Origin of the sequence: Methylophaga sp. UBA3192, assembly GCA_002363955.1 — a bacterium.
In the GTDB taxonomy this organism is placed as follows: Bacteria; Pseudomonadota; Gammaproteobacteria; order Nitrosococcales; family Methylophagaceae; genus Methylophaga.
The window spans coordinates 394-56,990 of sequence record DEXE01000005.1; the positions used below are offsets into that span (position 1 = coordinate 394).

A 56,597-nucleotide genomic window follows, 5' to 3' on the forward strand; every position below is an offset into this window, starting at 1 on the left:
TCGGCCAACGACGTGGTGATCAACCTGGGGGTCATCACCGCCGGCGCCCTGGTCGCGTGGACCGGGTCCAATTATCCGGATCTGATTATCGGCACCATCGCGGGGGTCATTGTACTTAACGGTGCCAGACGCATTCTGGCGTTGAAGGGTTAAATAATGCTCATTATTGGCAAAAAGCTCTCGCCGTATGCCCTATTGTCCATATCGGGCCTGCTGGCAGCGTCTGATCAGGCTGTAAAGTGGCTGGTGCAGCAATCAATGGCCTATGGCGAGTATGTTTCGGTGACCCCGTTCTTTAACTGGGTGCACCTATGGAACACCGGTGCCGCATTCAGTCTTTTTGCGAATGGTGGAGGCTGGCAGCGCTACTTTTTTATCGGAATCGCGGTAGTGGTCTCGATTTTTCTGATCAAGCTGATCCTTGAAAATCGTCATAAAGGAGAAGCCATCGCTTACAGTCTTATCCTCGGTGGCGCCATGGGCAACCTGATTGACCGGGTCTTTCGCGGCTATGTTGTGGATTCCTTTGATTTCTATTGGCGAGACTGGCATTGGCCGGCCTTCAACCTGGCTGATATTGCAATTGTCCTCGGTGCCTTACTTTTCGTTTCCAGCAGCTTGTTGGGTAAAAAAGCAAACACCAATGCCGAGCCGGATGGATCTGACTGACACCTACGCCTATACAACACCATGACCGAACTTCCCGACAACATCCTTCACCTGCCGCAATACCAAGTACTGGGCTGCAAATCAACCGACGACGAAATGCACTTCCAGGTGGACGTGCCCGATCCCATCGCCTGCGAGGAATGCGGCGTGCAGGGTGAGTTCGTACGGTTCGGCAAGCGTGACGTTCCCTATCGTGATCTGCCCATCCACGGCAAGCGGGTCACTCTCTGGGTGGTCCGCCGCCGATACACCTGCCGGGCCTGCAAGACAACATTCAGGCCCCAGCTACCGGAGATGGTGGACGGATTCCGTATGACACTGCGGCAGCATGAGTACGTGGAGAAGGAATCCTTCAACCACCCCTACACCTTTGTGGCGGCACAGACCGGCCTGGACGAGAAGACGGTGCGCGACATCTTCAACGCCCGCGCCGAGTTCCTGGGGCGCTGGCACCGCTTCGAGACGCCCCGCATCCTGGGCATTGACGAGCTATACCTGAACAAGCGCTACCGCTGCATTCTGACCAACATTGAGGAGCGAACCCTGCTCGACCTGCTGGCCACCCGCCGCCAGGACGTGGTGACCAACTACCTGATGAAGCTGAAAGACCGGCAGAAGGTCGAGATCGTCAGCATGGACATGTGGAACCCCTACCGGGCAGCGGTCAAGGCTGTGCTGCCCCAGGCCCGTATCGTGGTCGATAAGTTCCATGTGGTGCGCATGGCCAACGATGCCCTAGAGAGAGTGCGCAAGGGCCTCAGAAAGGAGCTGAAACCGTCCCAGAGCCGGACTCTCAAGGGAGACCGGAAAATCCTGCTGAAACGCGCTCACGAAGTCTCAGACCGGGAGCGCCTCATCATGGAGACCTGGACAGGCGCGTTCCTGCAACTGCTGGCCGCCTACGAGCACAAGGAGCGCTTCTACGGCATCTGGGACGCCACCACACGGCTCCAGGCAGAAGCCGCCCTGGACGAGTGGATAGCCACCATCCCGAAGGGCCAAAAGGAAGTCTGGAGCGATCTGGTCAGGGCAGTGGGAAACTGGCGCGAAGAGACCATGACCTACTTCGAGACGGACATGCCCGTCACCAACGCTTACACGGAGTCCATCAACCGACTGGCCAAGGACAAGAACCGTGAAGGGCGCGGTTACTCCTTCGAGGTGATGCGGGCACGAATGCTCTACACCACGAAGCACAAGAAGAAGGCACCGACTGCGAAGGTCTCTCCTTTCTACAAGAAAACCATCGGTTACGGACTGCCGGACTTCGCAGAGGGACTCAACTACGGAGTCGATCTATCAACCATCTGAGGGTGGTATCAGATTGATGGGGTGAAGGTGCCCCATCAACCATTAAATCCGTATACCCTGTTTATATTAGGTAGTGTGCATTGACTTAGTAATAATTTGGGATAAAAGTTGAGTATTGCTAAAGGCTTCAACCCCCTCTTCTGCTGTGTATGCATAGCTACAACAGTCAAACTGGAGTACGAAGCTATGCATTCAACGTTCGTATCAGCCATGGAGACATAAAGTTTGCGGCATCATGATGTCAGCGCAAGTTATGATAGATTGCTCAATCTGTAAGATTTTATGTTATGGGATTATTCTTGAAAGATATACGTCATGCTAGAAGATAAATTGCTTGGCAAACTTACTGGCTCATTAAATATTGTTGATAAAAGGAACATTAAAGTTATAAGTATCGAATATGCTTTGTAGTGGCAATTTTTCTTATGGTTCACCTTTAATTGTTGCTTCAAACTCTTACATTTAAGAGATATTTCAATCTTCTCAGTCATGATCTGGTTAGATGAAACTTTATGATTTTCAGTCTGAATTTTTTGCTCTTTAAGCTGTTTTAGAAGGCTGTTATTTATCGCCTTTATGTCTGAAATCTCATTGATTTTCTCTACTTCATCGACTTTTCTTTGCTCTAGCGCATCTAATGCACTGGCTTGCCGAACTAAAGATTCTTTAAAACTATTAAAATTTAAATATTGAGGTATAAATGTTTTATTTACAGAAGGACTTTTCGCTGCTTCTTTTCGCTGTTTGGAACTAACTTTATGTTTGTGGTTATTCTTAATCATTTCATGCCACTCTATGGCATTGCATGGAAAGTCATTTTTTAACGTTCTGTGAGTATTAGTAATGGCACTCTTACTGACCTGTAATTCTCGAAGATAAGGGTATTTGATAACTATCGAATATGCATTACGCCAATTTTTCCATCTATCATAACTCCAGCCTAAATGTTCAACGAATGCTTTCCATGATTTAAAACCTTGCTGTCCTACCAAACTGCATTGAATTTCTTGATTTGAGGGCGTACCGTGCTTTCCTAAAAAAGGAATATTCTGGTAGCAAAATTCCACTGTATCAATCCACCCATTTTTACGTTCTAGAGCGAGCATGTCACTCAGCTGCAGCTTAAATAGTTCAGCATCTTTTATGTCAATAAACTTGGCGTTTGCTGCCATTATTCATTACCTCAATACGTAATAGGGTAAAAATTACCCCTTTCTGTTATGGTTTAATTCACCTAGGACTATAGTTATCGTCACCTTCTACTTGTTGATATTGCTCAACTAAGGCCTGACTTTTAGCTAATTCTTTTTTCAAAGCTGCATTTTCTACTTGGATTGCTTCCCAATGTGAAAGATTGTTTTGCATGTGCTCATATTTCTGATTGAGAGCCATAATCATCTGTTGTAATTTCTGTATCTGTGCCTGATTCTCAAGCTCTGTTGCTTTAAACTTTTTATCAGCCTCGGCTTGCTTATCCTTAATTGTTTTCTCTAAATGCTCAAGATAATCAGCTGACTGCTCTTCAGCATTTTTTTTGATGCTCAAGTAAACATCCCTTGTGTAGCGTTTTCGAGCTGGACCAATACGTGCTATATCATGGTGACTCGATACCTGTTCAAAAAATAAATCTTGTAACTTAGACATCTCTGAACGGTATGTACCTGTATAGGTTGTGTCTATCTTTTTGTATTCTTTGGCAGCAAATCCAGGGTGGAGACGTTTAGCGTTAGCATCTATTGTATAAACATGGATGTGAAAATAACTTTCGTCTATGTGGAGTACGGCAGAATCAATTTCACCAAATTGATTTTGATGGAACTCTATACAATCTTTGAAAAAGTCATCCATTGCATCGTGTTTTACCTTTCCGATTTTGACGGGATAACTGTATACAGCAGCAAGCAAAACGTGCGCATCAAACCGAACAGCTCGTTTTTTTAGCCCCCCATGCTTGGTATCCATTATATTTTGACCAGTGTCTTTCAGTAGTTTTTCAAGTCTTTTTGGCAAATCCTCAAGAGGTTTACCTGAAATTAATCTCACTGATTGAGGGACCTTGACGTGATTGCAACTCCCTTTAAATCTGATAGCCTCTTTCACGATTTTATCCACGGTGTTGCCATACTTCTTGGATGACAAACTGGATATCTTTCTTGGATATGTCTTTACGTGCATAAACTGGCTGAGTGTCATAATAAATTTCCTTGCTTAATATAGTAATGCTGAGCTCAAAAAGGTTGATTGATCTACTAACCTATAACCGACTATAGGTTAATGATTTATTGATCAGCTCATGCAGCCCTTCCCTTAGCCACAAATTCTTTAATATCTGCAAGCTCGTACCTTACAGATCCGCCCACTTTATGAAAATTGGGACCTTGACCCGAACTACGCCAATTCGCCAATGTTTGAGTGGAAACCTTTAATAGCTGTGCAACATCCGCAGCTGTCATTAGTTCAAAAATATTGCTGTCCATATTTACCTCTGGTTGTTGTTTACATATGAACAGTATACGGAAGATAAACCACCTTGATAACACCTAACACATTGATATTTATAATGTTTACTAGGTATAGCATCTTACTGTACATTTAATTATCGTTTGATAATTGCCATACAAGCGAAAAAGACAATAAAAATGGTGATTGGAGATAATTGAGATAAGGAAAATTTGATGTGAAGGGGATTTCATTAAATCACAGTAACCGCTTAGTTTAAGTATGCAATCTTCAGTTTGTTATGCTCATACTTGCCTGCGTTTGAAACTTTTTCTGAACAGAATAAAGTGTTTTTTCGTAGATTAGAGGCTCATCAATTTTGACGTTGATCAATTCTTGATAACTGATTTTGTTAACATTAGGCTGAATTCGGCCAGCGATTTTCGAGGGCTGTTACTTTTGGTACGCTTTTTAAGAATAGCTTCTTGTTTTTTCTTGCGTTTAAATAGCTCTCGGTCAATCAAAACAATTTACAAAGTTTTTTATCGTTTCGTTAAGCTTTCACTGTTTCATCTATAAGTTGTGACACCTGATTAAAAGCTTTTCTCAAAGTATCTTGCTCAGTAATGATATATCCACCAGTAACATCACTATCTGTGACATGATCCAACATTCTTTTGATGAGAGTCGTAGGTAGCCCGCAAGCTTCAGCAAGAGTAGCAAAGGTACGTCTAAGATCATGGCTACTAAACTTAAGATTTATATGATTAATAATGCGATTGATCTGTTTTTTAGGCACCCACATAGGATTATCTCCATCTAAATTTGGAAACACCCAAATGTTAGTTCCTGTCTCTTTGTGTAATTCTTCCAATGTAGGTATTAATCGATCTGGAATGGGCAGCATCACATCTGTGCCTGTCTTGGTATCAAATTTTGCCGTTTTGCCGTCAAGATCTACATTGCACCATTTTAAAGATAGCGCACTGCTGCTTCTAACCCCCATGCGAAGCAACATCAATAAATATGTTTTAGCTTTCTGATTCGTCAATTGCTCTACTGCATCAAGCCAGTTTTTTAATTTATTACTAGGAATAACTCGCTTTGAACGATTATTTTTATGCCAAAGCCTGCCATTTTTCAGTACCTTCGTTGGTGATTCTTCAATTAACTCAAGTGCTACTGCATAAAGCATTAATAAGCGAAAAATTCGCATAGTTCCATTAGCCGTTGTTTTACCAATTTCACTCAGCTCCTTAAACTTTGTCTGAACATCATGTGATGATATCGCTGAGACAGGCTTGCTCAGCCAATCACTCAAGTACTTCTCAGTTTTATATTGATAATCTTCGATTGTTTTAGGCTGAAGGCTTCTATTATCCAAATACAGAACAAGCAAATCAGCCAATGTGGTTCTGAGCTTCTCTTTCTTTCGCTTATTCAAAATTGGATCTTCATTCCTGGCCAATGCCAGTAATAAATGCTGAGCTTGCACACGGGCATCTTTAACATTCCAATCGGAACATTTCCCAATTGTGATGTTACGAAGTCTTCCCTGAACTCGCTTTCTGACTATATATGATCGATTACCTGACGAACTAATTCGGCATATGAGCTTGGATTGTTCAATATCTGTATATTCCATATATCCAGATTCAGGAACTGCAAGATTTTTGATTCTTGCTTGTGTAAAAATAATTTGGTTCGTCGCCACCCCAATCTCCAATGTAACTGCTATGTAACTTTTGAAAGTGATATCTCGGTAAAGATCGGGATCTAAAATGAAATACACTTTCTTCAAGTATCACATAAGCGACTGTCCTTGTTAATATTTTGGGAATTTTATTTGGATTAGCAATATAACCTGTATATGACTGTTAATCATTGGGTCGCTGGTTCGAGTCCAGCTCGGGGAGCCAATGATTTAAAGAACCTCAGCAAGTAATTTTTCTGAGGTTTTTTTATGTCTGAGATTTCACCATTACGTCTTCCATATACGCTTTCATTATTGGCGACTTCAAACTGTAAACTCTCTTCATCTCGGCTGCTTCACCCAAACTTAATATATATATTCTCTGCACAATTAATAATATAAATATCTCACCCTATCTTCCAAAGCCTGCCTTTGGCTTACTTGACTGTGGTTCCATGGCGTTCAAAAAATTTCGGACACACGGGCCATTAATCCTGTTACCTCGTTGCTACTATCCCCCACACCGTTGAAAAGCCAACAACGCATGACAAATGTTTAATGGCTTTTTTTGGCGGCTAACATAGAGGAAACAACATGACTAAAACAAAATTATCTTTACTGATGCTGTCGCTGAGCATTCCTGGTTACAGCGTTGCAGATGAGTTAGGCGAAATGCAGAAAAACCCTGACACCTGGGTGATGTCAGCAGGTGATTATGCCAACACCCGTTATAGCCAATTGTCTGAAATTAACCTCGACAATGTGCAGGCACTGAAAATGGCTTGGTCATTTTCTACCGGCGTTTTACGGGGCCATGAAGGTAATTCGCTGATTATTGATGATGTGATGTATGTGCACACGCCATTTCCCAATATCGTCTTCGCATTAGATTTAAACAATGACGGGGCGATGAAATGGAAATATGAACCTAAGCAAAACTACGATGAGACGGTTCCAGTTATGTGCTGTGACGTAGTCAATCGTGGCCTGTCTTATGGTGACGGCAAGATTTTCCTGAATCAGGCTGACACCACGCTGGTCGCTTTAGATATTAATACCGGTGAAATGCTGTGGTCGGACAAACGTGATGACCCAAGAACAGGCGCAACTAACACCGGTAACGCCAATGTGTTTAAAGACAAAATCATTGTCGGTATTTCAGGCGGTGAATTCGGTGTGCGTGGTTATGTTCAAGCCTACAATATGAGTGGCAAATCACTCTATAAAGCCTACAGTACCGGCCCCGATGACGAAATGATGGTTGATCCGCAAAACACCACTGCCATGCTGCAACCTATCGGCAAAGACTCTTCATTGAACTCCTGGCAAGGTGAGCAATGGAAAATCGGTGGCGGCACTACCTGGGGCTGGTTCTCCTATGATCCGGATATGAATCTTTATTACTACGGTACCGGTAATCCATCTACCTGGAACCCCTTGCAACGTCCGGGCGACAACAAATGGACCATGTCACTGTTTGCCCGAGATTTGGATACCGGCGTAGCCAAATGGATATACCAAATGACACCGCATGATGAATGGGACTATGACGGTGTGAATGAAAACATCCTGGTCGACCAGAAAATCAAAGGCAAAATGCGAAAAATGCTGGTGCATTTTGACCGTAATGGTTTTGGATACACCATGGACCGTGCAACAGGTGAATTGCTGGTCGCAGAAAAATTCGACCCGAGTGTGAACTGGGCCGATAGCGTTAATCTGAAAACCGGCTTACCAGATCGGGTAGCGAAATACTCACCTGCAGCCAATGGTGAAGATACGCAAACCACCGGTATCTGCCCGGCAGCGCATGGTGCAAAAGATCAGCAACCTGCTGCTTTTTCCCCGAAAACCGGATTGTTCTACGTACCCACCAACCATATCTGTATGGATCTGGAACCGTTTGAAGTTGAATATCTGGCCGGTCAGCCGTATGTGGGTGCTGAAGTAAATATGTACGCCGCGACCGAAAACAATATGGGTAACTTCATTGCATGGGATGCTCGCGAAGGCAAAATCGTCTGGTCTAATCCAGAAAGGTTCTCAGTCTGGTCAGGCGCAATGGTTACTGCTGGCGATGTTGTTTTCTACGGCACGCTGGAAGGTTACCTCAAAGCACTGGATGCCAAAACCGGTCGTGAACTTTGGCGCTTCAAAACCCCATCGGGCATTATCGGTAACGTCAATTCCTATAAACATGATGGCAAACAATACATCTCCATCTTGTCAGGCATTGGTGGCTGGGCCGGCATCGGTATGACCAATAATCTGGAGAATGATACAGATGGTCTGGGTGCAGTTGGGGCTTATAAATCACTGTCCAACTGGACGTCATTGGGCGGTGTGTTAAGCGTGTTTAGTTTGTAACTTAATTAACAGCAGCTTCATAATTTAGCCCGGCACTATTGAATAGTGTCGGGCTTTTTTTAATCAATAGCGTCGATTTCAATAACGCTTACAATCACCGACTAGTTTGGTGCGGCAGAGCGAAGCGGCGCCGCGTAAAACCAGTACGATGGATTGTGTTGTTAGCAGTGTTTCTGAAACCATGGCTGCGATTCTAACGCCTTGCGTAGCGAAGTTTCAACGAATGTAGGCGTCCGCCAAACATACTCCGCCGCCTTTGCCTTTCCTTCACTGTCGAGGGATTGAATGTGACAAAGTGCGACCTCGACTGAGAATGGTTTTTTGCATTTACTCTTCGTCTGAAAGTTGCTTTCAAGATCTGTCCAGATAACAACGTCGATCTCTTTTTTTGACGCCCATTCTTGGATCGTTTTTAGCACATCTTCATCCCGTGACTGTTGTCGAGAATTGTCGGCGAAGCAGAAACCGACATTTTTCAGTGTGGTTCCTTCCCGGCTTCGAACATCACAGATGGCGTCATCTGGATTATTGCGTTTGCTAAATGCGTATGCGACTTGACACGACGCTCCATCCTTGGAATCGAGAACAAGGGTCAAAGCGCCACCTCTTGTATGGGACACACGGGAAAACTCGATCTTTAAGCTCGGGCCATCAAACTGCCAATCCCCATGTTGCTCATTAAATTCTGGGCGCTTGTCCCAGAGCAATGAACCCCATCCTAAAATTGCGATCTTCAATGGTGATTCCTTATACGTCAAACAGCATGTTTAATGAGGCCGGGACAGATTTCAGAGAATTTGCCTTTTGAAATCATCAGCTGGATCGCGGAATTAATTTTATGAAGCGAGCCCCCACTACTTCAACGAACGAAAGTGCTTGGTGATAGCCGATTGTATGTTGCATGGCTTCGTGTCCATGTGGCCTTGATGGACTTTACTCCAGCTTATGGCACTACGACAAGTAACGACCAAGTTTGCTTACCGCGACATACCAATCAAGCACTTTAGAAACAAAAAAACGCCGGCATTATGAAGCCGGCGTTTTGATTGAAGAATGAAACTACTTTGTTTATTTATCAGAAGTAAATTCCGGATAGGCCGACATACCACATTCGCTGATATCCATACCTTCCATTTCTTCCTCTTCATCAACACGTAGCTTGGCGAATTTATTAATAATCGACAAGACGATAAAGGAAGCGATAAACATCCAGGCAAAGGTCACCACGGTACCGATCAACTGACCGGCAAATGTGGCGTCCGGGTTGCTGAGCATGACCGCAAAGATCCCCCAGATGCCCGCAGTACCATGGACTGAGATAGCCCCGACGGGATCATCAAGCTGCATTTTATCCATTAATACAACGGAGAATACCAGCACGATACCGCCGACTGCACCGACAATCAGTGCCAGACCAGGGCTTGGCATTAATGGTTCGGCAGTGATTGACACTAACCCGGCCAATGCACCACTGATGGTCATCGTTAAGTCGGTTTTACCAAACAGGAACCGTGCCAGTAACGAAGCGGCAACCATACCTGCTGCTGCAGCCATATTTGTGTTCACAAAGATTTTAGCGACAGCATTGGCTTCTTCGATGTTGGCGATTTTTAACTCTGAACCGCCATTGAAACCGAACCAGCCAAACCAGAGGATAAACATACCCAATGTCGCCATGGGTAAGTTGGCACCAGGAATGGCATGAACTTCACCGTTTTTGCCATATTTGCCTTTACGCGGCCCAATGATAATCACGGCTGCCAACGCGGCGGCGGCACCGGCCATATGTACAACAACTGAACCAGCAAAATCCTGGAAGCCCAGTTGATCGAGGAAGCCGCCACCCCATTTCCAGTAACCTTCTACCGGATAAATGAAGCCAACCATAAATACAGCAAAAACCAGGAACGGCCATAAACGCATACGTTCAGCGACCGCACCCGAAACAATCGACATGGTTGCTGCAGCAAAAACCGCCTGGAAGATAAAATCCGCCATTGCTGAGTAATAAGGCGCACCTTCACCACCCGCTAATACCGATTCTGTTGAATTATCTTCACCCAGGAAGAAATCAATGCCCGGAATCCATGAATTGACCGGATCCGCTGGATACATAATGTTGTAACCAACAATGAAATACACCAGACAGGCGATACTATATAAAAGTACGTTTTTATTAAGGATTTCAACCGTATTTTTACTACGAACCAACCCAGATTCCAACATGGCAAAACCGGCTGCCATTAACATAACGATCGCTGTACACATCAGGAAATAGAATGTGTCCAGCGCATAACTCACTTCAATTGCAAGAGTATCCATTCTGTTCTCCTAAATAGCGGCTTCGCCGGTTTCACCCGTTCTGATTCGAACGGCTGACTCCAGCGATGAAACGAAAATTTTGCCATCCCCGACTTTTCCGGATTTGGCACTGGCAGAGATGGCCTCAATGGCTTTAGCCACATCCTCATCCCCTACCACTAATTCAAGTTTGATTTTTGGTTGAAAATTGACCGTGTATTCAGCTCCCCGATACATCTCGCTATGACCTTTTTGTCGCCCATAGCCTTTGACTTCGGTTACGGTAAGACCTGATATACCAATATCTTGAATGGCCCCCCTCACCAACTCGAGAGCATGCGGGCGAATAATCGCCGTTATCATCTTCATTTCTCGCTCCTGTTAATTAAAATTAAATTTAATTTACCCCGGCGAAACAATGAAAAATCCATGCCACGTATTTTTTCACTTTAAAGTCATACAGTTAGGTTTGTAACTTGGGTAGTGAGCGTTTTTATGCCCCAATTTGATGCAGAAAAGCGTTAAAAACGCACTGGCAACGTGCGCATTAACGCAAAATAGGCTTTCTTACTTTTTGAATGTGCGCTGATTCGTTCACTAACAAAGGCTGAACGCCTGATCCAAATCGTCGATTAAATCCTTCACATCTTCCAAACCGACAGATAACCGAACCAGACTGCCGTCAACATTAGCCTGTTTAAGTGTTTCTGCTGACAACCCATGATGCGAAGTGTAAATCGGCTGCGTTGCCAGGCTTTCTACCCCGCCAAGACTGGGGGCAATGGCAAATACTTTAAGCAGATCGATAAAACGCTCCGCCATTGCGGCATCACCATCAATGTAAAAACTGACCATGCCACCAAAGCCAGACATTTGCTGGCTGACAAAACTATGTTGCGGATGTGAGGCCAATCCGGGATAACAGGTTTTACGGACTTTTGGATGTGTATCCAGATAGTCGGCAATTAACTGAGCATTAAGATTGTGACGCTCTACTCTCAATGCCAATGTGAGCAAACTGCGAGACAGTTTATGGGCCACTTCGGTCGCAATGGTCTGCCCCAGATTTTTACGCCATTCATTGATAGCCTCCAGCTCCAAACGACGCCCTGACAGTACACCAGCCGTTAAGTCACTGTGACCACCAAGATATTTAGTGGCACTTTGCACAGTAAAGTCAGCACCTAGCCTGATCGGAGACTGATTAACAGGTGTCGCAAAGGTATTGTCGACCGCCAGCAACGCACCATTTGCATGAGCCAACTTAGCTAATTTACTGATATTTTGCAGAATCAAGGTGGGGTTGCTTGGTGTTTCAATAAATACCAGTGCAGGTTGATGTGTTTTCAATGCTGTTTCTATTGCATTCAAATCGGTTTGCTGCAATAAGGCTGTTTTGAGACCCAACGCCGGCAATTGCTTATCTAAAAGCTGCCGGGTTCCACCATACACATCTCCCAGGCAGAGGATACCCTGCCTGGCAAAATGCATAAACAATGCAGAAATTGCGGCCATACCTGAAGAAAATGCCAGACTGGCTTCAGCCTGATCCAGCTGAGCAAGTTTATCTTCCAATGCAATGATAGTGGGATTCATGCCATAGCGAGTGTAGAAGGCACCCGGTGTTTTTCCCTCAATAACATCCCGCATGGCCTGCGTACTCTCAAATGCAAACAGACTGGTGTCATATAAAGGCGGTTGAGGCGATCCCTGGTTATTATGGTTGGTATCACTATGTATGCAATGCGTCATCGTCAGCTTTGATTTCATAAGCTCGGTATCCTGAAAGTATGATGGCTATCATCCACCATCAACATATTAAAAAACAAAACAAAAAAACCGGCCTAAGCCGGTTTTTTTTAACGCTCTGTGAATATGGTCACCCTAGGGCCTGTTTATCTTTCATCGCCACCACTGCTGGAGACAATTTTTTCGTCCAACAAGGCGGAAATGATGCGGTGTAGTTATTCTACATAATTCATTTCCAACGCCGTGGGACGGAAAAATAGTCCCAGCCCTTCGGGTTGTGGCTGAAAATGCACCACTCCACGTTGCTCGTCATTTATTTAGAACAACTAAACTGCATTCCTCGCGCCTTGATTGGTGCATTTTCAGTCACAACAGAGGCGGCGATGAAAGATAAACAGGCCCTAGTCACAGTCCCGATGCAAATTTGTTACATTCACTTTCGGGACTGTGAGCAAGGCAACTTCACGCTATTTCATGTTCAACGTACCTGAATCAAGGTTTGTTGTCAGTCACAGGATCGACATCCGGCTCGATGTCCCAGTAGACTTTGTCCAGACCTTCAGCCTGTGCATCATCTGATACATCCATGCCAATAGTATGTTTCAGAATAAACGACATCACCAAGGCTGTGACAATACCAAAACCAAGACTCACCACAATGCCAACCACCTGCATCAATACGCCAATTTCACCATGCTGGAAAGCATAGATGCCCTCTTCAATACCGAGGTAACCACCGCGCGGTACGCCTATGTGCAGCAGCCCCGTCATGATTAGACCATAAGAGCCTACACCGGCAAACAACGGCAGTAACTTATGTTCATCAATATTACGTTTTTGCATGAACTCATAAATCAAATACGCTACAACCGGCGCACCCAGTGCTACCAAAAACATCTGCCAGGGCACATAAACGTCAAAGCCTGATGCGCCAGCAACGTAACCGGCCAATGGGCCAAGCAGCAGATAACTGAATTTACGGGTTGAATAGGCCAGAATAGCTCCCATCAGAGCACCACCTGCCCACGCTGCTCCATAGTTGTTAAAGGCAATACCCACGCTGGTATCGGCCATTGTCACACTGACTGCCAATGCTTCAGGATCAAAGAAAAACAGACAGGACAAAATAACCATCGGCAGACCGGCAAAAATGGTCATCACACCGACTGTCAGCAGACCGAGGTTTGGTGGACGATATTCAGAGACGTTTGGATGCGCCGTGAACATGCCCGGACGAGGTCTCAGCTTACGCACAAACACCATTGCCATGCCGGCCGGGAACAGATAAACAAAGCCCACCCCAAAGAAATCATGGAAGCCCATATTGGTCAGTGGACCAACTGATCCCCAAGTCAACCAGCTCAGGATGGATGAAACAATGGTAGCAACAAAAGCAGTAATGTAATAAGCCGATGCTTTCATCCGTTCTGATACTGCAAAATGTAGCAACACATTAACAATACCGGCAAAACAAGCGAGGAAGAAAATAAAGATCTGGAAGTTATTCAAACCCGGAAAAACTGCCGGATCCACATTTTGCGCCATTGCGTTTGATAGAGCCCCACCAGCCCACCAATCTTTCATGGTATCAACCAGTGTGTAACCTTCCATGATGTAATATTGCGATGCCCAAAAAGCGAAACCAATCAGAAAGTAGGCAGTAAAACCGATAAAAAAACCGACCATCTTTTCTATCGTGGCGTTAAAGATATTACGTCTTCGAACTCCTCCCACATCAATCAGCATTAAGCCAATCACAACAAAAATAGCCCCGACTGTACCCGAAGCATAAACCAGGTTTTGCACAAGCATTCCCAAACTGACCTGCTCAGCAAACAAATTTGCGACTTCTGTTTCCATAAAAAGTATCCCTTATTATATTTTTAGCTGCGGATGGGAATTCAACCGCAGGGAACCGAATCTATGCCCCGGCCAAAGGTGTGTCTATTGCTCATTTTAATTACCACTTAGGGGGTAACAGCCCTTGATATGGCTTATTTTTTAGGAATTAGCGATTATCTGGGGGATCTGGATGGCTTAATTTTTTTATAAAAAACGCGTATTTTCTTCGCAAACAAAATCTGCGTAGATGATTTTGATATTCTGCGGATCTGATAATGCTTGATTAAAGCAAGAACCACCGTTACAACACCAGCCAAGTTATTGTTTATAAAAGACTACACAAACTGAGTACTACTTCAGAAGGATTGTTCCTAATCCAGTGACGTTATTTAATCGGTGCGTCACTAACGAAGGAGACATTTTATGAAATTTCAAAAACAGGCTGTAAAAGATCCACAACCAACGATGGGTATTGATGGTATCAATGCCACATTGGGTGACAGCATCGTTTCGGACAGCAAGGACAAAACACTTTGTGCAGGCTTTTTTCACCTGAACAAAACGGATAAACCTCTTGTTTACACCTACGATTACGAAGAAATGAAGTATGTCGCTGAAGGCGAATTTTTCATTACAGATGAATCCGGTCAGAAAGTACATGCTACCGTCGGTGACGTGCTGTTTTTTGGCAACGGTGAAACCATTACCTTTGAAACACCAACTCGTGGTGTCGGTTTCTTTGTAGGTCAGCGTAAAGCGTTGTAATTTAACAGGGTCTGTTGATCTTTCAGAACATCCAGCAATGGTCGATATGAAGGATTAACGGACTCAGTTTCCCGGAAAACTCTCCGGGTCATGTCCAGTGATTGCTGCCGGCAAACCTGATGAAGGTTTGTCGGCAGCAATTTATGCGTTATAGCTTGCCGTCCTGTTGATGCTTCCAGACGACCGCCTCCAATCTTGAAGTCAGATTAAGCTTACGCAGGATGTTTTTGATATGCACTTTTACGGTGGTATCTCGAATATCCAGCTTGCGGGCAATCGTCTTATTGTTCATTCCCTCTGCCAGACATTCCAGAATTTCGTTTTCACGTACCGTCAGATTCACATCGTCAGCATTCACTTTATGATGCGGTTCGATGAGCGCATTCTTTAAAATTTCGGTCATGCTGTCCTGCAGCACAGTGACACCGACAGCCGCTTTAAGCAGATTGCTGCGCAAATCTTCCGGCTCCATATCCTTTAGCAAATAGCCATCAGCCCCGATACGTAATGCCTCAAGCAAATGCTCTTCTGCATCCGATACCGTCAGTACCACATAATGGGCATCCAAATCTGTCGCTTTGAAACGTCGTAATGTCTCCAGACCATTCATGCCTTTCATATTGAGGTCCAGCAAAACCAGATCCGGTTTAACGTCCAGCGCCAGATCCAGCCCTTCCTGTCCGGAAGCCGCTTCACCGACAATTTCAAAACTCGGATCATCCGAAATAATCTGCCCTACCCCCTTGCGAAATAAAGGGTGGTCATCAATCAGCAGTACTCTTATTTTCTCAGTCATTTTTTTCTCTCTTTAATAATTATTGTACTGATTTTGGTGTAAACACCAGCCGAACACGGGTGCCTCCATGGCGCTTGGCCATGACTTCTATATTGCCTCCCAGGCTGTTGGCACGTTCCTTCATGATGATCTGACCATGATGATCATAAGTGTTTGTCTTCGCAGTAAAACCTATACCGTCATCCTCAATGGTTAATACAACATTCCCATTCTGACGCAATTCCAGAAATATCGACACATTCTTGGCTTTCGAGTGCCGCACAATATTGGATAGCGCTTCGCGAAGCACGTGCAGCATATGAAATTCTTCATTGACCGTCAGGCGGCAATTGACGAGCCGATAGTCAAGATTGATGTTGATATTGGAACGCTGCGAAAATTCATCAATTGTGGTTTGTATAGCGTAGCCCAGACCACGTAAATCCATATGCACGCGGAAAGTGGTGAGCAGTTCACGTAATTCACGATAGGCCGAATCAAGTCCCTGCCGGAGCTCACCCAGCATTTCTGCGCTTTTTACCTTATCATCGCCAGCAGACTGCAATCGGGCCAGTTGGATTTTCATAAAGGATAAAGACTGTGCCAGAGAGTCATGCAGCTCACGGGCAATCGCTGCACGTTCTTCCAGCACCGCAAGTCGACGCCCTTCTTCGTCATGACTATGAAATTTGGTCGCCATTGTCAGTAGTTTGGCGGTAATTTCCAGCACCTGAATTTCGGTATTTTCAAGAAACCGGTCTTTTTCAGTTTCGATCAACAAGATGCCTAATGCTGAAGCGGGGCCACTGAATGTCACGCCAACACAGCGAATTTCCTCTCCTTCCTGGTTCTGTGCCATGTAACTGGACATGCCGTTACGGTGAAGTTCATCGAATCTTTGGTTGTCCAGTTTCGGCGGTGGATGATGCGAAAAAATGATCTGTTCGCTGGTAATCACCGCCGCATCATCGGTGTAAATAATCGCAACATTGCTGAAGTTCATCGCCCGCTCAAGTGAATAAAGCACTTTAAGCAACGTTTTTTCACTCAGAATCTCATGGCTGGTAATCTCGATGAAATTAAGAATGAACTCATGCGAGCGTAATAGAATAAGCAATTTTTCATTGGTTCGTTCAGCCCAGGCAACCTGTGATGCATAACCTTCTATCTTGGCTGTCATTTCAAAAATACGCTGCTCAAGGCGAGTAAACTCATCTGAATTCGGTTCATGCTTTTGTGCCGGGAACTTCAGCATCAGGAAGGTCTGCAACCTGTCCATGCGCTCAACCAGGAAACTTTTAGCCCCCAGCATAATGGCAATGATGCAACTGTAGAGAAACAAAAGGCTGATCACATTTAGCAAAGCGATCACCGAAATTTTGATTTCACTGTCCCGATGTAACGCAGCAGCCAGATTTTTATAGGAAAGTAATACATTCTCAGCCAGTCTTAGCTGAGTCGCCATGCGGATGTTAATTTTCGCCACACCATCAAAGTTTTTCTGAGCCTGTTTGACCTCGTCCAGTGCGGCTTTTAACGCATCATTTTTCTGATTCAGCATCCATGCAACGGATTCATGCTCGACATCCAGGTAATTTTTTTTCATTTGAACCAATGTTTTCTGCGCATCAGCAGGACGCAGATTGTTCAAATAAAATAAATGTTTATCCCAATAAATCTTATGTTCATTTACTTTCTCAATTGCACGTTGACTGGACAGCATATAATCCAATAAAAAAAGTGTTCCCGCCTGAATTAAAAGTGTTGTCATCGCAATACATAAAAGCAACGTAATCAGCTTGGAAAAAACAGCTCTTTGGCGTATGCTTTTAAAAATATATTTCAGGTCAAATTTCTTCAAAATCGGGCTTCCCGAAAAAGCTGTTCTCAAGGGTCGGAACAATGGGTCTCATCATATTTACCATGATCATGTTAAGCATGATCACAGCCATCGTATTTGGTACCTGGTGGGACAGTACAGCCCCATTCAAAATACATTTTGCCGTGGCAGCGGCAATATTTGCAGCATTATTTTCCGTTGTCATCACCATTGCCTTTTACCCACGTAGTCAACGGAAATTGATGCTGGCTGGCAATCAGACAGCCGACAGGAATATCGGTTGGGCCAATGATGTGGCAAAGCGTCTGTCAACACCCTCTGCCGTCATTGATGGTTTTAATATCATTTTTGCCAATAATGCTTTCCTGCGTGAGTTGGGAATGAATGGCATGCGTGAATTGATCACAAATATGCCGCTCACAAATATCGTGCATCCGAGCAATCATGCGGCACTGACAAATTTCATGAGACATATGAAAAAAAGCGATGAACCGCATCAGACACTGACGCTCCGTATGCTTTATGTTGATGGCACCACCATACCTGTTCACATTTCATTGTCACCACTCAACTCACAAGGTGATTCGAACCTCAATTTGCTACAGTTTTCATCCATTACACAATCACAAAATGAGTCAGAATTAAAATCAGAAAAATTTAATTTCCCGAGTCTTTTAAATAATATCAGACAAATCATTTTTATAAACAATGTTGATCAGGAAATTATATATGCGAATACCGCATGGGAAATTCTTACTGACTTTAGTATTTCAGAATCAATAAACAAACCCTTTTTAAGTTTTATTCACCCTGAAGATATTTTGCTGGTTGAATCAAGAATGAATTCACTTATTCAGGGTAAACGTCAATATTTTCAAATCGAATGTCGCGTCATCACCAAAAACGGTTCATTTCGGTGGATTGAAATCCGTGCTTCACGCAGTTCAAACTTCAAGGGTGAACGTTCCAGTGTGATTGGCACACTGACCGACATCACCCAGCTCAAACAACTTGAAGCCTCCCAGAAACATAATCGTCATTCACCGGTTGATATGATTATGACCAATATTCCAAGCATGATTTACCGCTGTAAGAATGATCGTGACTGGACGTTTGAATTTGTCAGTGACAGTTGTCTTGAAGTCACTGAATATCAGCCTTATGAGCTGATAAATTCGAATAATGTGACCTATATGCAATTGATTCACCCTGAGGATCAGTCACGTTGCTGGGAACATGTACAGGAACAAATAGCCAAACAGCGCAAATTCCAGATGATTTACCGTATCTGTACCCGCACCAATAAGTCCCGCTGGGTTATGGAACAAGGCGAAGGTATCTTTTCCGCCAGTGGTGAGTTGCTTGCACTCGAAGGTGTCGTTATCGATCTAAGCAACGATAACCTATCGCAACTGGAGTTTGGCTTACGAGACATGCTGGAAAACAGGACCGTATAAAAAAGCACCCCGTCAGGGGTGCTTTGTCTACACAAGCATAAACAACAGAATCAGAAGCTACGCATCAGATAAGCAATAAATTGACTATCTCCACGGTTATCACCATCTACGCCTGTCCACCAGTCTTTATCTGCATTGGTATCGGTATAGTTCACACCGACAGTCCAGCCATCAGTATTGGCAATTGAAAAGTCTTTACTCAGACCAACCATATAATCGGTGTAGTTGAACTCGTCATAGTTTCTGGCATCCAGTCGGCCAATATGCAGATGCAGATTAATATCCATCGGCAAGCCATAATCAAAATTCAGCTCATAGTACTGAGTACCTCGTGAGCTGCCATTGGCATAACCATCGATTCCGGCAGACTTGTTGTTGATACCACCCCAGTCAGTGAGTGTGCGGCTATATTTAGCCGTGAACCATTTCCAGGTCGCAGCGACATAGGCTTCAGTCGTGTCAAAGTCTTCACCGTTATATTTTTCACGGTCAGGATAGTAGAATTGAAGTAAACCGATATCCATTGCAAAATCATCGTTGAACTGATGGTAATAACCACCATAAAGATCAACCTCAACGCTATTACCAACGTTATCGCCTTCTTCCAGATTGGTGCCCCAGATGCCAGCATACCAGCCACTTTCATGTGCGTAATCAAAACCACCCTGCAGAGCAACATCCTCATTGGAGTAGGTAATACCACGGAAAACGTACTGACTAAACAGACCGACATTGGCACTGATACTGTGTGGCGAGGTTTCTTCAGCAAATACGGATACGCTCGTCATTAAGCCCATCCCAGCCAACCCTGATACCACTATATTTCTCATCTTCATTTTTGCTTCCTTCTGGGTTTTTTAAAGTAATGCGAACCGCTGGCCGGCATTAGCCAGCGGAGAGTGCTATGGACATAAGCCCATATTCTGATGTAAAGGTTTTATTCAGGCTGCGTACCCAATGACAGCTCGGCACCGTCTTCTAATGGTTCAAGCCAGTCGATGACCGTTTGTCGATAAAGATCCAGGCCTTTGTATTCAGAAAGATCCGGATGCAGATTGGTGAGCACCCGACGTAGCCGTTTTGCCCATTTTGGATAGGTGACCAACTCATCCAGGCTAATCAGATAACCACGTACACTGAAAGCAATGGCATTACTGCGTGGCAGACGGAATAGCGCCTGCAGCTCAACCCGAAGATGTACTTTTTCGCCGACGTTTTCCGGCGTCACTGAAGCATTATCAGGTCCCCATAAAGGAAATTCTTCGGGAGAAGTATCCAGACGCGGATTGACCGTCATGGTCCAGTTGAGCCGACGTACCGGACTGCCATATTGCAGATGCAGCAAATATTTCAGTGCCCGGTCAAAAATGCCGATTTCATTTGCCTGCGGAACCGGACCATGCCATTCTTTGAACGACATACCGGCATCAAAGGCAATTGACCAGTCAGCCTGACTGGTGACCATCCCCATATCAGCAAATAAATCGTCATCACGATGATCCATGATGATCCAGTCACCCTGAACCTGGCGTGAGATATATTCAAACGGCTCCATCGGTAAGGTACTGGTATCACCAAAGGTAAATGTCTGATCAATTTCCAGTGGCTTGTTCACCCAGTGCCACTGATCACCGTTCTTGGTCAGCTCAAACCATTGCGGGTAATCCGCTGACAGTGATTCCATAATCAGTTCGACCATGTCCCACTGAGCATCCATCATGTGCGGCAAGGCAATATAACGCGTCGGGTCGCGTTCAAGAGTCAGGCGTCGATCCTCACATTCGGCAATGTAATGCTCATCAATATCGATGGCATGTTCAAAAACCGATCCGGGATTGGTTGAAACATGCTGCTCAATATTGACGCTGTACATGTATTCATCCTCGGCAAACGGAAACGGAAAACGCCGTATTGCCTCAGGTGAATTACGGAAAGTGTAATCATCCCGAAAAGTTTCTTTTTTAAAGGCTGGAGTATTCATAAGACGTCCTCAGATATTGAGTAATAATTTCTGACAGCGGGCCCTGGATACGCAGGGCATGATTTTGTTGCCAGACGCTTTTTCAGCATCAGACAGATAATGATCGTTGTGCATCAGTGCGCCATCGCACTCCAGAACTTCTACTTCACAGCGACCACACGCACCGCCACGGCAGAGAAAATCGGGTTCCAGGCCTGCCTCTTCCATGGCCTCGAGCATGCTCATATCACCCGGCACTTCAATTTCCATATTGGACTTGGCCAGCTGTACCATGAATGATTCACCGATAGGTGGTGCCAGGAACTGCTCACTGTGCACATGCGTTTTTGGCCAGCCCAAATCTTTGGCCGTCAGTAATAACGCATTGACCATCGGCTCCGGCCCACACACATAGATATGGGTACCCAGAGGCTGGTTGGAAAGAAGGTTCTGAAAATTAATCCGCTGGCCTTCACTCTCAATGTGCAGATGCAGACGATCGCCACACATCTGCTTTAATTGTTCGACAAAAGCACCATGTTCTGCTGAGCGGAAGGCGTAATGCATTTCGTAGTCATCACCCAGTCGATTCAAATCAGCGATTTGTGACATGAATGGTGTAATGCCAATCCCCCCGGCAACCAGGATGTGTTTTTTGCCCAATTTGGACAAGCTGAACAGATTGACTGGATAAGTTATCTGTAACTCGGAACCGACCTTGACACCGTCATGCATAAACACCGAACCACCACGTGACTTCTCCTGTCGACGGACCGAAATATGGTAACTGTCGGTATTTTCCGGTGATCCCATCAACGAATAGGGATTCCGATGAATACGGCCATTAATATTCATCGACACCACCACATGACTGCCACCGGAAAACCGTGGTAATGGCCGGCCATTTTCTTCGACTAACGTGAAATGCTTCACCACATCGGTGACCTGTTCGATTTCGGCCACTCTTACGTTCAGGATACTCATGGATAAACCTCTTCAATCTGTGGAATGTTGCCCGGTTCTTCCGCATCGACCATCACCCCCATATAGGCACCAAGTCGCCGGGAAAAATGGTCACGGACAAACAGATGTCGACCACAATTGCTACATGGGAAGACGTTGTGATGAACATCACGGGTAATCGTTTTGCAGTGAACGCAATACACCGGTCTTGCCAGCGTGCCGCACAACTCTTTCTGCACATCAACATCCTGAACACCTGCCGCACGGGTTTTCTGCAATACATGCCACATAAAGGCCTCACTACCGGCCACATAAAAGTGGGTTCCCATCGTGCAGTCTTTCAGCCGCTGTTCCAGATTATTCAGCAAGCTCTCTTCTGAATCACATAATTCAAGTTCTTCAGGCACTATTTGCTGAAGAATGTCTGAATAGTTTTTATTTGCCGTGGCTAAATCTGTGTACAGCACCTGAATGGGATCTTTGGGGTACATCTGCTGAAACAGTTTAAGCACGGCAATACCACCCTCACCCCCGGCAATCACCAGATGTGCCACCGCCGGGGTTTGCCACACCAGCGAATCGTAAAGTGGTTTGCTTCTAATCCAGTAACCTCTTTGCATAAAGATTTCCTCATTAATTCTGACAGAGCGAGGCCGGATCCCTGGCCACCGCCGTGCAGACTATTTACTTAGTTGTTCCGGATGAGTACGCAGGCGCATCGGATCATAGAAAGGCATTTTGGCCACATACGCTTTGACCGGCTGGTTGTCTTCCACCACGAGTTGCGTACCGAGTGCCAGATAATCCGGATGCAGATGCACCAGTGCCAGAGATTGCATCAGGTAATTGCTGAAACTGGCGCTGGTCACCACACCAACATCCTTACCGTTGTGGGTAATACGAGAGCCCGGTTCAACGGCTTCAGCGCTCCGACAGATAATGCCGGCCTGTTTGAAACGTTCTTTGCCTTTGGAGGCCAGGACAGCCGCTTTGCCGATATAATCGCCAGGCTTGTCCAGATCGACACCCCAGCCCATATTGACTTCCCAGGGAGTGGTATCGCCTTCAGGCATTTCATAAGGGAAAAACAGCAGACCGGCTTCAACACGGGTCAGGTCAAGCGAATCCCAGGAGGCGGCAATCGCGCCAAATGGCTTGCCTTTATCAAGAATCATGTCCCAGAGATGAATGGCATCATCCGCACTGCAATAAACTTCATAGCCACGCTCACCTGAGTAACCACCACGCGCAATTTTGATATCACAGCCAAACAGTTTTGCATCAACATGTCGGAAATATGGCAGCGTTTCTAAATCAAAATCCAGATGGGGATTCAGTATTTCCAGTGATTTAGGACCCTGAAGCGACAGAATATGCACATCCAGATCGGGAGCTATCTGGACATTTTTACCCTGAGCGATCTTTTCCAGTTGCTGCGGTGTGGCACCACTGCCATGAGACAGACGGTATTTGTTTGGCGCATCACAAATCACCATAATGTCATCACATAACGCACCGGTCTCATCCACTTCCGCGGCCAATCTGGAAAACCCCGGTTGCATGGTGGTGACATCAATCGTCACCAGTTGATCCAATACCACAGTTGCATCAGGACCACTGACATTCAGAATATTCAAAGCCGATACGTCATACAGGCCTGCGCGTGTACGTACCGCAATCACTTCTTCGTCCGGATTGGATTTATAGCTCCAGGGAATCGGCATATTGTTCCAGGTATCCCCATCCAGTAAGGAACCAAGTTCCTTATGACGCACATTTAGGATTGAATTTCTAAGCATTATGATCTCCGCAGTCATTAAAATTTATGGCTAAACCAAACCATAGCCCAGCAGGCAATACTCTAAAATTCCCAAGATGGCGTACTCCCTATGGAGTAAATACCCTTCAGCTGAACGTATTCAGCAAAGGTCTAAAAAAGGTTTGGGAAATTTGGATCAGGCAGACATGGATTTTGGAAGCTGGTGAATTCGTTGCTGAATTTGAATCATTTCCAGTACAACCTGGGCAGCCTCTTTGCCTTTAATACGGGCACGGCTGACCGCTTGTTCTTCGTTTTCAGTCGTCAAAATAGCATTGGCGATGGGGATACGAAAATGCTGTTGGATCTCGGTAATGGCACGAGCTGACTCGTTGCAAACCACTTCAAAATGATAGGTTTCGCCCCGAATAACGCAGCCCAATGCGATTAAACCGTCAAAACCACCACTTTCAGACAGCTCAGATAATATCAATGAGATTTCCAGTGCTCCCGGCACGGTAAATAACACAATGTCATTGCTGGCTACCGCCGCACGATTCAATTCATCAATACAACCACTGACCAACGCACTGCCTATCGATGGGTTAAAGCGTGACTGTACAATACCGATCCGCAGACCTTTGCCATTCAGACCCGCTTTCGTTGCTGACACTTTTAGATCATCTGTCATGCCGCTTTTCCTTCATGTAGGTCGCGAAACCAACGGGGATGTCTGCCAAGGCAGACACTGCCAGTTATCCCCGCCAGCCCGCGATTTAACTAAGTCTAATTGTGAATTAGCCCAGCCTATTCAAAATGGCTGCGCAACTCTTCTTCGATTTCAAAAATATCACCGACGATGCCGTATTTTGCGATAGTGAAAATAGAAGCACCCGGATCACTGTTCACCGCAACAATAGTCGGCACATGTTTCATACCTGCCATATGCTGAATCGACCCGGAAATGCCCATCGCAACATACAATTTGCAGGATCCGACGACCTTGCCTGACTGACCGACCTGACGGGATTTTGGCAACCAGCCGGAATCCGCTATGGGGCGAGAACAGCACAAGGTGGCATCTGCCATTTCAGCCAGCTCGCGGAACTGTTCCACATTGGCTTCTTCAGCAATACCCCGGCCTATCGACATAATGAAATCAACCGTTGTGATATCAATATCATCAGCGCCACCGGCTTCAACAAACTCCAGGTTGGTACTGCGTGACCCGATACTGGTCATATCCTCTACAGAAACCGTTGGCGAAGCACTTTCCTCCGTCGCTTTGAATACGCTTGGACGAATGGTTAACAACACACACTGCTTTCCGGGGAAATCAAGTTCCACATTGACCTTCTGGTCATATCCGGAGCGTGTGGCCACCAGTTCATCGCCATCGTATTGCAGGCCGTATACATCGGTAGCAAATCCATAATTACCCTTGCGAGCCAGAGTAGCCGCGTAGCCGAGTGAATCCACACTATGAGGCAAAAGAACAACCTCCGGATCCAGTTTTTCCATCAGCGAAGTCACAACAGATTCAAAGATATCCGGATCAAACTCGACGCTGCCCGTCTTGACGCTGATGATTTCATCAACCCCGGCCACCGACAGATCCGCGACATAGTTTTCAGCCTGTTCACCAATCACTGCCACAACGACCTTGTCATCGGCCTGACGCAGTTCCTGCGCAGCCGCAATAACTTCCAGTGAGATAGGTCGCAGTTCGCCACGACGGTGTTCAGCAATTAATAAGAATGTTTTCATGGTTATTCCCCTTTGAACTCACGAATAATTTCAGCCAGTTTGGCGGCCTGTTCGGCAGGTGTGCCTTCGATCATCGAGGCCATACCTTTTTCAGGAATATACATACGACGAACACGTGACAAAGCAGCATCCACACCGACATCGCTGTCACTTAACCCCAGGTCAGCCAGACTGATTTCATCAACCGGTTTGGCTGCCGCCTGCTTGATACCGCGCAATGAGGCATAACGTGGTGTATTAATACCCAGTTGAATGGTCAGCACGGATGGGCAATCAATTTCCACTATCTGTGACAGCCCACCCTCAAGTTCACGGGTGATTTTGGCTTTGTTGCTGCCAGGCTGATATTCAAGTCCTGCCACAACGGCGGCATGTGGCCAGTTCAGGCTGGCAGCCAGGGAAATACCGGTTGAACCGGCTGCATCATCGGATGACTGCACACCGGCAAATACCATATCCGGCTTTTCTTTCTCGACGACCGCTGACAGGATGCGACCAATCGTGACTGAATCAGAACCTTCCATGGCATCATCCCAAACCCGGATGGCACGATCGGCTCCTTTAGCCAGGCATTTTCTCAGAATGTCATCGACCCTTTCCGGGCCAACGGATACCACAACCACTTCGACTTCGGTGTCAGATGATTCTTTGATAACCATCGCTTCTTCAAGTGAAAAATCATCCCACTCGTTGAGGTCGTAAAGCAGAAAGTCCTCATCGACATCAAGCTCATCATCACGAATTTCGAAGTCTTCATCTAATGCAGCGACTTCTTTAACTGCAACCAGTATTTTCATCAGATTTCTCTCCTAGTTGACTGTATAAAACAGCATTTCTAAAGCAGCTAAAGCTGCAAATATTTCTGTGCAAACCATTTAAAAACCATGAATCGAACAGATAGATCAGGATCGTCATGCAGGCTCCAGCGGTCGTTATCATTCAACGCGGGGTTGGAGACCAGCAGCAGGCGATGTAAGTAATATGGGTCTTCAAGCAACGGCAGAAGAGTGTCGCGTTCAGCCTGTGGATTGATAATCACGCCACGCCGAATATCGGTTTGTTGGGAGCCGGACAATCTGATTAAAATGGCTTGCGGGGTGTTCGGGTTACTTGCCACACCGCTCAACACATCCACATCACTTTCTTCAGATAGCGTGCTGAGTACATCTGCTGGCGTATTCTTCTGATAAGCTACGCCTGCCCTGACCCAGACACTGCTGTCTTCAGCCAGTTGTCTTAGAATGTCGACAGGTGTCTGCGGATTTCTTGTCACGGCACGGCGAACTTCATCATTCTGGTCCGAAGCCAATTGATTGAGCAGCAAATCAGGCAACTTCGGATGACGGGCTACCCACTGTCTGACCCAGTGGTCATCATCATCAACCAGTCGTTGCAGATTTTCAGCCGTCAGGTCCGTTCGACTGGCCAGAGTACGACGCACACTATTGGAGCTGTTTTGGATCATCTGATTGGCCAGTTCAGCACCTAATGATGGGTTGCCAGCCAGAGTACGAAGCACACTGACATCATCATGTTGAGCCAGAACAGCCAGTTTTTCCGAGTCTAACCTTGGGTTCGCTGCCAGGTGACGTAAAATGGTTGTATCCGTCTCATTAAATGCTGAATCCAACAAATGCTCAGGACAGCGTATATGTGAGACCACGGCAGATCGGATAAAGCAGTTGCCACGCTGGTACAGCGTTTCAAGCAACTCCGTCGGCGTTTCTGCATGAACCGCCAGTTCATTATCAAACATGCCGGGATAATGCTTTTCCAGGCACATCAGTGTATTGGCATCGGTATTTGGATGTGCAGCAATGGATTTGAGGATCGGTATATCATCCTCGCTCATTGCCAGACGTTTCAATAATGTCGATGAGCTATGTGCATGCTGCGTCAACAGACAGAGCAACTGCCGGTCGTGACCACTGTTTTTGTAAATCGTGTTCAGCGTACCGGCGCGACTGGCAGGATTCTTATCCAGTCTTAATCTGACGGTTTCATCATCAATCTCTGCCAGCATTTGCAGGACTGCCGCGGGTGTATGCTCCCAACGGGCCAGCAGCAATGTATTACGCCGTTCCTCACAGAGTAAATCGCGTAACTGTTTTTTCTGCTCGCCCTGAGCCAGTTCATACACGGCCGCCGCGCTATGCAGATCACCACTGTTTATCACACAGTCAATCAGTGCATCGGCACTATTCGGCAGGCTGATATCAGGCGGAAACAACATCGGCATCGATGACCTCTGCTTCATCAAACTCGACGCATTCGTTGACCAGTTCAATCAGTTCTTTCACCACAAACTTGCCTTCATATCCTGCTGTTTTCAGTGCATCTTCAAACATGGTCAGATCTTTCGGACATGACACGATAAACACATCAAGCTCTTCAATTTCTGCGGCTTCACGCATGCGGTTCTCTGACGGCTTTTCAATGCCGACCGGATCCGGAATCCAGATACGACCACCACCCGCACCACAGCAGAAGGAGTTGTCACGATTACGGTCCATCTCGATCAACTCACAGCCAAGCAGTTTGATCAGTTCACGTGGTGCGTCATAGCCTTTGTTGTAACGGCCAAGATGACATGGGTCATGGAAGGTGACGCGGTAATCCAGTTTTTTACTGAGTTTGAGTTTGCCCTGTTCAAATAACTGTTTGAGCAATGTGGTGTAATGCTGAATCTCAAATTCACCACCAAAATCAGGATACTCATTACGAATCGTGTTGAATGAGTGGGGATCTGTCGTAACAATCGAGTTGAAATCGCATTTTTCCAGAGTACTGATATTGGCATTGGCCAGGAACTCATAGAGTCCTTCTTCACCGACCCGGCGCACATCATTACCAGCATTCATTTCAGCCTCATATAGCAAGCCAAAATCAACTCCCGCCTGCTTCATTAACCTGGCAAAAGAACGGGTCACCACCTGGTTACGCGGATCAAAAGACGCGTAGTCACCGACAAACCACATCACATCAACCGGTTCTTTACGGGCATCTTTAATAGTGAACGGCAATTCCTTGGTCCAGCGTGGACGTTTACGTTTCGATTCATTCATCGAGTTGCCGTTTTTGTGGATTGACTGCATGGTTTTTTGCAGTATGGGTTCCATATTTCCCTCATCCACCAGCTTACGACGCATTTGCACAATAATTGGCACATGCTCAACCGCAACCGGACAGATTTCCACACAGGCAAGACAGGTTCTGCAGGACCACAGCGTTTCCATAAACACCTGTCCCACATCCTTGCCATGCACATCCAGCTCTGCTTTTTCAGGCAGTTCCTTGGATTGCAATGATTTATTGGCAAACTCACGCAGAGACAGAATCACATCCCGTGGTGATAACGGTGCACCAACCGCATTGGCCGGACAGGCTTCGTGACAACGGCCACATTTGGTACAGGCATCCAGATTAAGTAACTGTTTCCAGGTAAGATCTGTAATGGTTTTGATACCAATATCTTCCTGATCTTCGGGAACACTCGGCAAACGCTTACCGGCCATCGGATCACGGAACATCAGCGAGCCTGAAGCGGTAAAGATATGTTTGACCTTGGTATAAGGAATCAGCGCGATAAAGGCCAAAGCCAATACACCGTGAAACCACCACAATCCCAGGCGGAAATTGCCTGCAGCTTCTGCGCCCATGCCCAGCCCCATCATCATATGCGCCATCAGCGCACCGATGGGTGACCACCAGCGATAATCCCAGACTGTCGCGGTCTCACTTAACCAGACCAGTCGTGCCGCTTCCAGTAAAAAGCCGGTAAAACCAATGAGGATAAGCGCCCATAAAAAGGCCCAGTCTTCACGGCGGTAGCCGCTACGATCATAATCCGGATCGCCGGGTTCACGATCCGGACGGGCATAGTCAAGCTTGGGCAGCTTTAACCATTTTCTGCGATACATCATATAAATCAGGCCGGCAATCAGGCCAACACCAGCCAGATCCAGAATCAATGAAAACCACAGATAGAAGTCGCCATACCAGAACGTGATCCCAAACAGGGGTTCCAGAATGTCGTATTCGAGGGTAATCGTGGCTGTGCCGATAAACAGCAGCACAAAGCCGAAAAATATCAGTGCATGTGCCCGACCCGCTGACTTATCACGCCGTTTCAGGGTGCGATGCGTTGCCATGGTCTTGAACATGTCTACAAAGCGTGCAAAAAACTCACCCCAGGAAGCATCAGGCTTACCGCGGCGATACTTGCGAATCTGCACATAAACACCGTAAAGGAATATACCGATAGCGGTATAGCCAATTACGTAGAAAAGATAAATTGACCAGTTTGAAAAGTCTTCAAACAGAATACGTGTAATTTCATGTGCTTCATTCATGACACACCTACTTTCCTGGGAAATACATAGTGGTTGAGCAAGCGGAATGTGTGCTGCCACCATGGACAGCACACAACCGGTTCCTGCTATTTAGATCTTGTACTCAATTTCATGGTTACCACCCGGCATATGCGGTGTGCCCCAGGCAATTGTTTCGCGCTTGTATGGCAATGGGAATTGAGGATTTTCAGACTCAATCTCACGAGCAACACGATGACCGGTAAAGGTGGCATCTGCGATATATCGTGGTGCTTCAGCATCACCAATCAGATACACGCCTTTGATATCGTTCTCCGCCCATTCACTTTCACGCGCTTTGAGTTCCTGATAAAGCTTGTTATCAGATTTACGACCCGTGACCAGTACCAGAGAATCAAACTCAAGCCAGCGATGTGTTTTGTTCTCATCACGTGGCAATTTACCCGGTCCACGGTAGCTGCGACGGGAACCATCACCCCACATGTTGTAAATTTCCAGACGGCCCGGTTCAATGCGGCTGCAGAAATGATTACCGATTTCTTCGATATGCAGTTCATGCAGACGACGCATCATATTTGGATATTCCAGAGTGAATTCCATATATTTCGCCAGATGCACACCGGACACGATGGTGACCTCATGACCGTCATTGACCAGTTTTTCAGCCAGACTTGGTGCCATGAAATAACTATCCGCATTCAGAATAACGACGCGCTTGCCGATTTTCTTTTCACCCGACATGACCTGTTCAGGGGTTAACTGATCCGGTAAAGAGGCATCTGCACCCGGTATGGCTTCATGGGTCAGGCAGTTATCACCATTGGTATGCCATTTGGCACCGGTGGCAATAATCACTTTTTCTGCACCATATTCCAGTACATCATCAGCCGTCAGTGCTTTTTGCCCCAACGCCAACACACTGTTTTTGTTTTTCTTGACCAGTTTCTGCAGCTGGGTTTCACGATAATCACGGTGATATCCCCACTCGCCCAGCCCCGGTAACGACGCAATCTGATTCAGATGACCACCGACTTTTTCAGCCGTATCGTATACGTGAACTACATAGCCTTGTTCCATCAGTACGCGTGCCGCTTCAGCACCTGAAGGACCCGCGCCAACAACCAATACTGAATCAGAGGAAGTGGCTTTCTTGAATTTTTCCGGATGCCAGCCGCGACGATACTCTTCACCTGCTGTGGCATTCTGCGTACAGATCATTGGCGGACCACCGATTTCCCAACGGGAAATACACACATTACAGCCGATACAAACACGGATATCGTCGTAACGGCCTTCTTCAATTTTCTTCGGCAGGAACGGATCAGAGATAGACGGACGTGCCGCACCAATAATATCGGCATAGCCTTTGGTGACGATCTCAGTCATTTTTTCCGGATCGGTAAAGCGGCCTACACCCAGTACTGGTTTTTTGGAAACTTCTTTAACGAATTTGGTCCAGGGAACCTGGTGGCCTTGCTGATAGAACCGTGATGGACCGGCATCTTCGCCCCATTCAGCGATATCACCAACATCCACATCCCATAAGTCCACCAGCGGATCAGCCATCTGAATGAACTTCATACCATCTTCTTCAACTTCGATTTGTCCCGGCCCATACAGGGTATCCACGGCAAAACGAGTCGCAATGGCACAATCACTGCCAACGGCATTACGTACTTTTTCTAATGTTTCAAGCCAAAAACGTGCCCGGTTTTCTAATGAACCACCATATTGGTCAGTTCTTTTATTGTAATAAGGATTTAAAAATTGCAGTGGTAAGTAAGAGTGCGCACCATAGACATAAATAATGTCAAAACCGGCATCGCGTGAGCGATAAGCTGCATCTACATAGTATTGCTGGACCCGTTGAATGTCGCTCAGATCCATTTCTTTACAATAGCTCAGGGTTTCAAATTCTGATGCTATCTGGCTCGGGCCCATTGGGGTTGCCCGGCTTTCCAGACAAGGGGCATGCGCACCACCGTACCAGAGTTCGACACCAGCCAGAGCGCCATGTTTATGGACTTCATCCGTCATGGCTTTCAGATTGCGTACATCGCCTTCATCCCAGATACGGGCTGACAAACGCATGGTGTCGTCAGATTCAGGATGGATAGAGCAATATTCTGTATTCATCGCCGCCCAGCCACCTTCAGCTTTCAATGAACGATGGGCGGCCTGGAAGCCGGGTTTATCTGAACCAGCACCGATACAGTGTGGTACTTGATAAAAACGGTTTCGAAGTGTTTTAGGACCGATCTGAATCGGTTCAAATAAGATATCGTGCTTGGGATCGCGTGCCATATCATGTTCTCCATTATTGTGAGTTCGGGCAAGCTTATTTTCAGCCTTGCCAGAGGCCACAACAATTCTCCTGATGTGTTACCACCTAGGAAGTATGAGAACTTTAAGCGAAGTAGTTACTCTGCCCAAGACAGCAGATGGGCTGTCAGCTATGGCCTTGATGAAGACCAACACTGCAATGCCATGCGTTTAATTCACATTATTTAATTATTATGCTGGAAAAGCCTGCTGAGCCTTTTCACTGTTAATCAGCCACCAGCACACTGCTGAAATACACAATAAGAATACCGAACAGCAATACCAGATAAGGCAGGATACCTGCCCGACAAATTATATTTTTACCATTTTCGTCGAGGGACATATCTTCCCGCATCGCTTTCGGGAATATGCCTTTATCCACCAGATAATGACGCCAGATGAAAACCGGAACCACTAACAATGCCAGCAAAATCCCACTCATCAACGTTCCCTTTCCCCATACATTTGCCCCCATGCCCATCAGCACCAGATTGACGTAAGACAAAATGGTGCCAATCACTATCAATATCGTTGGAGCACGATAAGGCCTTTCCCAATTTGGCCTATCCAGACGATGTATCCAGCCGGCATTGAGATTGAGGAAATTGAAAATGATATAGCCCACATTCGAAGCAGCCAGCAAAAATACATAATCCGACATGCTCAGTAACAACAGATTGACAATCAGATTGGTCCACATCGCAGCCGTCGGGGCGCCCTGCTCATTGACCTTTGACAGATATCGCGGCAGCAGTCCGTCAATAGATCCCTGATACAGGGTGCGTGAGGAGCCCGCCATGGTCGTCATCACTGACAGCAATAATGCGAGCACCAGCATGACCACAAACATATTGGCAAACATACTGTCCCCTCCCAGAATACCCGCCAGTACGTTTGCGACCCCCATGCCACTGTAGATTTCTGCCGATAACATGCCATCATAAACTGCCGGTGCCACAACCTGACCCGCGCTATTGAGTGTTTCCCGCTCTACCAGTTGTCCCAGTCCCAGGTGCCCCTGAAAGGCCAGTGGTACGAGTGTAAATACCGCAATACACAATAAACCCGAAAAAAAGATGGCCTTGAAGGTATCGCTTTTGGGATTTTTGAATTCCCGCGTATAGCAGACCGCTGTTTCAAATCCATAGGTTGACCATGCGGCGAGAAACAAACCACCGGCCATCAGCTCCCAACCATCAAGATTCCATTCACCTTCGATAACATTGCCAATCGAGTCGTAGGCCAGTGGCGTTAAGGGTGTGATATTGGATAACGGTAAGTCCCCGGTAATAAGGGGTACCAGACCAACCATTAACAACGGCAACAAACCCGTCAAACCAAAAATCATGGTCGCTCGAGCCGAGCGAAGTATGCCACCGTTCTGGATGGCAAAAACCAGCAGCATCAATGTACTGCCGATAATAAAGGTGGCATTGATCCGTAAACTCAGACCATTTTTGAGATAGGACAAATCGACCAGCGTGATTTGCCAGCTATTGATAACGGCATCGGGTGCAAACAGGGCAGAAAGAATATAACCGGCGGCCAAACCTGAACCAATCGCCAGTACGGGTCCCCAGGCTATCCAGTTGCACCATACCGATATCGGCGCGATAAACTTGATATACCTGATCCAGGCCACGGCACCGTAAACCGATGCGCCACCGGTTTTATGCGGAAACAGCCCGGCGATTTCGGCATAAGTGAAAGCTTGCAGAAAGCCGAAACTGATAGAAATAATCCATATCAGCCAGGCTGGCTTGCCAACCGTCGCTGCCACAGCCCCCATAGAAAACAGCACAAGCGCCGGCACACCACTGGCCACCCAGAAGGCCCCGGTCCAGGTGATTCGTCTGTGCAAGGTGGATGAATCGGTTCCATTCTCAACCAGAAAATCAACTGCTGTCACATTGGCAGTACCTGAAGGCTCCTTCACCTGTTTACCCTTGTTTTTGTGACGACTACGGTTCTAAAGCCGTATGATTAGTAGTAACTCGCAACAATATGATTGCTTAAGACATGGGATGGCAACACACCTTTTGGTGTACACCCAAGGTGGTAGTTAAATAGCTTGCTGCATTTAAACGCATCAATAGGTTTTGACAAAGATCCTTGCACACAACAGAGCAGCCAGACTTATTGCAAATATGAACACAAAAGCCAGTATATCTGCATACGGATAACCCCAGAATTCAGTCATTGATAAACTCTCCCGATGAAGCATTCGAATCTAAAAGGCCGGTATCAAACATACGTTCTCGTCCAAAATCTGAGAGAGCGAATTCAAACTGTAAACGGTCCCTGGCGATAAAACTGCCATCGTCAAGCCGATGGCCGATACGGGTAATAAGTCCTGCTGAGGCCAGCTCATCTAAAGCAATGCTGAAATGGTTTATCCAGTAGTTACCCTTCAGCCCATACTCCGCTATTGCCTGATTGATCAGTTCATAATCCCACAGACTTTGGTGCTGACTAAGTGTCACCAGCAGAAACCCTTTTTGTGGCAGTTTCATGTTTCCACCTCACGCAGGGTTGAAATATTCTCTGCCGGCTCACGGAACATAACAAAGCTGCCAGTCACCGTCAGAATCAAACCCACAACAAAATACCATTCAGGTAAATCCAGCGTAAATACCATGACAAAAATCACCGCAAATACCCCATATAAGTTACCTATGGCCTCACCCCGACCAACGCCAATCAGTGAAAAACTCTTATAAAAAGCGGTGTAGCAATAAGCATGACAAATCGATGCCAAAACCATCCAGATCATCACCATTTGACTGGTCAGCATGTCCACCAGCAACGTCACAATCGGCAAATCGGTCAGCAGAAAGATCATCGGCAATACCAGAACACCCCAGAACAGAATTTCAAAACTGAAACGGCACTGTATACCGACATCAGGATCAGTGACATCCATCGCCCGTGACGCTACGGCACCTTCGGCCCCCCAGCCAATGGCTGACATGATGCCCCCGACATAACCCAGCCAGGCATAGTTTTCACTGATATCAATTTCACCGAACAGCCCGGGACCGTATATCACCACGCCACCCATAATGATAATCGCCATGCCCAGTGCTGCGCGGCCGGAGATTTTTTCGTGATACCAGAGTCGTGCAATCAGCGCCCCTACCACGGGGTAAAACAATGAAGTAATCGCGGCGAACACCGGACCGACATAGCCCATGGCCATATAGGAACCGAAAATGGCCATCGGACCACCACACAAGGAAGCCAATGCATACCATTTTGAAATGCGCCTGAAACGCATGATGGTGCGGCCATAATCCTTCAGCTTACCCAGCATACCGTTCCAGATCACCAGAAACAGCAACACCACTACCGCATGAATCCAGGTCATCACGGCCGTGGCGGCCAGACGCATGCCGTGGTCACCGTTATTGATACTGACGAAGGGCTCTTCGTACCACATCGCTGTACCCGGGACATACCATGCCCCCCAGAGAACAGCGGTCCATAAAGCCCAGGTAAATCCCCAACGCTGGCTGCGTTGAAAATGATTATGCAGTGCTTTATCCAGCGATATTGAAGACATTCCTCTTCCTTATAGGGCCTGCATCAACTCAGCCAGATTACAGTCCATCACTTGGGATGACTTGTCTGACGGCTCAGGTAATACATAACCTTCCACTTCCAGACCAAAACCCGTCATATTGTGAATCTTGCGTGGGCGTGTCATCAGCCGCATCCGGCTGATTCCCAAATCAAGCAGGATCTGTGCACCGATGCCATAATCTTTCAACTCGATACTGGCGACAGGCAAAGAATCAGGATTGCTGATTTGCCTGAGAATGTCCTGTTCAGACTCATCACGTCGTAACAACACAATCACACCGGCCCCCTCACTGGCGATTTTTTGCATCGCAGCATGAATACTCCAGCTATGGGAGTGTTGATTAGCATCGAGTAATTCAATGACTGATAACGGTTCATGAACCCTGACTAACGTGCTGGCAGATTTTGTCGGATCCCCATACACCATGACCAGATGGGTTTTATCAGTGGTAATATCCCGATAACCGATTAACTCAAACTCACCAAACACCGTGTTGATCAGACGACGGCTTTTACGTTCAATCAAGGTTTCTGTCTGATGCCGGTAGGCAATCAAGTCCGCTATCGTGCCAATTTTCAGACCATGCTCACGGGCAAAGTTTTGCAAGTCCGGCAACCTCGCCATACTGCCGTCTTCATTCATAATCTCACAGATCACTGAGGCAGGCGTTCTGTCAGCCATCGCGGCAACGTCACAACCCGCTTCCGTATGACCAGCACGAGCCAATACGCCACCGGGTTGTGCCATCAGGGGAAAAATATGCCCGGGCCGGACAATATCCGTTGGGGTAGCATTTGCCGCCACAGCCGCTTGAACGGTTCGGGCACGGTCTGCAGCAGAAATCCCGGTGGTCACACCTTCCGCTGCTTCGATGGATACGGTGAAATTGGTACTTAACTGCGCCCGGTTATGTTTGACCATTAAAGGCAAATCCAGCTGGCGACAGCGTGTTTCGGTCAATGTCAGACAAATCAGACCCCGGGCATAACGTGCCATAAAGTTGATATGTTCCGCTGTAACGGCATCGGCAGCAATCACAATGTCGCCTTCATTTTCCCGATCTTCGTCATCGATCAGGATCACCATTCTGCCCTGACGTATTTCGTCAATTATTTCCTCAACCGGCGAAATCACAGGCTGTTGTGAACCGGGGAAACGTAAAGGTTCTAAAGGATAGTTCATAGCGATCACCTGTTTTTCTGCAACATGGCATAAGCCGAATGGTTATGAATGGATTCAAAGTTTTCACATTCAATAATGTAATCGACAATGGCGTCGCAGCTATTCAGCGAAGCAGCCACATCACGCACCAGATCTTCAACAAATTTGGGATTGTCGTAGGCATATTCCGTGACAAACTTTTCATCCGGCCGTTTGAGTAAACCGTACAGCTCACTGGAAGCCTGTTTTTCAATTTGCTCAATCAGCGATTTGAGGCTAATGATCTGATTCAACTCGGCCGTCACGGTAATCATTGACCGTTGATTATGCGCACCATATTCGGAGATTTTTTTCGAGCAGGGACACAGACTGGTGACCGGAATCGCGACTTTAAGTTTGAGGCTTAGTGTTTCCTGCATATTGGCAATCAGCGTGACATCGTAATCCATCATACTGCTGACGCCGGAAACCGGTGCCTGCTTTCGAATAAAAAACGGAAACTGCATTTCCAGATGACCGCTGTCAGCCTCAAGCTGAGTCAGCATGGTGTTCATGAAGTCTGCAATACTCTCAGTGGACATAACCAGGTCAGGCGTTTCCAGCAGCTCGATGAAACGTGACATATGTGTGCCTTTGACATCATGAGGCAACTTTACATACATATTGAAATCGGCCACCACACGCACTGGTGCTTCATCCGCATCACTTTGAAAAAATATGGGGTAACGCAAAGATTTTATGCCGACTCTATCGATGATTAAGCAGCGTTTATCTGGCGTATTCTGAACATCTTCCAGTTGAATATGCAGGGGTAGGTTCATCGATCTATCCTTCTGTGTTTGGATTGCTGGTCAATCACCTGTTGTCTTCCTCAAAAAAAAAGGTGGATCTGCCTTTGAAAACAAAAAACTGCTGATTTTGCTGTCTGGCATGATCCACCCAAACGTCTCAACAAAGAGAACGGGTCGAGGAGAACCGTTGAAACTGAATAACACCCTCTCATTCAGCTACGATTAAATTATCTCGTTGTGCAAGGGGCCGAACAATTCCAAAGAAGTATTACTCCTTAATCATTAGGGCCTGTTGATATGCAAGCTCAACAAACCTTGGCCACTTTAAACCCGGTCACCATCAACTGTTACTGCAAAACCACGACTCTGTCAGAAAGCTTAACTGAGGCATACCACTCGGAAAACTGCTCACTGTAAGTACTCCTTTGGTAGTAAATTCAGTGAACCGAATATAACCATCAGTAAGGTAATTATCTGAAAGTAAAGAAAAAAAATAACCCGGCACGAGGCCGGGTCAAAATGGGGTGACACTGTCACCCCCGAACGTGATACCGCCTGTCAGTCAGAAGCAACCGGTGATATTCCCCGATGCTGCTCCATAACCTTGTCCAGACCGGCACTGCGATGTGCCGCAGCGGCTTCAGCCAGTTCGCGATTCTCGTCACGGATCTGTTTAATGTGCCACCAGATCCAGAAAACCACCCCGGCAATGGTCAGCAACATTTCGCTGCCAACAAAGGGATAAATAGCCCCAATCGTGTCAGGATTGGCCCATGAACTGATTCCTGTAGACATAATAGTCTCTCCTATTCAGTTATTTATTGATGTACTGTCTTTCAACAGTTTCGAACTCAGATTCGGTCTTGGCAAAATATGGGTACATATCCAGCCCCCGATAGGTATCAGCACCAGCCAATTCAACCTCACGTGGCTCACGCAGAATACCCATTTTCTGGAACAGCTTGGCCAGCAGGTATGTGGGCAAGAAACCCAACAGACCGAACATAATAAATGCACCGATCAGGTTGCCCAGTGGATTAACAGCCGGGTAACCGTCTTCAGTTACACCAAACCAGCCAACACTCTCTACCCACCAGCCACTCAGATCAATCGGCGCGGCAGCTGGATAGCCCCATAACATAAAGCCAGCAACAATTACCCCGAAAGTACCGGCATAACCGTGCACCGCTACGGCACCGACTGGATCGTCAAGTTTGAAACGACGTTCCACCCAGAAATGCAGTTTGTAGGCAATAACGGCTGCGACGGCACCAATAAACATGGCTTGTATCGGGTGATACAGATCATTACCTGCAGACGCCGCAATAATACCGGCCAGACCCAGTGAAAGCGTCCAGTACGGATCACCACGACTCACCATATAACCCGCCATCAAACCACCAGTCAGTGACATGATGAAATTGAATGTAATGGCTGAAAGCGTCGTTGGCATCAGATAGATATTGGTCGTTCCCATCCGCAAAGCACCTTCTGTACCAATATCAATGATGGGAATATTGCAGGCAGCATAAAAGCCCCAGAACCCGGCATAGATAAGCAGCAGACCGAAACAGGATAACCATGGGTTGTGACCTTTAATGTCACGGATTTCACCATTTGGTCCGAACTTACCAATACGGGGTCCCAAAACAATGGCCAATGCCAGACAGGCACCACCAGCCACACCATGAATAACACCGGAGGCATAGGCATCATGATAGCCCATCAACTGCACCATCCAGCCTTCTGCATGCCAGCCCCAAGAAGCATCGATTACCCAGGTCACTGAACCGACCAGTACAGCAATAACCAGAAACGCACCGGTTCTTACCCGTTCAATTGCCACCCCGGAAACAATCGCAGCGGCTGTCCATGAGAACAACAGGAAGGCTGCCCAGAACACACCACTTATATTGTCTGAAAGATTAGGTCCCATAGACTCAGACCACGGTAATGCAGCCGCAGTAAAGTCATTACTGATTAATGGGCCGAATATTCCCGGACCCGCATTGAAGGCCCAATACATCCACCACGAAAACAAAAACCAGGTAATCGTCACCAGTGCCAGCACCATAACGTGCCGTATGATTGTCTGGTTAATGTTCTTACGTCGGGTGGCTCCTACCTCGTATGCACATAATCCTACATGTATCAAAAACATCATTACTACCGTTACCCAGTAGTAAAACTCAGTAAATATCGTTATTAAACCGCCTAACTCAGTACCCATCGGCTCTCTCCTCCAAATGTCTGTTTTACTTTATGTTTTCTTTGAGCGGTAATCATCCTCACCGACAGAACACTTCAGTAAAACGAGTTGTGGCTTACGCCTTTTTATTAAACATATCCCTACTCTTATATTAAGTAGAGAATCACATAGACATTAAAAGTTATAAACAAAATTTAATGCCATGATCGACACTAACGTATTAGTTTTTAAAAAAGGAATACTCTAAATGGCGTACCCCTAAGGTGGTAGGCGTTTATTTCTTTACAAAAACACTGGGTACAAGCTTAAATTCCACAACAAAACAAACCGTAAAAATTAAATATATTAGTTCTTATACTCAATGAAAATATTTATATTTATGTTACTTTTGCGCAAAATAAACTGAATTTTCCTGCATATAAATTGAGGGAAGAAAATGAGATGAAGTTTTATCTGACAACTATAAAAATTATCACAATGTGTATACAAAACAATATGTTAAATAACAATATCAAATAACATACTATGAGGTGAAAATTGGAGAGAGAGATAATATCAGACTGGAAAGATTAAGCTAAATAATTACAAAAAAAGCACATAACTAAACATATATAAAAACAACGAATAATCGCCTCAGAAAAACCTGCTTTAAAAATAAATACAAACCTATAAAAAACAAAGAAAAATCACTTAATTTAAATATTTAGTGATTTCTAACCAATAAATTACTCATATACACATAAAAAAAGGACCAATACTATAGCGTCATAATAATTAAGATAACGGGGTAAGTTTATCCAAATTAATTAAACACCATAGCACTGGTCCTGTTCTGATGAACTACAAAATACCGATTAATTATTAACCCATATTATTCCCTGGAATCCAGTTTGTACCTGCCAGTGGAACCCTCGCCATTGCAGCGGATTCTACTGTTAAGGCCACCAGATCTTCAGGTTCCAGATTACGCATATCATTTTTGCCACAGGCGCGTGCCAGCGTTTGTGCTTCTAACGTCAGTACACGCAAATAGTTAGCGATACGGCGTCCACCTTCGACAGGGTCCAAACGCTTACTCAATTCCGGATCCTGAGTGGAAATACCGGCTGGATCGCGACCTTCATGATAATCATCATAAAAACCTGCCGCTGAGCCAATGGCTTTAAACTCTTCATCATATTTAGGATCGTTACATCCCAGGGCGATCAAGGCGGCTGTACCAATAGCCACTGCATCTGCACCCAAAGCCATACACTTGGCTACATCGGCACCGTTACGGATACCACCGGAAACGATCAGCTGTACTTTACGGTGCATACCCATTTCCTGCAGCGCCTGAACCGCTTGAGGAATTGCCGCCATAGTCGGAATACCGACATGTTCGATAAAGACTTCCTGGGTTGCCGCTGTACCACCCTGCATACCATCAACAACAATGACATCAGCACCGGCTTTCACTGCCAGCTTCACATCATAGTAAGTACGAGTCGCACCAACTTTGATATAGATAGGCACCTGCCAGTCAGTGATTTCGCGTAATTCAAGGATCTTGATCGCTAAATCATCCGGGCCGGTCCAGTCTGGATGACGACAGGCACTGCGTTGGTCAACACCCATCGGCAAGGTACGCATTTTGGCAACACGTTCGGTAATTTTCTGCCCTAATAACATGCCACCACCACCTGGTTTGGCACCTTGTCCCAAGACCACTTCGATAGCATCCGCTTTACGCAGGTCATCGGGGTTCATACCATAACGTGATGGCAGGTACTGATAGACCAGTTTACTGGACTGACCACGTTCTTCCGGCGTCATACCACCGTCACCGGTCGTTGTTGATGTGCCCACTGCAGAAGCACCACGACCCAACGCTTCTTTCGCATTGGCAGACAAGGCACCGAAACTCATACCGGCAATGGTGACCGGCGTTTCGATAACGATCGGTTTTTTGGCAAAACGGGTGCCCAATGTGACCTGGGTATTACATTTTTCACGATAGCCTTCCAGTGGATAACGCGACATACTCGCGCCCAGGAATAACAAATCATCAAAATGCGGTAATTTGCGTTTCGCACCCCAACCACGGATATCGTAGATGCCGGTGTCCGCTGCCCGACGGATTTCGGACATAGTCGCCCGATCAAAAGTCGCTGACTCACGGAGTTCAGTAGTATATTTTGTTTTCTCGCTCATAATAGATTCCTCGTAAAATCAGCATTAATACGCCGAAGCGTTATCGACTTTGAAGTTGTATAGTTGGCGCGCAGAACCATAACGTTTGAAAGCGTGGGGATCTTCCTTGATACCAGCGCGTTCAAACAGCTCAATAAGCTCTTCAATATGCTGAGGTCTCATCTCTTTCTCGACGCAGTCCGCACCCAATGACTTCACTTGGCCTTTAACGTAAATGTGAACTTCATACAATGAATCACCCAACGCATCACCAGCATCTCCGCAAACCACCAGCGTACCTGCCTGCCCCATAAAACAGCTCATGTGGCCGACACTACCGGTCACGACAATATCCGAACCTTTCATGGAAATACCGCATCGTGAACCGGCATCGCCTTCTATCACCAACAGCCCACCGATTGAGGTCGCGCCAGCAGATGAAGAGGCATTGCCTTTCACGCGTACACTGCCTGACATCATATTTTCAGCCACGCCTTGACCGGCACTACCATGAATCACGATATCGGCTTCTTTATTCATGCCACCACAGTAATAACCGGCATGCCCCTTGATATCGATTTTCAGTTTCTGGTCAACGCCAACAGCCAGATTGTGCTGTCCTTTAGGGTTAAGTACTTCCCATTCTGTTTCGGTGCATGCTGAGGCCTGATCATGTAAGGCCTGATTCAAATCACGTACCGTCTCTTTTGCTAAATCAATTGTTTTCATTGTGTTCCCCTTAAGCACTTCTGATCAGTTACTACCACGTTCCCAAACGTAGATAGTTGACGGTTCCGGTTCCCAAACTTTGGCGTTTTCAATGCCAGGTAAGGTCGTTAATGCCTGATATTCCGACGCCATCGCCACATAGTCATCGGTTTCTGCAATGACCGCCGGTTTGCAGGCAACAGGATCACGCACCACTGCAAATCCGTCTTTAGTACCGATGGTAAATGTGTAGAAACCATCTAACTCTTTTAAAGCGTTTTCCAGGGCTTGATGCAAAGAATCACCCTGTTGCAAACGATAGGTCAGATAACCCGCTGCCACTTCAGTGTCATTCTCGGTATCAAAATGAATACCATTGCGTTTCAGTTCCTGACGCATACGGTTGTGGTTAGACAAAGAACCGTTATGCACCAGACACAGATCCATCCCAGTTGAAAACGGATGGCTTCCCGCCATGGTCACCGCTGATTCAGTCGCCATACGGGTATGGCCAATAATGTGTGAACCTTGCATCTTGTCCAGATTGAACATATTCACAATACGTTCTGGCAGGCCGACTTCCTTGAGGATTTCAATCGAACTACCGGCACTCATAATCAACACATCCGGATGGTTTTCACGCAGATAGTTCTCGACCAAATCAGCGTCAGCTTCCACTTTGAAAACAGCAACTTTATTGTTCTGAAACCAATCAACTTTAGTAACCAAGGCTTCTTCAATCGCTTTGGCCAAAGCTTCCCAGTCATAATTTTCATCTTCATGACGCAGGGTGAATTTGATACCTGACTCGACGGCATCACCATAAATGGCAAAACCGGCACTATCAGGACCACGTTCTGTCATCGCAATCATCATTGGGGCAAACAACTCACCCAATCGACTTTGATATTTATCATTTTTTAAGTAAAGACCAACAATTCCACACATTAGATTTCTCCTAAAAATTCTAACTAGTCAGCTGCTTAATAAAATTCAGCGTAACGATCAATTTCCCAGTCAGAGACATGCCGCATATATTCCACCCATTCCATGTGTTTCAATTCCAAAAACTCATTTGCCAGTCCTTCGCCCAAAGCCCCCTTAACGACACTGTCTTTTTCAAGTGCCAGCAATGCTTCATGCAAATTCTGAGGTAAGATATTGATACCTTTTTCTCTCAACTCCATCGGGCTGAGGTCATAAAGGTTGGTGTTGTGACCCTCGCCCGGATCGAGCTCTCTTTCAACACCATCGAGACCTGCAGCAATAATCGCCGCCGTGGTCAGGTAAGGATTGCATGAGCCATCCGGTAGTCGCATTTCAATGCGGCCGTAAGGAATACGCACCATGGTAGAGCGATTGTTATCGCCATAAGTGATGTAAGCCGGGGCCCAGGTTGCACCCGATAAAGAACGACCTACCACCAGACGTTTGTATGAGTTAACGGTGGGGGCTGCTAAGGCACACAATGCCGGGGCATGTGCCAGCAGACCAGCCATAAAATGGTAAGCCATCTTGCTCAGGCCATGTCCGGCCGGATCACTGTCATCATGGAACAGACATTTTTCACCATCACCAATCGAAATATGCAGATGCATACCATTACCGGGACGGTTACTGAAGGGTTTTGGCATGTAGGTACAAATCATGCCCAATTCATTGGCAATCTCACTGGCTGCCATCTTGAACATAATGAAATCATCTGCACTTTTCAGGCAGTCTGCATAGGTATAGTTAATTTCGAACTGACCGTTAGCATCTTCGTGATCAATTTGATAAACATCCAGACCGACTTCAATCAATGATTCAGTCAGTTTTTCCAGGAAGACACTCTGACGTGTGATGCCTTTATAGTCATAGCAGGGCTTCTGCAACGTGTCGCTGTCTTCAAACGGATGAATGTGACCATACTCATCTTTTTTGAGCAGCGAAAATTCAGGTTCAAGACCGGTAAACATCGTCCAACCACGGGCTTCAAGTCGCTTTATCTGATTTTTTAATACAACACGAGAATCGAAGTTATAGGGTTCGCCATTGACGTGTCCGTTACAGATAACTCTTGCATAACCAGGCTGCCATGGAATAAGTGACAAGGTCGATAAATCACCCATCGCCATGTAATCAGGACCGTTTGGCTGGATACCCATGCCACAGATAGCACCACCGGCAAAACCCGCACCGGTTTTAATGATGTCTTTAAGATGTGCAGAAGGGACCGATTTAACCTTGGCCACGCCATGAATATCGACAAACTGTGCTAGGACATATTTGACGTTGTTGTCTTTAATAAATTGTTCGGCCTGTTCTAATGTTTTCATCTCTTTTTGCTCCTGGTTATCGGTGATAGGCTGGCTAGGTTTGGTTTCAGGTTCATATTTCATAGCTGCCTTCTGGATTGATTTATTCAGCAACGGGTGACTTAATTACTATTGAAAAACTGGTTGAATCCAACCGGTCCGCCGCCTAACTCTTTGATAATGTCCAACAGGGTTTCCCACAAATAAACGCCAAAAGTACCATCGCACCAGAGACGCATCAGGGACTGCCCTGCAACTTCCTGTCTGAGAACAATCACAGAGACACCTGCTATTGAGGTCATCGCCAGTCGATTGTCAGCCAGCATTGGCCCGCTCAGATCAATTGCACATACCTGGGCCAGTAGCTCATCAAGCAACTCACCACTCAAAATAAAAGACGCATCATTACGCAGTACAACATGAACGCCATCGCCACTTTGCAACTGTTCACTCAAACCTTTGCATTGCTGAACACCAATCGGATCTTCCAGCAGGAATTCACTGCTACCCAGGCGCATGACCAGTGTCTCGTCATGACGACTCCAGCTGTTTGCTGAAGCAGGCAATTCGACACCTTTTGCCTTTAAGGTATCAGCAGCGGCGGGCCCCTTGATAGCAAAACGTGACAAGCAGCTGACATCACAGATCGTCAGTTTTGCCGCATGACGACTTTCCACATCCGGATCCGCATAGCGATTCGCAATCGCCATACCGTTGATAAAACCCAATTCAGGTTTCAGAGACGTCTGGGCAAACGCAACTGAACTTTGTAATACAACATTTTGCATATGCCGACTCCTTAACCCTGACTCAAACTTAGAAAAGCGTCTTCTACTACTTCAGCCATTTCCATCCGTCCACTATCAGTGCGGATGGCAAACTGATTCCCTGCCTTGGCCTGCTCAGGCAGCACAAAGGCGAAGCCAATCACCCGGTTTACATATTCACTGAAAGAAATACTGGTTACCCGGCCGGCAATCTCGCCATTTTCAATCACCAGATTGCATTCCTTGGGCATTTCACTGAAATTCGTATCCAGGACAAACCTCACCAGTTTTTTCTTTAATGGTTTTTTCTGCAGGATTTTCAGGCTGCGCTGGCCAATAAAGAAGGGTTTATCCATTGCGACCAATGAATCTGCATGTGCTTCAAACGGATTAGTCAGGCCATCAGTGTCATGACTAATTAAATGATGACCCATTTCCAGACGCAGCAGACGCTGAGCATCGGTACCAAATGGCCGGATACCATAGGTTTTTCCCGCATCCATAATTTTCTGCCAGACATGTAAACCGGCACTGGACGGGACATGAATTTCAAACGCCAGATCCGAGACAAACGCGACTCGCATCACTCTGGCTTTAACCCCGGCCACTAATGCTTCCCGATATGCGCCCTGTGGAAACGCCTCATCCAGCAAATCCAGCTCAGTCACTTCACTGAGAATGGAACGGGATGAAGGACCGGCCAGCGTCATAGCAGACATCACGCCTGTCAGGTTGACCAGCGTGACCTGCATGCCCCAAAGCTGCAGGTTACGTTGCATTTCACGGTAAACCGTGGCGGCATTGGATGAGTTGGTAGACACATAAAACTTGTCTTGATCCAGTCGTACCGCTACACCATCATCAACAATGACCCCGGCTTCATCCAGCAACATAGCAATACGGCTGTTACCGACTTTCTGACTGGCAAATTTGCCGGTATAAAAACGCTCCAGAAACGCAGCAGCATCTTTGCCGAAAACTTCGATTTTGCCCAAAGTACTGCCATCAATCATGCCAGCGGATTTGCGAACCGCCAGAGCTTCCTGTTGCACAGCCTGCTGGTTGGATATTTTTACGCCTGCAGGCAGATAGTAAGCTGGACGCATCCATACACCGGCTTCCATCATCACTGCGCCTTCTTTCACATGCCACTCATGCATGGCAGTCAGACGATGTGGGTGAAAACCACGGCCCCCGAGGTGACCAATCGGTGTTGGATGGAAAAATGGTCTTGCCGTCGTTGAACCAATTTTTTCAACGGGTAAATCCCGGATACGCGCCAGAATACGAATGGCATTCATATTGGAATGTTTGCCTTGACTTGGCCCCATACCCACTGTGGTAAACCGTTTCATCAACTCAATATTGTCAAAACCTTCCTTCGCCGCATTGATAAAATCCTTGACCTGGATATCTTCATCAAAATCAACAAAGTTTTTAGCTTTGGGGTGATTCACAATCGGATATGGATGGCTGGGGGAATTACCGCGATGAGCAGTAACCTCAACTGGCGAAACAGTCGTTTTACCAAGATAGCGTGATGCTTCAGCCCCTGCCCGTTTGCCATCCAGCATCCGTTGCTCAAGTTCGAATATGCCGTTCACTTTACCGGCAGCAAATACACCATCAGGTAATTGATTTGGTACAAACTGCTGAACAGCCTCGTCATAACGCATCTGAGTACCGGCCTGATAAAGCAAAGCCGCCGCAGGTGCCCAGCCAGCACTCATCGCAACACCATCACAATGCAATACGACTTGCTGATGAAGATCCGCTTCAGCGGTGGCTTCATCATAAGCACAGACGACAACCGCACTGACACCCATTTTGTCAGATGTCGGCACCACTTCGTAAATACAACTGCCCAGATGCACGGCGATACCCGCCTGTTTGACTTTTGCTGTCAAATCACCATCAGCACCCGTCTGGCGCATATCAATAACAGCAACTATTTCCACATTGGCAGCAGCCAGATCCAGTGCCGCCCGATAACCATAATCATTAGCGGTAACGACTATGCCTTTTGTAAAGGGTTTAACGGAATAACGATTAACAAGACGTTGTGCCGCTGAGCTGAGCATCACACCGGGTAGATCGTTATAGCGAAATACAGGTGGTTGTTCAAAAACGCCACTGGCCACAATGATCGATCCGGCACGAACTTTCGTTATACCGCGTTTTTCAACAATGGGAACCAGATGGTCAGTGTAGTAACCACCCGCATAAGCATCCGCAATCACCCGGATATTGGGATGATTGAGCACATTTTCTGTGAGCTGTTTTAACAAAGAACCGGTATTAACGTCAGCGGCCATGTCATAGGTCAAACTACCGCCAATTTTGCGATTTTCATCGACCAGAATAACCTGACTGCCAGCATCAGCTGCTTCGAGAGCTGCAGATAGTCCTGATGCCCCCGCTCCAACGACCAGCACATCGCAATGTGCATAGCGTTTGGCGCGAGTGATTCGCGGATAGTTAAAATTGACTTTCCCCAGACCAGCCGCTTTACGGATCTTGTCTTCCCAGAATGGAAACATCCATTTAGGTTTATGGAACGTTTTGTAATAAAAGCCCACCGGCAGAAACGCCGATATCTTGTCGATATACCGACCTTTATCTTTTAATACACCACCATCGGTATTGACTGCCGTCAGCTGCATACCGTGGGTAACCGGGATCACATCTGCACGTATATTGGTGTCCTGACCATCGGTCATCAATGCATTGACATCATGATTGGCAAAACTCAATAAACCACGGGCACGGTGATATTTAAAACTGCGACCCAACACTTTAATGTCTGCAGCCCAAAGTGCACTGCTGATGGTATCGCCTTCATATGCTTCGATTTGTTGGCCTTCATATTCGAAGGTCAAGGGCATATCACGGTTGATCCATTCATTCTCTTGTTCAGCGATACGCAATGTCATGCCTTATTCTCCTGACCGTAAAGATAGGTCCTGCTGACTTTGTCAGTCAGAGTGTTTCTCTCTGCAATAAACCAGGTGCCACTTGGGCCGTGGTACCACCACTCTTTTTTCAATCCCGGCGCACCATGGCGATGATGCACATAAGTGGCCCACTCTTTATCACTGCAGGTATCTGCGTCTGGCATCTCTCTGTATTCCCCGCCATAGGTAAATTCACTCACCGGGCGGATGCCGTTAACTGGGCATTGAAGTAATTTCATCTTGCTATCCCTAAATCAGTGGCCGACCGAGGCTGCGCCTTTTTCACCGGTCAGCTCATAGTCTTCAAATCGTGATAAACGGAATGATCTGATCATATCCGGAGCCATATCTCTGGCGATGGTTTCAGCCATGGTCTTGCCGCTTATTGGGGTGGCTTTAAAGCCCCAAGTGCCCCACCCAGCATCGATATAGAAACCTTCCACTTCAGTTTTGCCCATGATTGGGGCAAAGTCCGGTGTCAGATCCGCCATCCCAGCCCATTGCCGAACCACCTTCACATTACCGAGGAATGGGAACATATCGGTGATATGCGAGGTGAGGCCTTCCACAAAGTCCAGAGATGAGCGGGTTGAATGGATTTCGTATGGATCCAGTGAAGACCCCATAACCAATTCACCGCGAGAAGACTGACTGACATAAACATGTAAGCTGCCTGATACCAGAATCGTATCGAGCCAGGGTTTCATTGGCTCGGTCACACATGCTTGCAACGGATGAATGACAATCGGCGTTTCCACATCGACCATTTCGCAAATGCGTGGTGTAAAACCGGCAACGGCTGATAACACGCGGTTGGTGCTGATATACCCCTTACTGGTCTGCACGCCGACTACCTTGCCGCTTTTCACGTCAATCCCCGTCACTTCCGTACTCTGGAAAATCTCTACGCCCATTCGATCAGCCTCTTTGGCATAACCCCAGGCAACAGCATCGTGACGTGCGACTGAACCCGGCGCGTGATACAACGCACCCAGGATCGGTGCCTGACCACTGCATGAGATATCCAGTTGCGGGCAGGCTTTAGAAATCTCATCAGGACCAACCACATAGCTTTCCACGCCAACATGTTTGTTGACTTCAGCACGCCAGCGCATAGTGCGCATAGCGGAATCGGTATGTGCCAAAGTGAAATGGCCACGGTTGGAATAAAACAGGTTAATGTCGAGCTCTTCAGAAAGATCTTCAAACAACTTAACACTGGCATTGTAGAAGTTGACGCCTTCCGGAGTCAGATAGTTTGAACGCACAATGGTGGTGTTGCGCCCGGTGTTGCCACCGCCGATATAGCCTTTTTCCAACACCGCGACATTGGTGATGCCATGATCTTTTGCCAGGTAGTAGGCTGCAGCAAGTCCATGTCCGCCACCGCCGATAATGACCGCATCATAGGTTTTTTTAGGTTCAGTACAGTCCCTGAAAAAACGGGGTGCCGGATGTTCTCGGCTCAGTGCATATTTCAAAAGTCTTAATGGCATTTTTGCCCCTCAATAAAATGTTTGCCATCCCATCTACTACCTATGGGGTATATGGAACTACCACCTTCTAGGTAAACTTTGTTTCACTTGATGAAACCTTGAGTTCATTTACTCATGTCGGAAATCGGATGTCAACACCTCTTAGAAACTTTTTTTCATCTTATGAATCTTGTTTGCATTATGAGCAAAAAAAATCGTGTATGATCAAGGTTCTATTAATGTAGCAGGTTAGGAGATTTAAACGGCGTGAGCGATAAACAAGAGATGAATGGAATCGAAAACAATACAAAATCACTGGACAAACACCTTGGCAACACGCTGCGCCATCTTCGACTCGATAATGGATTGACGATTGCCGAAGTTGCCTCACGGGCCAATCTGAGTCGCGGTATGCTCAGTAAAATTGAAAATGGCCTGACCTCACCGAGTCTGGAAAAACTGGAGCATTTGGCCAACGCATTAGGTGTTACCCTGTCAAAATTGTTTCATGATTACGATACCCCCAGAGGCGGGGCTCAATATGTGAAGAATGGCGAAGGAATGGAAGTGGTCCGTCGTGGCACAAAATCCGGACACACTTATCATTTGCTGGCTTATGATCAGGGCCCCAAAAAATTATTCGAACCATTTCTGATCTCGCTGGAAGAAGAAAGCGAGGTATTTGCCCCGTTTGAACATTCGGGTATCGAATTTATCTTTATGCTGGAAGGCAGGCTTGAATACACGGTCGGTGACGAACGTTATATTCTGAATCCGGGCGACTCTCTGACATTCAATGCCGAACAGCCGCATCGTCCGGAAGCTAAATTAAAAATGCCTATCCGCTACCTGGCGATTATTTATTACGATAGCCTGGATGCGATGGAACACGAGCAGGATTAATGAACCTTTCGGTCTGTGTCTCTTTTATCACCGCTATGGCGTAAGACTACGGTGCTAATGATTGACCAATAAGCTGGCCATACCCTCAAAGTGCTGCATTAGATTCTGTTTCAGCGCCGGTTCATAATCCAGCCTTTCAATGGCTAATTGCATGGATGCCAGCCAGGCATCTTTATGCGCTTCTGTTATATCAACATGGTCATGAATTTGTCGCACATTGGAATGTCCCCACTTCTCGGCATAAAGTTTCGGCCCGCCAAACATACCTGAGAAAAAATTGAACTGTTCCATGCGCGCATGCGCCATACCATGACCACGCAAATGCAGCAGATGTATCGGCCGACCCACTTCTGTTGTCTCCAATACATCACAAAACGTATTCACTAACTTTTCAACGCCTTCAGCCCCTCCCAGGCGATCATATATGGACGTTTTTCTAAGATTTGCTGACGCCTTCATAACAGGACTCCTGGATACTTGTTTAAATATCATTGAGTCTATCCCTGTCTGCCAAAAGAAGTTAATACACAGGACTAAGTACTACTTAGAAAGTAATTAGCTGATCCGGCGATAAACATTAGGGCTTGTTGATCTTTCAGAGCCGCCTCTGTTGTGACTGAAAATGCACCAATCAAGGCGCGAAGAGTGTGATTTAGTCGTTCTAAATAAACGACAAGCAACACAGGCCGGCGCGCGCCTCCCTGGCGCGCCGGCATACAGTCCATCCGTGGACATAAGTGGTGCATTTTCAGCCACAACCCGCAGGGCTGGGACTATTTTTCCGCCCCACGGCGTTGGAAATGAATTATGTAGAACAACTACATCGCATCATTTCCGCCTTGTTGGACGGAAAAATAGCCTCCAGCAGTGGTGGCTCTGAAAGATCAACAAGCCCTAGCATGAGGTTCATTAAGCAATTTCAATCAACACCTCACCGGGTGTGACCCGATCACCTTTGCTGACATGGATTGCTTTGATTTCTCCATCAATATTGGCCAGTAATTCGGATTCCATTTTCATCGCTTCAATAATCATGGTTGATTGACCGGAAGCCACCTTATCACCAACATTCACTAATACTTCAACCACATTGCCCGGTAACGGCGTGCTGACATGACCCGGATCGCTGGCTTTTTTACGGCCTTGTTGCGCGCCATCCGAGACAAATTCACCGATGGTTTCAAATACGACCTCTTCAGGCATACCATCGACTGATATATACATTTTGCGTTTCCCACCACCCACATCACCGACACCAGTAATGGCGACATCATAGGTTTCACCATGAACATCGACTTTGAACTCAGTGGAAACGGTGCCTGAAGCCTTATCCTTACTCGCTGGAATCAACGGTTCAGGTTGCAACGTGCCATCCAGACGTTGTTGCAGGAATTCACGACCGATATCCGGGAACATGGCAAAGGTCAACACATCCTCTTCGCAGGTGGCCAGATCGCCAATTTTCGCCCGGAGCTTTTCCATTTCCGGTGCAATGGAATCCGCTGGGCGTGACTCCATCACCGTTTCATTCCCAATCGCCTTACGCTGCAGTTCGGCATTAATCGGTGCCGGTGGTTGACCGTAGCCACCCAGCAAATAACGCTTAACCTCATTGGTTATGGTTTTATAGCGCTCACCACTTAATACGTTATACACCGCCTGCGTGCCAACGATTTGTGAGGTTGGCGTGACCAAGGGTGGAAAGCCCAGATCTTCACGCACTCGCGGAATTTCAGCAAAAACATCACGAATACGATCCAAAGCATTCTGCTCTTTCAGCTGATTCGCCAGATTGGACATCATCCCCCCCGGCACCTGATTGATTTGCACGGACACATCTTCGCGGGTGAACTCGCTTTCAAACTGATGATATTTTTTACGCACTTCACGGAAATAATCAGCAATTTCCGACAGTAAATTCAAATCCAATCCGGTATCCCATTCAGTTCCTTTTAGCGCCGCCACCTGACTTTCAGTAGCAGGATGACTGGTGCCGCCAGCAAACGCGGATATGGCTGTATCAATCCGGTCAACGCCTGCTTCAATGGCTTTTAACTGACAAAGCGGTGCCAGACCAGATGTGGAGTGACTATGAATCACCAACGGCAAATCCACAGCGGATTTAATCGCTTTAACCAGCTCATAGGTTGGATACGGGGCCAGCAGACCAGCCATATCTTTTATCGCAATGGAATCCGCCCCCATATCCCGGAGGGTTTTGGCCTGCTCAACAAATAATTCAGGTGTGTGTACCGGACTGGTGGTATAGCTGATGGTGCCCTGGGCATGTTTACCGGCATCTTTCACGGCTTTTAAAGCAGTTTCCAGATTACGCATATCGTTTAATGCATCAAAAACTCGGAATACATCGATGCCATTTTCTGCGGCTTTGGCGACAAAAGCTCTGACCACATCATCGGCATAATGCCGGTAACCCAACAGGTTTTGACCACGCAATAACATTTGCAGACGCGTATTTGGTAAAACGCCTTTTAATAAACGTAAACGCTGCCAGGGATCTTCTTTCAGATAACGCACGCAGGCATCAAAAGTCGCCCCGCCCCAGACTTCCAATGACCAGTAGCCGACGCGGTCCAGCTTTTCACAGATCGGTAACATGTCATCGGTACGCATACGGGTAGCAATCAATGATTGATGTGCATCACGCAGTGTCACATCGGTAACTTGGATTTGTTTCATTACAATTCTCCGGATCTAACTTGTTTTACCAGCCTGCATGGGCAGCAATGGCCGTAGCCAGGACTAATGCTAATGCGGTGGGATGACGTTTATCTGAATAGGTCAGTAATTCGGGATGGGCAGCCACAAAGCTGGTATCGAACTTTCCGGCTCTGAAATCAGGATGCTTGAGGATTTGCTGATAATAGCTGGCAGTGGTTTTAATGCCATGCAAACGCATATCGTCAAGCGCACGACGGCCACGATCCACCGCATCTTCCCAATCCAATGCCCAGACCACTAATTTCAAACACATCGAATCAAAATACGGTGGGATTTCATAACCTGTATAGATTGCCGTATCCACCCGAACTCCCGGTCCGCCGGGCGCATAGTAATGGGTTATACGACCAAAGCTGGGCAAGAAATCATTTTTCGGATCTTCGGCATTGATACGGAACTGCAAAGCAAAACCACGATAGTGAATATCTTCCTGCCGGTAACGCAGCGTTTCACCGGCGGCTATGCGTAATTGTTCACGGACAATATCAATCCCGGTGATCTGTTCAGTGATGGTATGTTCGACCTGAATACGGGTATTCATTTCCATGAAATACACCTGATTACCGGTCAGCAGAAACTCAACCGTTCCGGCATTTTCATAGCCGACCGCCTCAGTAGCTTTGACGGCCAGCCCACCAATATAATTGCGTTGCTCCGGAGTCAGTTGCGGGCTGGGAGCAATTTCAATCAGTTTCTGATTACGCCGTTGAATAGAACAGTCACGCTCATATAGATGTACAACGTTGCCATGGCTATCAGCCAACACCTGCACTTCGATATGCCGCGGATTCACAATACACTTTTCCATAAACACTTCAGCTGAGCCAAAGGCTTTGGTCGCTTCAGAAATGACCCGAGGAAACTGCTGTTTGAGTTCTGCAGGCGTATCGCAACGACGAATGCCTCGACCACCACCACCGGAAGTGGCTTTGATCATGATGGGATAACCAATTTCCTCGGCAACCGTTAATGCTTCACTAATATCTTCAAGGTTACCGTCAGAACCGGGAGTGATTGGCACGCCAGCTTCACGCATGCTGTCACGAGCGGCTGTTTTATCGCCCATTTTTTCGATAACCGACGCTTTAGGACCTATAAAGATGATGCCGTTTTGTTCACATAATCGGGCAAACCTGGCGTTTTCAGAAAGAAAGCCATAACCGGGATGGATGGCATCACAGCCCGTCTCTACCGCCAGATTAACCAGTCGGACCGGATCCAGATAGCCTTCCAGCGGGTTTTCGCCCAACGAATAAGACTCGTCTGCACGTTTGACATGAAGGGCATAACGATCCGGTTCGGTATAAATGGCTACAGAACGAATACCCATTTCGGAACAGGCCCGAATGATTCGGACAGCAATTTCGCCACGGTTGGCGATCAGAATTTTTTTCAACATAGCTCAGCCTCGGCCAAATTTGTTTGCTAAGCGTAGAGCAAATTAATGATAAACAAAAATCAATAAAATATAATTCATCGATAAGTAATAACTTATCAATCTATTTACAGGTGCAAAACCATGGCACTCAGCCTACAACAATTATTATCTCGCCTGTCATTCAGACAAATGCAGGTATTTCAGGCGGTCTATCAACATAAGGGATATCGCAAAGCAGCGGAACATCTTGGCCTGACACAGCCTGCTGTCAGCTCGCAAATGCGCCATCTTGAAAACGCACTGGAACAACCGTTGTTTGAATATATTGGCCGTCAGCTATATTGCACCGAAGCGGGTGAGCGTGTTGCCGCGTTTATTGACCAGCTGTTTGGTCAAATGAGTGAGTTGCAAAGTGAATTGAATTTATTACGTGAAGCCCTTTCGGGCGATTTAAGACTGAGTATTGTCAGCTCATCGCAAACTGTTGTGCCGCATTTGCTCAGCAGCTTCCTCGAAGAGTTTCCAACGGTCAATGTGCATATTGAAGTCGTTAATCGCAGTCAGGCTTTGGAGCGATTAAAACTGAATATTGATGATCTGGTCATTATGGCAATGGTGCCAGAAGGTCGGTCATTATCGACACTGCCGTTTCTGAATAACGAGTTGATTGCTGTTATACCCGCACAGCATGCGTTGTCAGAAAACATGAGCATATCCGCCAAACAGTTTTTTGCGGAACCAATGTTGATACGCGAAAACGGTTCAGGGACAAGATTTGCTGTGGAGCATCACTGCCAGCAACATCGCCTGCAACTCAATCCACTAATGGAAATGGGCTCAAATGAGCTCATTAAACACGCGGTCATTGCCGGTCTTGGTGTCGCGATTTTGCCAAGACTGAGTGTGATGGCGGAATTACAAACCGGCATACTCAAAACCGTGGCGATACCGGACTTTCCAATTCGCCGCTCCTGGTGTCTGGTACACCCTATGGGTAAATACCCTTCACGCGTGGCTCAGGCATTTATTGATCACATTTATGAAAGTCTGGAACAGATCCACACACATTTCATTGACGTTTAAGTCAAAAATATGACCCGGGAACATCCCTTTATTCATACCTCTGACCCGTCCTAAATAAGGTTGA

General features: G+C 46.5%; 47 protein-coding genes and 1 pseudogene. 8 read left to right on the top strand and 40 right to left on the bottom strand.

Going from position 1 to position 56,597, the window contains the following annotated elements:
• The 3 genes and pseudogenes from B2337_RS06815 to B2337_RS06825 form a co-directional block, all read left to right on the top strand.
• A pseudogene (locus tag B2337_RS06815) lies at positions 1–153 on the top strand (sodium:proton antiporter); the annotation flags it as partial.
• Between the two features lie 3 nt (positions 154–156).
• Positions 157–669 carry a signal peptidase II gene (lspA, locus tag B2337_RS06820; RefSeq protein ID WP_004863699.1) on the top strand — a complete coding sequence of 171 codons (513 nt, stop codon included), beginning with the start codon at positions 157–159 and terminating at the stop codon, positions 667–669.
• Between the two features lie 21 nt (positions 670–690).
• Positions 691–1,980 carry an ISL3-like element ISPpu12 family transposase gene (locus tag B2337_RS06825; RefSeq protein ID WP_136554460.1) on the top strand — a complete coding sequence of 430 codons (1,290 nt, stop codon included), beginning with the start codon at positions 691–693 and terminating at the stop codon, positions 1,978–1,980.
• A 293-nt stretch (positions 1,981–2,273) separates the two neighbouring features.
• Here B2337_RS06825 and B2337_RS06830 read toward each other — a convergent pair whose 3' ends face one another.
• From B2337_RS06830 to B2337_RS06845, 4 genes are all read right to left on the bottom strand, one after another.
• Positions 2,274–3,152, bottom strand: a complete 879-nt coding sequence (locus B2337_RS06830) for a hypothetical protein (protein WP_292414426.1) — start codon at positions 3,150–3,152, stop codon at positions 2,274–2,276.
• Between the two features lie 58 nt (positions 3,153–3,210).
• Positions 3,211–4,173: a plasmid recombination protein gene (locus B2337_RS06835; RefSeq protein WP_292361820.1), complete on the bottom strand. Its 963-nt coding sequence runs from the start codon at positions 4,171–4,173 to the stop codon at positions 3,211–3,213.
• Positions 4,174–4,271: 98 nt separating this feature from the next.
• Positions 4,272–4,457 (bottom strand): helix-turn-helix transcriptional regulator, encoded by a 186-nt coding sequence (locus tag B2337_RS06840; protein ID WP_211116142.1) that lies wholly within the window; start codon positions 4,455–4,457, stop codon positions 4,272–4,274.
• A gap of 515 nt (positions 4,458–4,972) precedes the next feature.
• Positions 4,973–6,133 (bottom strand): tyrosine-type recombinase/integrase, encoded by a 1,161-nt coding sequence (locus tag B2337_RS06845; protein ID WP_168800187.1) that lies wholly within the window; start codon positions 6,131–6,133, stop codon positions 4,973–4,975.
• A 573-nt stretch (positions 6,134–6,706) separates the two neighbouring features.
• Here B2337_RS06845 and B2337_RS06850 point away from each other — a divergent pair.
• Positions 6,707–8,479, top strand: a complete 1,773-nt coding sequence (locus tag B2337_RS06850; protein WP_292414427.1) for a methanol/ethanol family PQQ-dependent dehydrogenase — start codon at positions 6,707–6,709, stop codon at positions 8,477–8,479.
• 161 nt (positions 8,480–8,640) lie between these two features.
• Here the strand turns inward: B2337_RS06850 and B2337_RS06855 are convergent, their stop codons facing one another.
• The 5 genes from B2337_RS06855 to B2337_RS06875 form a co-directional block, all read right to left on the bottom strand.
• Complete coding sequence (locus tag B2337_RS06855; protein ID WP_292414428.1) at positions 8,641–9,216, bottom strand: hypothetical protein; 576 nt, start codon at positions 9,214–9,216, stop codon at positions 8,641–8,643.
• A gap of 331 nt (positions 9,217–9,547) precedes the next feature.
• Complete coding sequence (locus B2337_RS06860) at positions 9,548–10,801, bottom strand: ammonium transporter (RefSeq protein WP_292361817.1); 1,254 nt, start codon at positions 10,799–10,801, stop codon at positions 9,548–9,550.
• Between the two features lie 9 nt (positions 10,802–10,810).
• Entirely contained in the window at positions 10,811–11,149 is a 339-nt protein-coding gene (locus B2337_RS06865; protein WP_292361816.1) for a P-II family nitrogen regulator, read from the bottom strand.
• A 228-nt stretch (positions 11,150–11,377) separates the two neighbouring features.
• Entirely contained in the window at positions 11,378–12,550 is a 1,173-nt protein-coding gene (locus B2337_RS06870; protein ID WP_292414429.1) for a trans-sulfuration enzyme family protein, read from the bottom strand.
• Positions 12,551–13,021: 471 nt separating this feature from the next.
• A complete protein-coding gene (locus B2337_RS06875; RefSeq protein WP_292361814.1) occupies positions 13,022–14,389 on the bottom strand; it encodes an ammonium transporter in 1,368 nt (455 codons plus the stop codon).
• 405 nt (positions 14,390–14,794) lie between these two features.
• Here B2337_RS06875 and B2337_RS06880 point away from each other — a divergent pair, with 405 nt between their 5' ends.
• Positions 14,795–15,136: a cupin domain-containing protein gene (locus tag B2337_RS06880; protein WP_292361813.1), complete on the top strand. Its 342-nt coding sequence runs from the start codon at positions 14,795–14,797 to the stop codon at positions 15,134–15,136.
• A 148-nt stretch (positions 15,137–15,284) separates the two neighbouring features.
• On the opposite strand, the gene narL is transcribed toward B2337_RS06880, so the two are convergent.
• Positions 15,285–15,932, bottom strand: coding sequence for a two-component system response regulator NarL (gene narL, locus B2337_RS06885; protein WP_292361812.1), 648 nt, complete (start codon positions 15,930–15,932; stop codon positions 15,285–15,287).
• Between the two features lie 19 nt (positions 15,933–15,951).
• Positions 15,952–17,682: a histidine kinase gene (locus B2337_RS06890; RefSeq protein WP_292361811.1), complete on the bottom strand. Its 1,731-nt coding sequence runs from the start codon at positions 17,680–17,682 to the stop codon at positions 15,952–15,954.
• A 131-nt stretch (positions 17,683–17,813) separates the two neighbouring features.
• Between B2337_RS06890 and B2337_RS06895 the strand changes: the two genes are divergently transcribed.
• On the top strand, positions 17,814–19,208 hold the full coding sequence (locus tag B2337_RS06895; protein ID WP_292414430.1) for a PAS domain-containing protein: 1,395 nt from the start codon (positions 17,814–17,816) through the stop codon (positions 19,206–19,208).
• 50 nt (positions 19,209–19,258) lie between these two features.
• Here B2337_RS06895 and B2337_RS06900 read toward each other — a convergent pair whose 3' ends face one another.
• The 26 genes from B2337_RS06900 to B2337_RS07025 all read right to left on the bottom strand — a co-directional run bounded on the left by B2337_RS06900 (position 19,259) and on the right by B2337_RS07025 (position 50,448).
• Complete coding sequence (locus B2337_RS06900) at positions 19,259–20,044, bottom strand: TorF family putative porin (protein WP_292414431.1); 786 nt, start codon at positions 20,042–20,044, stop codon at positions 19,259–19,261.
• Positions 20,045–20,145: 101 nt separating this feature from the next.
• On the bottom strand, positions 20,146–21,189 hold the full coding sequence (locus tag B2337_RS06905) for a heme-dependent oxidative N-demethylase family protein (RefSeq protein ID WP_292414432.1): 1,044 nt from the start codon (positions 21,187–21,189) through the stop codon (positions 20,146–20,148).
• 9 nt (positions 21,190–21,198) lie between these two features.
• Positions 21,199–22,152: a PDR/VanB family oxidoreductase gene (locus B2337_RS06910; protein WP_292361807.1), complete on the bottom strand. Its 954-nt coding sequence runs from the start codon at positions 22,150–22,152 to the stop codon at positions 21,199–21,201.
• Positions 22,149–22,751 (bottom strand): dimethylamine monooxygenase subunit DmmA family protein, encoded by a 603-nt coding sequence (locus B2337_RS06915; RefSeq protein ID WP_292414433.1) that lies wholly within the window; start codon positions 22,749–22,751, stop codon positions 22,149–22,151. Before B2337_RS06915 ends, B2337_RS06910 begins: the two co-directional genes overlap by 4 nt.
• Before the next feature lie 60 nt (positions 22,752–22,811).
• On the bottom strand, positions 22,812–23,930 hold the full coding sequence (locus B2337_RS06920; RefSeq protein ID WP_292361805.1) for an aminomethyltransferase family protein: 1,119 nt from the start codon (positions 23,928–23,930) through the stop codon (positions 22,812–22,814).
• Between the two features lie 156 nt (positions 23,931–24,086).
• Positions 24,087–24,581: a 6,7-dimethyl-8-ribityllumazine synthase gene (gene ribH, locus B2337_RS06925; RefSeq protein ID WP_292361804.1), complete on the bottom strand. Its 495-nt coding sequence runs from the start codon at positions 24,579–24,581 to the stop codon at positions 24,087–24,089.
• 116 nt (positions 24,582–24,697) lie between these two features.
• A complete protein-coding gene (locus B2337_RS06930) occupies positions 24,698–25,657 on the bottom strand; it encodes an electron transfer flavoprotein subunit alpha/FixB family protein (RefSeq protein ID WP_292361803.1) in 960 nt (319 codons plus the stop codon).
• A 2-nt stretch (positions 25,658–25,659) separates the two neighbouring features.
• On the bottom strand, positions 25,660–26,454 hold the full coding sequence (locus tag B2337_RS06935) for an electron transfer flavoprotein subunit beta/FixA family protein (protein ID WP_292361802.1): 795 nt from the start codon (positions 26,452–26,454) through the stop codon (positions 25,660–25,662).
• A gap of 47 nt (positions 26,455–26,501) precedes the next feature.
• Positions 26,502–27,896: a HEAT repeat domain-containing protein gene (locus B2337_RS06940; protein WP_292414434.1), complete on the bottom strand. Its 1,395-nt coding sequence runs from the start codon at positions 27,894–27,896 to the stop codon at positions 26,502–26,504.
• The gene (locus B2337_RS06945) at positions 27,874–30,009 is read right to left on the bottom strand and encodes a heterodisulfide reductase-related iron-sulfur binding cluster (protein ID WP_292414435.1); all 2,136 of its coding nucleotides are present in this window, start codon (positions 30,007–30,009) and stop codon (positions 27,874–27,876) included. Before B2337_RS06945 ends, B2337_RS06940 begins: the two co-directional genes overlap by 23 nt.
• A 90-nt stretch (positions 30,010–30,099) precedes the next feature.
• On the bottom strand, positions 30,100–32,352 hold the full coding sequence (locus B2337_RS06950; protein WP_292361799.1) for an FAD-dependent oxidoreductase: 2,253 nt from the start codon (positions 32,350–32,352) through the stop codon (positions 30,100–30,102).
• 184 nt (positions 32,353–32,536) lie between these two features.
• On the bottom strand, positions 32,537–34,246 hold the full coding sequence (locus B2337_RS06955) for an APC family permease (protein ID WP_292361798.1): 1,710 nt from the start codon (positions 34,244–34,246) through the stop codon (positions 32,537–32,539).
• A gap of 256 nt (positions 34,247–34,502) precedes the next feature.
• Positions 34,503–34,823, bottom strand: a complete 321-nt coding sequence (locus B2337_RS06960; RefSeq protein ID WP_292361797.1) for a hypothetical protein — start codon at positions 34,821–34,823, stop codon at positions 34,503–34,505.
• Positions 34,820–35,872: a DMT family transporter gene (locus B2337_RS06965; RefSeq protein WP_292361796.1), complete on the bottom strand. Its 1,053-nt coding sequence runs from the start codon at positions 35,870–35,872 to the stop codon at positions 34,820–34,822. Before B2337_RS06965 ends, B2337_RS06960 begins: the two co-directional genes overlap by 4 nt.
• A 9-nt stretch (positions 35,873–35,881) precedes the next feature.
• Positions 35,882–37,075, bottom strand: coding sequence for a bifunctional 3,4-dihydroxy-2-butanone-4-phosphate synthase/GTP cyclohydrolase II (gene ribBA / locus B2337_RS06970; RefSeq protein ID WP_292414436.1), 1,194 nt, complete (start codon positions 37,073–37,075; stop codon positions 35,882–35,884).
• A 5-nt stretch (positions 37,076–37,080) separates the two neighbouring features.
• On the bottom strand, positions 37,081–37,875 hold the full coding sequence (gene folE2, locus B2337_RS06975) for a GTP cyclohydrolase FolE2 (protein WP_292414437.1): 795 nt from the start codon (positions 37,873–37,875) through the stop codon (positions 37,081–37,083).
• Between the two features lie 528 nt (positions 37,876–38,403).
• Positions 38,404–38,640, bottom strand: a complete 237-nt coding sequence (locus B2337_RS06980; RefSeq protein ID WP_292361793.1) for a hypothetical protein — start codon at positions 38,638–38,640, stop codon at positions 38,404–38,406.
• Between the two features lie 19 nt (positions 38,641–38,659).
• Positions 38,660–40,075 carry an ammonium transporter gene (locus B2337_RS06985; RefSeq protein ID WP_292361792.1) on the bottom strand — a complete coding sequence of 472 codons (1,416 nt, stop codon included), beginning with the start codon at positions 40,073–40,075 and terminating at the stop codon, positions 38,660–38,662.
• An 840-nt stretch (positions 40,076–40,915) separates the two neighbouring features.
• On the bottom strand, positions 40,916–42,247 hold the full coding sequence (locus B2337_RS06990) for an FMN-binding glutamate synthase family protein (protein WP_292361791.1): 1,332 nt from the start codon (positions 42,245–42,247) through the stop codon (positions 40,916–40,918).
• 24 nt (positions 42,248–42,271) lie between these two features.
• On the bottom strand, positions 42,272–42,955 hold the full coding sequence (locus B2337_RS06995) for a protein glxC (RefSeq protein WP_292361790.1): 684 nt from the start codon (positions 42,953–42,955) through the stop codon (positions 42,272–42,274).
• Positions 42,956–42,979: 24 nt separating this feature from the next.
• The gene (locus tag B2337_RS07000) at positions 42,980–43,882 is read right to left on the bottom strand and encodes a class II glutamine amidotransferase (protein ID WP_292361789.1); all 903 of its coding nucleotides are present in this window, start codon (positions 43,880–43,882) and stop codon (positions 42,980–42,982) included.
• Positions 43,883–43,917: 35 nt separating this feature from the next.
• Entirely contained in the window at positions 43,918–45,315 is a 1,398-nt protein-coding gene (glnT, locus tag B2337_RS07005) for a type III glutamate--ammonia ligase (RefSeq protein ID WP_292361788.1), read from the bottom strand.
• A gap of 38 nt (positions 45,316–45,353) precedes the next feature.
• A complete protein-coding gene (locus B2337_RS07010) occupies positions 45,354–46,019 on the bottom strand; it encodes a sarcosine oxidase subunit gamma (protein WP_292361787.1) in 666 nt (221 codons plus the stop codon).
• Positions 46,020–46,030: 11 nt separating this feature from the next.
• Positions 46,031–48,931 carry a 2Fe-2S iron-sulfur cluster-binding protein gene (locus tag B2337_RS07015; RefSeq protein WP_292414438.1) on the bottom strand — a complete coding sequence of 967 codons (2,901 nt, stop codon included), beginning with the start codon at positions 48,929–48,931 and terminating at the stop codon, positions 46,031–46,033.
• A complete protein-coding gene (locus B2337_RS07020; RefSeq protein ID WP_292361785.1) occupies positions 48,928–49,191 on the bottom strand; it encodes a sarcosine oxidase subunit delta in 264 nt (87 codons plus the stop codon). Before B2337_RS07020 ends, B2337_RS07015 begins: the two co-directional genes overlap by 4 nt.
• Before the next feature lie 15 nt (positions 49,192–49,206).
• A complete protein-coding gene (locus B2337_RS07025) occupies positions 49,207–50,448 on the bottom strand; it encodes an FAD-dependent oxidoreductase (protein WP_292361784.1) in 1,242 nt (413 codons plus the stop codon).
• A gap of 246 nt (positions 50,449–50,694) precedes the next feature.
• Between B2337_RS07025 and B2337_RS07030 the strand changes: the two genes are divergently transcribed.
• A complete protein-coding gene (locus tag B2337_RS07030; RefSeq protein WP_292414439.1) occupies positions 50,695–51,330 on the top strand; it encodes a helix-turn-helix domain-containing protein in 636 nt (211 codons plus the stop codon).
• 54 nt (positions 51,331–51,384) lie between these two features.
• Here the strand turns inward: B2337_RS07030 and B2337_RS07035 are convergent, their stop codons facing one another.
• The 3 genes from B2337_RS07035 to B2337_RS07045 form a co-directional block, all read right to left on the bottom strand.
• Positions 51,385–51,789 (bottom strand): group II truncated hemoglobin, encoded by a 405-nt coding sequence (locus B2337_RS07035; RefSeq protein WP_292361782.1) that lies wholly within the window; start codon positions 51,787–51,789, stop codon positions 51,385–51,387.
• Positions 51,790–52,239: 450 nt separating this feature from the next.
• On the bottom strand, positions 52,240–54,030 hold the full coding sequence (gene oadA / locus B2337_RS07040) for a sodium-extruding oxaloacetate decarboxylase subunit alpha (RefSeq protein ID WP_292742493.1): 1,791 nt from the start codon (positions 54,028–54,030) through the stop codon (positions 52,240–52,242).
• Positions 54,031–54,055: 25 nt separating this feature from the next.
• Positions 54,056–55,471, bottom strand: a complete 1,416-nt coding sequence (locus B2337_RS07045) for an acetyl-CoA carboxylase biotin carboxylase subunit (protein ID WP_292742494.1) — start codon at positions 55,469–55,471, stop codon at positions 54,056–54,058.
• A gap of 120 nt (positions 55,472–55,591) precedes the next feature.
• Between B2337_RS07045 and B2337_RS07050 the strand changes: the two genes are divergently transcribed.
• Positions 55,592–56,533 (top strand): LysR family transcriptional regulator, encoded by a 942-nt coding sequence (locus tag B2337_RS07050; RefSeq protein WP_292742495.1) that lies wholly within the window; start codon positions 55,592–55,594, stop codon positions 56,531–56,533.
• The last annotated feature ends 64 nt before the right edge of the window (positions 56,534–56,597 follow it).

What these genes read in the sequence shown, in the direction of transcription:
- B2337_RS06990 (WP_292361791.1), bottom strand. Translation starts at nt 42,247, where the DNA reads ATGAGCGAGAAAACAAAATATACTACTGAACTCCGTGAGTCAGCGACT.
- B2337_RS07015 (WP_292414438.1), bottom strand. Translation starts at nt 48,931, where the DNA reads ATGACATTGCGTATCGCTGAACAAGAGAATGAATGGATCAACCGTGAT.
- B2337_RS06945 (WP_292414435.1), bottom strand. Translation starts at nt 30,009, where the DNA reads ATGAATGAAGCACATGAAATTACACGTATTCTGTTTGAAGACTTTTCA.
- B2337_RS06850 (WP_292414427.1), top strand. Translation starts at nt 6,707, where the DNA reads ATGACTAAAACAAAATTATCTTTACTGATGCTGTCGCTGAGCATTCCT.
- B2337_RS06870 (WP_292414429.1), bottom strand. Translation starts at nt 12,550, where the DNA reads ATGAAATCAAAGCTGACGATGACGCATTGCATACATAGTGATACCAAC.
- B2337_RS06935 (WP_292361802.1), bottom strand. Translation starts at nt 26,454, where the DNA reads ATGAAAATACTGGTTGCAGTTAAAGAAGTCGCTGCATTAGATGAAGAC.
- B2337_RS06830 (WP_292414426.1), bottom strand. Translation starts at nt 3,152, where the DNA reads ATGGCAGCAAACGCCAAGTTTATTGACATAAAAGATGCTGAACTATTT.
- B2337_RS07035 (WP_292361782.1), bottom strand. Translation starts at nt 51,789, where the DNA reads ATGAAGGCGTCAGCAAATCTTAGAAAAACGTCCATATATGATCGCCTG.
- B2337_RS06875 (WP_292361814.1), bottom strand. Translation starts at nt 14,389, where the DNA reads ATGGAAACAGAAGTCGCAAATTTGTTTGCTGAGCAGGTCAGTTTGGGA.
- ribH (WP_292361804.1), bottom strand. Translation starts at nt 24,581, where the DNA reads ATGACAGATGATCTAAAAGTGTCAGCAACGAAAGCGGGTCTGAATGGC.
- B2337_RS07000 (WP_292361789.1), bottom strand. Translation starts at nt 43,882, where the DNA reads ATGTGTGGAATTGTTGGTCTTTACTTAAAAAATGATAAATATCAAAGT.
- B2337_RS06840 (WP_211116142.1), bottom strand. Translation starts at nt 4,457, where the DNA reads ATGGACAGCAATATTTTTGAACTAATGACAGCTGCGGATGTTGCACAG.
- B2337_RS07010 (WP_292361787.1), bottom strand. Translation starts at nt 46,019, where the DNA reads ATGCAAAATGTTGTATTACAAAGTTCAGTTGCGTTTGCCCAGACGTCT.
- B2337_RS06905 (WP_292414432.1), bottom strand. Translation starts at nt 21,189, where the DNA reads ATGAATACTCCAGCCTTTAAAAAAGAAACTTTTCGGGATGATTACACT.
- B2337_RS07050 (WP_292742495.1), top strand. Translation starts at nt 55,592, where the DNA reads ATGGCACTCAGCCTACAACAATTATTATCTCGCCTGTCATTCAGACAA.
- B2337_RS06865 (WP_292361816.1), bottom strand. Translation starts at nt 11,149, where the DNA reads ATGAAGATGATAACGGCGATTATTCGCCCGCATGCTCTCGAGTTGGTG.
- B2337_RS06965 (WP_292361796.1), bottom strand. Translation starts at nt 35,872, where the DNA reads ATGTCTTCAATATCGCTGGATAAAGCACTGCATAATCATTTTCAACGC.
- B2337_RS06980 (WP_292361793.1), bottom strand. Translation starts at nt 38,640, where the DNA reads ATGTCTACAGGAATCAGTTCATGGGCCAATCCTGACACGATTGGGGCT.
- folE2 (WP_292414437.1), bottom strand. Translation starts at nt 37,875, where the DNA reads ATGAACCTACCCCTGCATATTCAACTGGAAGATGTTCAGAATACGCCA.
- B2337_RS06880 (WP_292361813.1), top strand. Translation starts at nt 14,795, where the DNA reads ATGAAATTTCAAAAACAGGCTGTAAAAGATCCACAACCAACGATGGGT.
- B2337_RS06960 (WP_292361797.1), bottom strand. Translation starts at nt 34,823, where the DNA reads ATGAAACTGCCACAAAAAGGGTTTCTGCTGGTGACACTTAGTCAGCAC.
- narL (WP_292361812.1), bottom strand. Translation starts at nt 15,932, where the DNA reads ATGACTGAGAAAATAAGAGTACTGCTGATTGATGACCACCCTTTATTT.
- B2337_RS07025 (WP_292361784.1), bottom strand. Translation starts at nt 50,448, where the DNA reads ATGCCATTAAGACTTTTGAAATATGCACTGAGCCGAGAACATCCGGCA.
- glnT (WP_292361788.1), bottom strand. Translation starts at nt 45,315, where the DNA reads ATGAAATATGAACCTGAAACCAAACCTAGCCAGCCTATCACCGATAAC.
- B2337_RS07045 (WP_292742494.1), bottom strand. Translation starts at nt 55,471, where the DNA reads ATGTTGAAAAAAATTCTGATCGCCAACCGTGGCGAAATTGCTGTCCGA.
- B2337_RS07020 (WP_292361785.1), bottom strand. Translation starts at nt 49,191, where the DNA reads ATGAAATTACTTCAATGCCCAGTTAACGGCATCCGCCCGGTGAGTGAA.
- B2337_RS06895 (WP_292414430.1), top strand. Translation starts at nt 17,814, where the DNA reads ATGGGTCTCATCATATTTACCATGATCATGTTAAGCATGATCACAGCC.
- B2337_RS06910 (WP_292361807.1), bottom strand. Translation starts at nt 22,152, where the DNA reads ATGAGTATCCTGAACGTAAGAGTGGCCGAAATCGAACAGGTCACCGAT.
- B2337_RS06995 (WP_292361790.1), bottom strand. Translation starts at nt 42,955, where the DNA reads ATGAAAACAATTGATTTAGCAAAAGAGACGGTACGTGATTTGAATCAG.
- B2337_RS06920 (WP_292361805.1), bottom strand. Translation starts at nt 23,930, where the DNA reads ATGCTTAGAAATTCAATCCTAAATGTGCGTCATAAGGAACTTGGTTCC.
- B2337_RS06890 (WP_292361811.1), bottom strand. Translation starts at nt 17,682, where the DNA reads ATGACAACACTTTTAATTCAGGCGGGAACACTTTTTTTATTGGATTAT.
- B2337_RS06940 (WP_292414434.1), bottom strand. Translation starts at nt 27,896, where the DNA reads ATGCCGATGTTGTTTCCGCCTGATATCAGCCTGCCGAATAGTGCCGAT.
- B2337_RS06915 (WP_292414433.1), bottom strand. Translation starts at nt 22,751, where the DNA reads ATGCAAAGAGGTTACTGGATTAGAAGCAAACCACTTTACGATTCGCTG.
- B2337_RS06825 (WP_136554460.1), top strand. Translation starts at nt 691, where the DNA reads ATGACCGAACTTCCCGACAACATCCTTCACCTGCCGCAATACCAAGTA.
- B2337_RS06860 (WP_292361817.1), bottom strand. Translation starts at nt 10,801, where the DNA reads ATGGATACTCTTGCAATTGAAGTGAGTTATGCGCTGGACACATTCTAT.
- lspA (WP_004863699.1), top strand. Translation starts at nt 157, where the DNA reads ATGCTCATTATTGGCAAAAAGCTCTCGCCGTATGCCCTATTGTCCATA.
- ribBA (WP_292414436.1), bottom strand. Translation starts at nt 37,075, where the DNA reads ATGAACTATCCTTTAGAACCTTTACGTTTCCCCGGTTCACAACAGCCT.
- oadA (WP_292742493.1), bottom strand. Translation starts at nt 54,030, where the DNA reads ATGAAACAAATCCAAGTTACCGATGTGACACTGCGTGATGCACATCAA.
- B2337_RS06985 (WP_292361792.1), bottom strand. Translation starts at nt 40,075, where the DNA reads ATGGGTACTGAGTTAGGCGGTTTAATAACGATATTTACTGAGTTTTAC.
- B2337_RS06930 (WP_292361803.1), bottom strand. Translation starts at nt 25,657, where the DNA reads ATGAAAACATTCTTATTAATTGCTGAACACCGTCGTGGCGAACTGCGA.
- B2337_RS06900 (WP_292414431.1), bottom strand. Translation starts at nt 20,044, where the DNA reads ATGAAGATGAGAAATATAGTGGTATCAGGGTTGGCTGGGATGGGCTTA.
- B2337_RS06835 (WP_292361820.1), bottom strand. Translation starts at nt 4,173, where the DNA reads ATGACACTCAGCCAGTTTATGCACGTAAAGACATATCCAAGAAAGATA.